This window comes from Planococcus chinensis (genome assembly GCF_020071995.1).
In the GTDB taxonomy this organism is placed as follows: Bacteria; Bacillota; Bacilli; order Bacillales_A; family Planococcaceae; genus Planococcus; species Planococcus chinensis_A.
Genome location: NZ_JABWTK010000002.1, coordinates 173,015 through 230,685, shown reverse-complemented (window position 1 = coordinate 230,685; position 57,671 = coordinate 173,015). Strand labels below are relative to the sequence as shown.

The 57,671-nt window shown below is 46.6% G+C and carries 52 protein-coding genes (2 of these 52 running past the window's edge); 38 read left to right on the top strand and 14 right to left on the bottom strand.

The window, feature by feature from the left end; genetic code table 11:
• Both HU147_RS04235 and HU147_RS04230 read right to left on the bottom strand, forming a co-directional pair.
• On the bottom strand, positions 1–257 hold the 5' portion of the coding sequence (locus HU147_RS04235; protein WP_224075060.1) for a 2'-5' RNA ligase family protein. Its footprint begins 265 nt before the window's first position; only the first 257 of its 522 coding nucleotides appear in the window; its start codon is at positions 255–257; its stop codon lies off the left edge, out of view.
• Between the two features lie 14 nt (positions 258–271).
• A complete protein-coding gene (locus HU147_RS04230; protein ID WP_224075059.1) occupies positions 272–994 on the bottom strand; it encodes a thermonuclease family protein in 723 nt (240 codons plus the stop codon).
• A gap of 90 nt (positions 995–1,084) precedes the next feature.
• Here HU147_RS04230 and HU147_RS04225 point away from each other — a divergent pair, with 90 nt between their 5' ends.
• Entirely contained in the window at positions 1,085–1,930 is an 846-nt protein-coding gene (locus tag HU147_RS04225; RefSeq protein WP_224075058.1) for a DNA-3-methyladenine glycosylase family protein, read from the top strand.
• A 96-nt stretch (positions 1,931–2,026) separates the two neighbouring features.
• On the opposite strand, the gene HU147_RS04220 is transcribed toward HU147_RS04225, so the two are convergent.
• A complete protein-coding gene (locus HU147_RS04220) occupies positions 2,027–2,170 on the bottom strand; it encodes a hypothetical protein (protein WP_224075057.1) in 144 nt (47 codons plus the stop codon).
• A 119-nt stretch (positions 2,171–2,289) separates the two neighbouring features.
• Between HU147_RS04220 and HU147_RS04215 the strand changes: the two genes are divergently transcribed.
• From HU147_RS04215 to HU147_RS04190, 6 genes are all read left to right on the top strand, one after another.
• Positions 2,290–3,216 (top strand): Gfo/Idh/MocA family protein, encoded by a 927-nt coding sequence (locus HU147_RS04215; protein ID WP_224075056.1) that lies wholly within the window; start codon positions 2,290–2,292, stop codon positions 3,214–3,216.
• 62 nt (positions 3,217–3,278) lie between these two features.
• Entirely contained in the window at positions 3,279–4,667 is a 1,389-nt protein-coding gene (locus HU147_RS04210; RefSeq protein WP_224075055.1) for an aldehyde dehydrogenase, read from the top strand.
• Positions 4,668–4,728: 61 nt separating this feature from the next.
• Positions 4,729–5,427 (top strand): response regulator transcription factor, encoded by a 699-nt coding sequence (locus tag HU147_RS04205; protein ID WP_036807238.1) that lies wholly within the window; start codon positions 4,729–4,731, stop codon positions 5,425–5,427.
• Positions 5,411–6,781 (top strand): sensor histidine kinase, encoded by a 1,371-nt coding sequence (locus tag HU147_RS04200; protein WP_224075054.1) that lies wholly within the window; start codon positions 5,411–5,413, stop codon positions 6,779–6,781. Before HU147_RS04205 ends, HU147_RS04200 begins: the two co-directional genes overlap by 17 nt.
• Positions 6,778–7,476: a PepSY domain-containing protein gene (locus tag HU147_RS04195; RefSeq protein ID WP_224075053.1), complete on the top strand. Its 699-nt coding sequence runs from the start codon at positions 6,778–6,780 to the stop codon at positions 7,474–7,476. The genes HU147_RS04200 and HU147_RS04195 overlap by 4 nt, the downstream gene beginning before the upstream one ends.
• Positions 7,477–7,627: 151 nt before the next feature.
• Positions 7,628–8,239 (top strand): PepSY domain-containing protein, encoded by a 612-nt coding sequence (locus tag HU147_RS04190; RefSeq protein WP_224075052.1) that lies wholly within the window; start codon positions 7,628–7,630, stop codon positions 8,237–8,239.
• Positions 8,240–8,267: 28 nt separating this feature from the next.
• Here HU147_RS04190 and HU147_RS04185 read toward each other — a convergent pair whose 3' ends face one another.
• Positions 8,268–9,839, bottom strand: a complete 1,572-nt coding sequence (locus HU147_RS04185; RefSeq protein WP_224075051.1) for a two-component system sensor histidine kinase NtrB — start codon at positions 9,837–9,839, stop codon at positions 8,268–8,270.
• A 108-nt stretch (positions 9,840–9,947) separates the two neighbouring features.
• Between HU147_RS04185 and HU147_RS04180 the strand changes: the two genes are divergently transcribed.
• The 10 genes from HU147_RS04180 to HU147_RS04135 all read left to right on the top strand — a co-directional run bounded on the left by HU147_RS04180 (position 9,948) and on the right by HU147_RS04135 (position 24,354).
• Complete coding sequence (locus HU147_RS04180; protein WP_224075294.1) at positions 9,948–10,997, top strand: M42 family metallopeptidase; 1,050 nt, start codon at positions 9,948–9,950, stop codon at positions 10,995–10,997.
• Between the two features lie 10 nt (positions 10,998–11,007).
• The gene (locus tag HU147_RS04175; protein WP_224075050.1) at positions 11,008–12,468 is read left to right on the top strand and encodes a UDP-N-acetylmuramoyl-L-alanyl-D-glutamate--2,6-diaminopimelate ligase; all 1,461 of its coding nucleotides are present in this window, start codon (positions 11,008–11,010) and stop codon (positions 12,466–12,468) included.
• 108 nt (positions 12,469–12,576) lie between these two features.
• Positions 12,577–14,145, top strand: coding sequence for a peptide chain release factor 3 (locus HU147_RS04170; RefSeq protein ID WP_224075049.1), 1,569 nt, complete (start codon positions 12,577–12,579; stop codon positions 14,143–14,145).
• Between the two features lie 694 nt (positions 14,146–14,839).
• Positions 14,840–17,908: an efflux RND transporter permease subunit gene (locus HU147_RS04165; protein WP_224075048.1), complete on the top strand. Its 3,069-nt coding sequence runs from the start codon at positions 14,840–14,842 to the stop codon at positions 17,906–17,908.
• 146 nt (positions 17,909–18,054) lie between these two features.
• Positions 18,055–19,134: an SDR family oxidoreductase gene (locus HU147_RS04160; RefSeq protein ID WP_224075047.1), complete on the top strand. Its 1,080-nt coding sequence runs from the start codon at positions 18,055–18,057 to the stop codon at positions 19,132–19,134.
• A gap of 217 nt (positions 19,135–19,351) precedes the next feature.
• The gene (locus tag HU147_RS04155; RefSeq protein WP_224075046.1) at positions 19,352–20,128 is read left to right on the top strand and encodes a TerC family protein; all 777 of its coding nucleotides are present in this window, start codon (positions 19,352–19,354) and stop codon (positions 20,126–20,128) included.
• A 211-nt stretch (positions 20,129–20,339) separates the two neighbouring features.
• Positions 20,340–21,086: an RNA polymerase sigma-I factor gene (sigI, locus tag HU147_RS04150; protein ID WP_224075045.1), complete on the top strand. Its 747-nt coding sequence runs from the start codon at positions 20,340–20,342 to the stop codon at positions 21,084–21,086.
• A complete protein-coding gene (locus tag HU147_RS04145) occupies positions 21,086–22,342 on the top strand; it encodes an anti-sigma-I factor RsgI family protein (protein WP_440137289.1) in 1,257 nt (418 codons plus the stop codon). Before sigI ends, HU147_RS04145 begins: the two co-directional genes overlap by 1 nt.
• A 126-nt stretch (positions 22,343–22,468) precedes the next feature.
• Entirely contained in the window at positions 22,469–23,818 is a 1,350-nt protein-coding gene (locus HU147_RS04140; protein WP_224075043.1) for a TrkH family potassium uptake protein, read from the top strand.
• A 92-nt stretch (positions 23,819–23,910) separates the two neighbouring features.
• Entirely contained in the window at positions 23,911–24,354 is a 444-nt protein-coding gene (locus HU147_RS04135) for a MarR family winged helix-turn-helix transcriptional regulator (protein WP_224075042.1), read from the top strand.
• A gap of 45 nt (positions 24,355–24,399) precedes the next feature.
• Here HU147_RS04135 and HU147_RS04130 read toward each other — a convergent pair whose 3' ends face one another.
• Both HU147_RS04130 and HU147_RS04125 read right to left on the bottom strand, forming a co-directional pair.
• A complete protein-coding gene (locus tag HU147_RS04130; RefSeq protein ID WP_224075041.1) occupies positions 24,400–25,098 on the bottom strand; it encodes a hypothetical protein in 699 nt (232 codons plus the stop codon).
• A 53-nt stretch (positions 25,099–25,151) separates the two neighbouring features.
• Positions 25,152–25,766: a CPBP family intramembrane glutamic endopeptidase gene (locus HU147_RS04125; RefSeq protein WP_224075040.1), complete on the bottom strand. Its 615-nt coding sequence runs from the start codon at positions 25,764–25,766 to the stop codon at positions 25,152–25,154.
• A 198-nt stretch (positions 25,767–25,964) separates the two neighbouring features.
• On the opposite strand from HU147_RS04125, the gene HU147_RS04120 reads away from it, so the two are divergent.
• From HU147_RS04120 to HU147_RS04100, 5 genes are all read left to right on the top strand, one after another.
• A complete protein-coding gene (locus HU147_RS04120) occupies positions 25,965–26,153 on the top strand; it encodes a hypothetical protein (protein WP_224075039.1) in 189 nt (62 codons plus the stop codon).
• 39 nt (positions 26,154–26,192) lie between these two features.
• Positions 26,193–27,128 (top strand): AAA family ATPase, encoded by a 936-nt coding sequence (locus HU147_RS04115; protein ID WP_224075038.1) that lies wholly within the window; start codon positions 26,193–26,195, stop codon positions 27,126–27,128.
• Position 27,129: 1 nt separating this feature from the next.
• Positions 27,130–28,284 carry a DUF58 domain-containing protein gene (locus HU147_RS04110; protein ID WP_224075037.1) on the top strand — a complete coding sequence of 385 codons (1,155 nt, stop codon included), beginning with the start codon at positions 27,130–27,132 and terminating at the stop codon, positions 28,282–28,284.
• Entirely contained in the window at positions 28,281–29,504 is a 1,224-nt protein-coding gene (locus HU147_RS04105; protein ID WP_224075036.1) for a DUF4129 domain-containing protein, read from the top strand. The genes HU147_RS04110 and HU147_RS04105 overlap by 4 nt, the downstream gene beginning before the upstream one ends.
• A gap of 204 nt (positions 29,505–29,708) precedes the next feature.
• The gene (locus HU147_RS04100; protein WP_224075035.1) at positions 29,709–30,566 is read left to right on the top strand and encodes an NAD(P)-dependent oxidoreductase; all 858 of its coding nucleotides are present in this window, start codon (positions 29,709–29,711) and stop codon (positions 30,564–30,566) included.
• Between the two features lie 75 nt (positions 30,567–30,641).
• Here HU147_RS04100 and HU147_RS04095 read toward each other — a convergent pair whose 3' ends face one another.
• Positions 30,642–31,133, bottom strand: coding sequence for a YkyB family protein (locus HU147_RS04095; RefSeq protein WP_440137287.1), 492 nt, complete (start codon positions 31,131–31,133; stop codon positions 30,642–30,644).
• Positions 31,134–31,400: 267 nt separating this feature from the next.
• Here HU147_RS04095 and fadH point away from each other — a divergent pair, with 267 nt between their 5' ends.
• The 14 genes from fadH (at position 31,401) to HU147_RS04025 (ending at position 48,897) form a co-directional block, all read left to right on the top strand.
• Positions 31,401–32,168, top strand: a complete 768-nt coding sequence (gene fadH, locus HU147_RS04090; RefSeq protein ID WP_224075034.1) for a 2,4-dienoyl-CoA reductase — start codon at positions 31,401–31,403, stop codon at positions 32,166–32,168.
• 101 nt (positions 32,169–32,269) lie between these two features.
• Positions 32,270–32,713 carry a cyclic-di-AMP-binding protein CbpB gene (cbpB, locus tag HU147_RS04085; RefSeq protein ID WP_224075033.1) on the top strand — a complete coding sequence of 148 codons (444 nt, stop codon included), beginning with the start codon at positions 32,270–32,272 and terminating at the stop codon, positions 32,711–32,713.
• Positions 32,714–32,830: 117 nt separating this feature from the next.
• On the top strand, positions 32,831–34,306 hold the full coding sequence (locus HU147_RS04080; protein ID WP_224075032.1) for an MDR family MFS transporter: 1,476 nt from the start codon (positions 32,831–32,833) through the stop codon (positions 34,304–34,306).
• Positions 34,299–35,174, top strand: a complete 876-nt coding sequence (locus HU147_RS04075; RefSeq protein WP_224075031.1) for a LysR family transcriptional regulator — start codon at positions 34,299–34,301, stop codon at positions 35,172–35,174. Before HU147_RS04080 ends, HU147_RS04075 begins: the two co-directional genes overlap by 8 nt.
• Positions 35,175–35,240: 66 nt before the next feature.
• Positions 35,241–35,954, top strand: a complete 714-nt coding sequence (dapD, locus tag HU147_RS04070; RefSeq protein WP_224075030.1) for a 2,3,4,5-tetrahydropyridine-2,6-dicarboxylate N-acetyltransferase — start codon at positions 35,241–35,243, stop codon at positions 35,952–35,954.
• Between the two features lie 13 nt (positions 35,955–35,967).
• Positions 35,968–37,083, top strand: a complete 1,116-nt coding sequence (locus HU147_RS04065) for an N-acetyldiaminopimelate deacetylase (protein WP_224075029.1) — start codon at positions 35,968–35,970, stop codon at positions 37,081–37,083.
• Between the two features lie 103 nt (positions 37,084–37,186).
• Complete coding sequence (locus HU147_RS04060; protein WP_224075028.1) at positions 37,187–39,538, top strand: hypothetical protein; 2,352 nt, start codon at positions 37,187–37,189, stop codon at positions 39,536–39,538.
• Positions 39,535–40,470: an ABC transporter ATP-binding protein gene (locus HU147_RS04055; RefSeq protein WP_224075027.1), complete on the top strand. Its 936-nt coding sequence runs from the start codon at positions 39,535–39,537 to the stop codon at positions 40,468–40,470. The genes HU147_RS04060 and HU147_RS04055 overlap by 4 nt, the downstream gene beginning before the upstream one ends.
• A complete protein-coding gene (locus tag HU147_RS04050; RefSeq protein WP_224075026.1) occupies positions 40,467–41,309 on the top strand; it encodes an ABC transporter permease in 843 nt (280 codons plus the stop codon). The genes HU147_RS04055 and HU147_RS04050 overlap by 4 nt, the downstream gene beginning before the upstream one ends.
• Before the next feature lie 12 nt (positions 41,310–41,321).
• Positions 41,322–42,734 carry a hypothetical protein gene (locus HU147_RS04045; RefSeq protein ID WP_224075025.1) on the top strand — a complete coding sequence of 471 codons (1,413 nt, stop codon included), beginning with the start codon at positions 41,322–41,324 and terminating at the stop codon, positions 42,732–42,734.
• 14 nt (positions 42,735–42,748) lie between these two features.
• Positions 42,749–43,741 (top strand): AAA family ATPase, encoded by a 993-nt coding sequence (locus tag HU147_RS04040; RefSeq protein WP_224075024.1) that lies wholly within the window; start codon positions 42,749–42,751, stop codon positions 43,739–43,741.
• The gene (locus HU147_RS04035) at positions 43,738–44,598 is read left to right on the top strand and encodes a DUF58 domain-containing protein (protein ID WP_224075023.1); all 861 of its coding nucleotides are present in this window, start codon (positions 43,738–43,740) and stop codon (positions 44,596–44,598) included. Before HU147_RS04040 ends, HU147_RS04035 begins: the two co-directional genes overlap by 4 nt.
• A gap of 11 nt (positions 44,599–44,609) precedes the next feature.
• Complete coding sequence (locus HU147_RS04030; protein WP_224075022.1) at positions 44,610–46,343, top strand: vWA domain-containing protein; 1,734 nt, start codon at positions 44,610–44,612, stop codon at positions 46,341–46,343.
• The gene (locus tag HU147_RS04025) at positions 46,324–48,897 is read left to right on the top strand and encodes a VWA domain-containing protein (protein WP_224075021.1); all 2,574 of its coding nucleotides are present in this window, start codon (positions 46,324–46,326) and stop codon (positions 48,895–48,897) included. The genes HU147_RS04030 and HU147_RS04025 overlap by 20 nt, the downstream gene beginning before the upstream one ends.
• A 190-nt stretch (positions 48,898–49,087) precedes the next feature.
• On the opposite strand, the gene HU147_RS04020 is transcribed toward HU147_RS04025, so the two are convergent.
• The 6 genes from HU147_RS04020 to HU147_RS03995 form a co-directional block, all read right to left on the bottom strand.
• Positions 49,088–50,278 (bottom strand): MFS transporter, encoded by a 1,191-nt coding sequence (locus tag HU147_RS04020; RefSeq protein ID WP_224075020.1) that lies wholly within the window; start codon positions 50,276–50,278, stop codon positions 49,088–49,090.
• A gap of 109 nt (positions 50,279–50,387) precedes the next feature.
• On the bottom strand, positions 50,388–51,464 hold the full coding sequence (locus tag HU147_RS04015; RefSeq protein ID WP_224075019.1) for an ABC transporter substrate-binding protein: 1,077 nt from the start codon (positions 51,462–51,464) through the stop codon (positions 50,388–50,390).
• Positions 51,465–51,466: 2 nt separating this feature from the next.
• Positions 51,467–52,264 (bottom strand): ABC transporter permease, encoded by a 798-nt coding sequence (locus HU147_RS04010; protein ID WP_224075018.1) that lies wholly within the window; start codon positions 52,262–52,264, stop codon positions 51,467–51,469.
• The gene (locus tag HU147_RS04005; protein WP_224075017.1) at positions 52,248–53,069 is read right to left on the bottom strand and encodes an ABC transporter permease; all 822 of its coding nucleotides are present in this window, start codon (positions 53,067–53,069) and stop codon (positions 52,248–52,250) included. Before HU147_RS04005 ends, HU147_RS04010 begins: the two co-directional genes overlap by 17 nt.
• Positions 53,059–54,165 (bottom strand): ABC transporter ATP-binding protein, encoded by a 1,107-nt coding sequence (locus HU147_RS04000; protein ID WP_224075016.1) that lies wholly within the window; start codon positions 54,163–54,165, stop codon positions 53,059–53,061. The genes HU147_RS04005 and HU147_RS04000 overlap by 11 nt, the downstream gene beginning before the upstream one ends.
• Positions 54,166–54,180: 15 nt before the next feature.
• Complete coding sequence (locus HU147_RS03995) at positions 54,181–54,723, bottom strand: helix-turn-helix domain-containing protein (RefSeq protein WP_224075015.1); 543 nt, start codon at positions 54,721–54,723, stop codon at positions 54,181–54,183.
• Positions 54,724–55,080: 357 nt separating this feature from the next.
• Here HU147_RS03995 and HU147_RS03990 point away from each other — a divergent pair, with 357 nt between their 5' ends.
• Positions 55,081–55,314 (top strand): hypothetical protein, encoded by a 234-nt coding sequence (locus HU147_RS03990; RefSeq protein WP_224075014.1) that lies wholly within the window; start codon positions 55,081–55,083, stop codon positions 55,312–55,314.
• 79 nt (positions 55,315–55,393) lie between these two features.
• Positions 55,394–56,053: a potassium channel family protein gene (locus HU147_RS03985; RefSeq protein WP_224075013.1), complete on the top strand. Its 660-nt coding sequence runs from the start codon at positions 55,394–55,396 to the stop codon at positions 56,051–56,053.
• Positions 56,054–56,253: 200 nt separating this feature from the next.
• Here the strand turns inward: HU147_RS03985 and rnjA are convergent, their stop codons facing one another.
• Positions 56,254–57,671 carry the 3' portion of a ribonuclease J1 gene (gene rnjA, locus HU147_RS03980; RefSeq protein ID WP_224075012.1) on the bottom strand. The gene runs 250 nt beyond the window's last position, so only the last 1,418 of its 1,668 coding nucleotides appear in the window; its start codon lies beyond the right edge, outside the window — the gene reads right to left on this strand; it ends in the stop codon at positions 56,254–56,256.

The following is a 57,671-nucleotide window of genomic DNA, read 5'->3' as shown; positions in this document are numbered from 1 at the left end:
ATCGGCGCCGCGTAAAAACTGCCTTGCTGTTTGAAGAAGCCGAGGGAAGCGAAAGACAAAGGAAATTGCTTCATTTTTACGACCCAAGGTTCAATTGCTTTTTTCAGCTCAAGCGGATTGGATTGTGTGAATGACTGCAGCGTAAGATGCGGCGGCAAAGCCGCTTTTTGTTTTAAGGCGGCAGCCTGCGCCTGCTGTTGAAGCTGCTCTAAAATTGTCGACGACTGGTAATCAAGCCGTAAAACGATCACTTGCATAATTAACCTCCTTGTCAGCTTCCGGTGCTTCTAAACCCTGCATCTTTTGCTTCTTGTTCTGAACAAAACCATTCCTCAGGATTGGTCTGCTCATAGGACCCTTCACCCGGCAAATGATAAATCTTATTGCCGTTCCGGTTGATATTTCCTTTGATTCGGCAATCGCCTTTTGGTGAATCTGATGTGGATGAATTAGGTTCTTTTCCGTAGGCATCGGAATTGAAACCGCGCTCTGTTGAATAGTTTTCAAACTCCCAAATGCCGATTCCCGCTTCTTTGGCAGAAGCTTCCACTTCTTCGAATTCGTCAATATAGCGGGTATTCGGAGGATAAACATAGGCTACGCGTGCATAACCTGATTCAAGCAGCTGTTCCTGCACGCTTTCCCCGTCCACATAAATATAAGCAAGCAAACGGCCGTAGTCATCGAAACGGTCGCCTACATCAAATTCAATCGAAACGTCTCCTGATTCGATGAGGCGTTTGTTTTCATTGGTCGCTTCGCTGCCAAGGGGCTGTTTTCCGAGGCGCGGATGATTGGTTTCCGGCGTATCCACCAGCAAATAACGGACTGTCTCTTCTTTGCCTTCATATATGATCTTGATGGTGTCTCCGTCAATTACGGAAGTGACTTCTACTTCAATTTGGTCTGTTGTTCCGGCAGTATCGGTGGACTCCAATACTGCGCATCCTGTGAGCAGCATCAAGGCTACAAGTAAAGCTGTAATTTGTTTCATGTCTATCCCTGCTTTCATTTTCCCATTATATTTCCTGCTTCTCCGGCTTGCAATCAAAATCTGGGTGGGATACGGTTGAAGAAAAAGGAGATGAGAGAAATGCGAATGGAATTGCCATTTGCCTATGATTTCGACCGTGCACTAGAGCGGCTGTCCCTTGATCCATTGCATGCAGTTGATCTGTCGGACCGCTCCGTCCGGATTCCGATGCCAGAGGGCAATGTTGCAAAGGTGAAAGCAAAAGGGACCAGCGAAAGCCCAGTGTTTAAAATAATCGATGCAATAGAAGAACAAATGGCGTTGATAGCTGACATCATGCATTTCAATCGTTCTCTCGAACCGGTCATGGACCATTTTCGAGGTACCAGCCTTGCCCATCTGTTTGAGGAACATAAAGGGACGCCGCTGATCCGTGAGTTTTCACTTTATGGATCCTTGATGAAAAGCATCATCCACCAGCAATTGAACTTATCGTTTGCCCATACCTTAACGAGCCGATTTGTCCAAACTTACGGGGAACAAAAAGAGGGCGTCTGGTTTTATCCGGCTCCTGAAACGATTGCGCAACTTGATCCGGTGAATTTAAGGGAACTTCAATTCAGCACACGAAAAGCTGAATACGTCATTGGGCTGTCCCGAGCCATTGCAAGCGGGGAATTGGTTTTAGAAGACTTGGCAAAGCTGGAAGATGATGAAGTGACCGCCCGGTTGGTTCATTACAGAGGGATTGGCCCGTGGACTGCCCAAAGTTTTCTGATGTTCGGGATGGGCCGCCCCAACTTATTTCCTTTGGCGGATATCGGCTTGCAAAATGCCTTGAAAATCCAATGGGGACGGCCAGAAAAACCGAAAGCTGAAGAAATCCTCCTCCATCTGCCTGAATGGGAGCCTTATCTTTCTTACGCTTCGCTGTATCTTTGGAGAAGCGTGGAATAAAATCGTCCGGACATGACAAAACGCCTTTTCAATATAGATTGAACAAGGCGTTTTCTATGTATTGCAGCGTCTGATTACGGTTGTTAGGGGCACCAATTAGGCATGGGTCTCCATGTCGATTTGCGGCTCATCAAAATATAAAAACGATTCCTGATCCAGGCTGTCCAACTTCTCTTTGTTTAGTCCAACTTCCAATTCTCCTGAAAAAATCGGTTCCCACCAGTTTGCTTGTTTGTTCATAATGTTTTCCTCCTTGGTTTGTGTTGTAATTGTTTGACTATTCTATACCCCTAAAGGTTACACTAATAAACAGAGAGAGCTAAAATAAGCCTTTAGGCCTTACAGAAAAGAGGGATAAGATGATTTCAATTGGGATTATCGGAGCAGGAATTGTAGGAGAGCGCATCATTAAACAAATTCAGCAAGAAGGCAGAGTGCAAATCAAAGGCGTTTATGACGAGCAGCATGAGCGCCTGCAATATCTGCATGACACATATGGGGTGCCAGTTTGCGAGTCTTTCGAATCGATTCTCCATGCCAATATCGATTGGTTGTATATCGGAACGCCGCCAGCTTCCCATGCAGAAATTGCCAAACGTGCAGCGGGTGCCGGCATCCATGTGCTAAGCGAGAAACCGCTTGCACATAATGCGGAAGACGGAAAAAAAATGGTGGAAGCAGCAGAAAAAAACCGGATCCGCACAGCGATGCATTTCCCGCTCATGTATAAGCCGGCTGTACACGATATGGTCAAGCGCATCCGGAGCGGCAATATCGGAAAAGTGGTGCGTATTGAGCTGCAGACCTTTTTCCCGGACTGGCCACGGGCGTGGCAGCAAAATCCGTGGATTGTATCAAGAAGCCAGGGCGGCTTTGTAAGGGAAGTGTTTCCTCATTACCTCCAACTCTTTAATCGGGTATTCGGAGAGTTGACAATTTTGTCCCATCATATCACTTACCCCGAACAAGCCGAGCTTTGCGAAACGGGAATCGTTGCGCACGGGGTAACAGCTGGCAACATTCCATTTTTAATCACTGGGCTTAGCGGCATCGGCCAAAAAGAGTTGCTGCAATTCAAAGTGTATGGCGAAGAAGGCGTCTTGACGCTGGAAAACTGGTCGGATTTATACGAAGAAAGAAAATACGAAGAACGGAAGCCGATTACGGATTTTATGGAAGTTCCTTCGCTGTTCCAGGCAATGCGTGAACAGTCCACTTTTTTGGTGCCTTTCGAAGAAGGGCTTGTCGTGCAGCGTTATATCGACCAATTGCTTGCAGAAAAGTAAATGAAGTGAAGTTTTAAAAAAATCATGCTAAGATGGTCCCACTAAGAAGGAGGCTATAATAAATGGAAGTTACTGCATTGACGGTTGAACAAATGATTAATGAACAGCGTAATTTCTTTTACACAGGTGCCACTAAAAGCGTCAGTTTCCGAAAAGCGCAGCTCGACCGGCTGAAGCAAGCCATAAAAGTTCACGAAAACGAAATTCTCCACGCCTTGAAATTGGATTTAGGAAAAAGTGAATTTGAAGCCTATGCGACCGAAGTAGGGTTCATTCTTGATAGCATCGGTTATATGTCGAAGCACCTGGACAACTGGATGGAGCCGGAACAAGTGAAGACACCGCTTCATCTCCAGCCTGCCAAAAGTTTTGTCATTCGGGAACCGTATGGGTCCGTTCTCATTATCGGACCATTCAATTATCCGTTCCAATTAATCATGGAACCGTTGATCGGGGCGATTGTCGGAGGGAATTGTGCAATTGTCAAACCTTCCGAAACCACGCCGAACGTGACAAAAGTGATCCGCACTATTATTGAAGAAGCCTTCCCCTCCTACTATATCCGGGTCGTTGAAGGCGAGCGCGAAGAAGTGACAGCACTTATTCATGCATCTTTTGATTATATTTTCTTCACAGGCAGCGTCAATGTCGGGAAAGTGATCATGAAAGCTGCATCGGAACGCCTGACGCCGATTACGCTGGAACTGGGCGGCAAAAGCCCGGCAATCGTCGACCAGACGGCTAATCTTGACTTGGCGGTAAAACGCATCGCATGGGGGAAATTGATGAATACCGGCCAGACTTGTGTAGCGCCGGATTACGTCTGCGTCCATGAATCGGTCAAAGAAGAGTTCATGAAAAAATTGATCAAGACCATCCGGAGTTTCTACGGAAAAGACGCACTGAAAAGTCCGGATTACGGGCGCATCGTTTCCGTTCAGCATTTCGACCGGCTCGCTGAGATCATCAAAAAAGAATCGGCAAATATTGTGACTGGCGGCGGGATGGACCGCAATGAGCGTTATATTGAACCGGTTGTACTCGACAATATCAACTGGGACAGCCCATCGATGGAAGAGGAACTGTTCGGGCCGATTTTGCCGGTCATCACGTACAACGATCTGCCTGCACTGCTGCGCCAAATCCGCAAATTGCCGAAGCCGCTTTCCGCTTATATGTTTTCTGAAAATGAGCGGGCCACTAACTTCTTCCTGGAAGAATTGCCATTTGGCGGCGGCTGCATCAACGATACGGTGTCCCATGTCGGCAGCGTCTACCTGCCGTTTGGCGGAGTCGGTACTTCGGGGGTTAATTCCTACCACGGAAAAACGAGTTTTGAAACTTTTACTCATGCAAAATCCATCTTGAAAAAATCGACCAAACTGTCGACCAATGTTCTGTTTCCGCCTTATGGCAACAAAGTGAATATGGTTAGAACCTTATTGAAATAAGCGGCCTCCGGGTCGCTTTTTTCTTTATGTTTGCTAGAATAAACAGTAAGAGGTGACGGATATGACAGAGCGTATTCTGATAGTGGAAGATGAAAAAAGCATAGCACGCGTGTTGGAACTGGAACTTACATATGAAGGCTATCAAACAGGAGTGGCCCATACAGGTTCGGAAGGGCTGATTCAGTTCCGCGAAAACGAATGGGATTTGATCTTGCTTGATTTGATGCTGCCTGAAATCCATGGATTGGATGTACTAAAACGCATTCGTACTTCCGATCCGGCCATTCCGGTTATTTTACTGACAGCGAAAAACGATGTGAAAGATAAAGTGGCCGGCCTTGATTTGGGCGCAAATGATTACGTAACGAAACCATTTGAAATTGAAGAGCTGCTTGCCCGCATCCGTGCATGCCTGCGGCAGTCGACAGGGAACGGGAATTCTGAAGTTCGCCGTTTTGAACAGCTGGAATTGAACGAAACGACGCGTGAGGTTATCCGCAGCGGACGCTCGGTCGAACTGACGCCGCGTGAATTTGATTTGCTGCTGTACTTGATGCAGCATCCGCAGCAAGTGCTGAGCCGCGAACAAGTGTTGAATGCCGTCTGGGGCTACGACTACTACGGGGATACTAATGTCATCGATGTCTATATCCGCTATTTGCGGAAAAAAATCGATGCAGGTGAGCCCTCCACTTATATCCAGACAGTTCGGGGCGTAGGTTATGTCCTGAAGGAGCATGTCCATGAAGCTAAAAAATAAAATCCATATTTGGACCACTTTGCTAATGCTGGTCATTCTGCTGGTGCTTATGATCGTCATCTACTTTTCGTTCAGCCGGTTAACGTATTCAACGGAAGTGGACCAGCTTCGCACTGAGGCCAATCTAGTGGTTGCAAAGCTGAATGAGAATCCGGCAGATCCCCAGAATGTGCTTCGGGGATATGTGCCGGTGAACGGTTCAATTCAAGTTACCCGTGGCGGCAAGGAACTGATCCGGACGATTCAAGACCCTGCGGTTCCAACAGAACTTCCTGCAGGCTTGCCGGATGCTTCCGGAACCATTCAAGCGGAAGATGAGCTATTCGCTTATGTGACGACGCCGATCATTTGGACGGACGGCGAAGTGGCAAATTTGACGATTGCCCAATCGATGAGGGAAGTGAGCGGCAATCTTCAAACGCTGCGGCTGGTGTTGATCACGGTAACTTTGCTGGCCATGATACCGGTAGTGGTTTCAAGCATCGTCCTCGGGCGGCTTATTACGAAGCCAATTACCGATCTTACCAATACGATGACGCGCATCCAGCGCAACGGCCAATTTGAGAAGCTGCAGATCACCGAGGAAACGAATGATGAAATCGGGCAGATGGGCCGGACATTCAATGAAATGATGGCCCTTCTTGAAGAAAACTATACCAAGCAGGAACAGTTTGTCTCGAATGCGTCCCATGAATTGAAAACGCCTTTAACGGTCATTGGCAGCTATGCCAAACTTCTGCAGCGGCGCGGAATGCAGGATGAAAAAATCGCCGATGAAGGATTGACAGCCATCCGGACTGAAACTGACCGCATGAAGGCATTGATTGAACAGCTTTTGCACATTGCCCGCCAAAGCGAGGCGCAGCTTGAATTGACCAACGTGAATGTCACGAAAGTACTTGAGCAAACGACTGCAGCGCTTGGGACTTCCTATAACCGGGAATTCCGGCTGACGGCCAGTTCTCCGGAATTATACGTCACGACCGATTTGGCGAAACTCAAGCAGCTGTTGTATATCCTGCTCGACAATGCGCGGAAATACTCAAGCGGCCGTATTGAAGTGATTGCAAAAAACGAAGGGCACACTGTTATCCAAATCCGGGATTATGGCATCGGCATTCCTAAAGAATCGCTGCCGTTTATCTTTGAACGTTTCTACCGTGTGGATAAAGCGCGAAGCCGTGACACCGGAGGATCCGGACTTGGCTTATCCCTTGCCAAACAATTGGCTGATTCACTGGGAGTCAAGCTGGAAATTGAAAGCATTGAACAAATGGGTACGACAGTTTCCATCATTTTCTCATCGGATTTTAATGTTGGCGCGGTACAATCAAGCCAGGAGGGATCAGGATGAAAAAATGGATGTTAATGGCGGCCGGGACGGTTTTGCTTGGAGTAATTGTCATTGCCTTTCTCTTGAATCCGTTTATCGGCAGCGAAAGCATCAGTGCACAAGAGGCAGAGCAGTCGGTGCTGGACCTATACGGAGGAGAACTTGTCGGAACTTCCGAAGTGGACAACCGTTTTGCGGTGGATTTCAATAAAGCGGATGGCCTTTATACCGCAATGGTCAACAAAGCGACGGGACAGGTGGAATCGATGAAACTGATCGAGAAAAAAGAACCAGCCACCCGTTTGACCGAAGAACAGGCAGGAGCGGCTGCATTAAAAAAAGTGGACGGAGCGCTGGAAAGCGTCACGTATTTGAAAGACAACCAGCAATACGAAGTGAAAATAAAAGATGAAAAAAATATCACAACTGTGCTTGTAGCAGCGGTGACAGGAGAAATTGGGAACATCACCGCTGAACCCATTGCGAAACCGGATGTGAAACCGGAGCCCGAACCGGATGCGGCCATCACCCAGGACGAAGCCATTGCGATTGCGAAACAGACGCTCGACGGCGAAGTACAGGAAGCCGAGTTTGTACAGACCGAAGGCGGAGGCTATTATCTGATCGAAATTGAAAATGAAGAATCCGAACGGGAAGTGACGGTCCAGATCCATGCAATCCGTGGTGAAACCTTAACGGTTGAATGGGACGATTAAACAAAAAAACACTCAAGCGGGAAAGTTGCCTTTCTGCCTGAGTGTTTTTTTGTTTCCTTAAATTTCTCATCAAATTCTAATAAACCCTTAATCGTCTTCACAGAAGCGGGGGCTATAGTAAAGATAGAACATATGAAGAGGAGAGATTAACATGAAAAAATTCATTTACATCCCGGTAGTAGCAGGCGCGTTAACTTTTGGAGGAATTGTACTGGCCAACACAGACGCAAATCCAGCAGGAACATCTGAAACCAATTCAAACAGTGCCAATGTCCAAAACAGCAATCAGCAGTCTAACCAAAAAGCACCGAAGCTTACGTTTGATGACGCTTCTGCAAAAGCGCTTGAAATTGTGGGCGGAACCATCACAGACATTGAATTGGAAAGAAATATGAACCGTGCTTACTATGAAGTAGACGTGACGCACGAAGGCTATGAGTACGATTTGAAATTTGATGCCAACACAGGGGAAGTCTTGGAACAAAAACGTGAAAAAGAAGACGACCGCGATGACGATTCAGACGATATCGTCTCAACGGAAGGCTTGATCAGTTCGGAAGAAGCAACAAAAGCTGCCCTTGCAGCAGCTAATGGCACGGTAAAAGACATGGAATTGGACAATGACGACGGTATTGCACAATACGAATTTGAAATCGAAGACGGCAAAACCGAACACGAAGTGACCGTCAATGCAAAAGACGGTTCCATCATCAAACATGAAACTGACAAGAATGATAACGATGACGACAACGACGATGATTGATTAAAAAAAGAGCCCTTGGGCTCTTTTTTTACGCTTTTGGCAAAAGAATAGTGGCGGTGGTGCCGTTTCCTTCCTGGCTGTCGATTTCCAGGCTGCCGCCGTGTTCACGGATGATTTTTTGGGAAATAATCAGGCCGAGGCCCGTTCCAGTCGCTTTGGTGGTGTAAAACGGTTCAAAAATACGCGCCATTACTTCTTCGGGAATGCCAACGCCATTATCCCGAATGCGCAGCGAGACGAATCCATCGTCGAAGTTTTCAATAACTAAGGTGATTTCACCTTGCCGCTCGATTGCATCGATTGAGTTTTTAATCAGGTTGATCAACACTTGCTTCAGCTGATGATCTGCCGCCCGGACATTAAAATCATCTTGTTCCCAATGTTTAATGAATTCAATGCCTTGCCGATTCAGCTCGGGGCCGAACAAGACAAAGATGTCCTCCAATGTCTGGCGAAGACTGATCCTTTTGGCTTCAGAAGCCTGCGGTTTAGACAATACCAGAAATTCACTGATGATAAGGTTGATGCGCTCCAGTTCGGATTGGATCAAATTCGTGTAATCTTTGTATGGATAATCCAGATCATTATGCATCATTTGGACAAAGCCTGAGATAACCGTCATGGGATTTCGGACTTCGTGGGCAACGCCAGCGGCGATTTCGCCGGCAAGTTTCATTTTTTCAGCTTGGACAATCAGCCGTTCCGCTTCTTTTTGATACGAAATATCCCGTGAAATAACGGAAGTAGCCACTACATTTCCTGCTTCGTCTGTAATGGGCGACAAAGTGATTTGGGCATGGAAGCGGGTGCCGTCTTTTTTGGCGTCTACGGTTTCAAGCAAAGAAAAACTTTCGCCTTTTTGGACTTGCAGGGTGCGAACGGCCGCTTCTTCTGATTTTTCAGGAGGAACGAGCGAAATCGACTGCCCGATGCATTCTTCCAATGTCCAGCCGTACAATTCTTCAAAAGCGGGATTGATGGCAATGATTTTATTGTCCTTATCAAAAACGGCAAACGCGTCTTTGGCTGTTTCAAAAAACAGCTGAAGGTAGCCTTCTTTTGAAATCAGCGCTTTTTCCATCGATTCGTTCTGCTGCTCCAGCTGAGACCAGATCCGGCTGAAATAAATCGAATGAAGCGTAGTCAAAAGCAGGATGCAGAGTATAAAAACAAATAGCGATAAATGAACATAGTGGACAGATGCCCTGCCGCTTAATTCGTCAAAAACAAAAGCCAGTAAAAAGGTTTCGATGGCGGTCAACACCCCTAAGGCGATGATCGGCAAAGTATCGTAGTACAAGGCGGATGCAATAATCGGGATCGCAAAGTAGATGACCGTTACTGCAGACAAGGCCTCAAAATTTAAGATAAATACATAAAGGTTCATGAAAAGAAGAACCAGAATTTGAATTTTCCGCTCATTATACTTTACGGTTTGCAGGACAAGCAAGACAATATAAGCTGCGAGTCCGAACAAAGGGGAGTAAATGGCCATAGGAAAATCTGCAATAAGCGGGAGAAGCAAATGGATAACGCTCGCGCCTCCAAATAAATGGATAAATAGCCTGTTTCTGTTTTGATTGGTTGAAGAACGCTCCATAATGCACCTCAATCTTGGGGATTCGTACTAATATTACTATAGAATGCCCTGTCAGAACATGTTTCATTTTGATATGATAAAGTAATCAGGGAGGCGTTAAGCATGGCAATAGAGTGGAATAAGCAAGAAACGCTGGATTTATTGAAAGAGCTAGTGGAAATTCCCAGTCCATCGGGCTACACAATGGACATTATGAAGACCATCAAAAAACACTTGGACGACTGGAATGCTGAATACAGGATGACCCAAAAAGGGGCGGTCATTGCGACCATTCATGGGAAAGACCAAAGCAGGCACCGCTTGTTGACAGCCCATGTCGATACACTCGGCGCGATGGTTAAAGAAATCAAACCGACCGGCCGCTTGAAATTATCACTTGTCGGCGGGTTTAAATTTAATGCGATTGAAGGCGAGAACTGCCTTATACATAAATCGGATGGAACGACTTTGTCTGGAACGATTTTGATGCATCAGACAACGGTCCACGTCTACAAGGACGCCGGCACCGCAGATCGGGACGAAAATAATATGGAAGTCCGTCTGGATGAAAAAGCCTTTTCAGCAGATGAAGTCCGTGCACTCGGCATCGAAGTGGGCGATTTTGTATCGTTTGACCCGCGTTTTGCAGCGACGGATTCCGGATACATCAAATCCCGCCATCTGGATGATAAAGCCAGCACGGCGCTGCTGCTTCAATTGCTTAAGCAATTGAAGGCGACGGGCGAAGAATTGCCGCATACTACCCATTTCTACATTTCAAATAATGAAGAAATCGGATACGGCGGAAACTCCAATATTCCGGAACAAACAGCAGAATATATTGCAGTGGATATGGGGGCAATCGGTGATGGCCAAACGTCGGACGAATACACCGTATCGATTTGTGCCAAAGACTCGAGCGGACCTTATCACTATGGCCTGACCCGCCATTTAATTGCATTGGCGAATCAGCACCAGATCGATTACAAAGTCGACATTTATCCGTATTACGGATCGGATGCTTCAGCGGCAATCGGAGCGGGGGCAGACGTCAAACATGCCTTATTCGGTCCAGGGATTGAAGCATCGCATTCCTATGAACGCACCCATGTCGATTCATTGAAAGCCGCGGGGGCATTGCTTCACGCATATGTCATGTCTCCGCTAGTTACAGAGTAGGAGGATTTTCATGAACACACAACAATTGATCGAAAATATTCCTTATAATCAATTGATCGGGACATTGCCGGAAACGGTTGAACACATTACCATGGATTCCCGTGAAGTGAGAAGAGGATCTGTTTTTATTTGCATCAAAGGATATACGGTGGATGGCCATGACTTTGTCCAGCAGGCAGCTGTGCAAGGTGCTGTCCTGATTGTATCTGAGCAGCCGATTGACTTGCCGGACACACCGGTGTTGGTCGTCGCAGATTCAGACCGGACCCTTGGTTTGCTTGCAGCCAAATTTTACAGCTACCCGTCGAAAGAAATGCAGATGATTGGTGTAACCGGCACGAACGGAAAAACAAGCGTGTCCGGAATTCTGCATTCCATGCTGATGGAGCTCGGCAAAACTTCCGCGGTAACCGGCACCATCGGCTTTAACCTGAACGGGGAATTGCATCCGTCAGCGAATACGACAAGTGACGCATTGACTACGCAGCAAATGATTGCGAAAGCCAAAGAAGCAGGCTGTTCCCATATGACGATGGAAGTTTCTTCCCATGGGCTCGTGCTTGGGCGCTTAGCTGGAGTAGAATTCAATACGGCGATTTTCACTAATTTAACGCATGACCACCTGGACTTCCACGGGACGATGGAAGAATACGGCCATGCAAAAGGCCTGCTGTTTTCACAGCTGGGCCAGAATCTTCAGGAGAAAAAGCAAGCCGTTTTGAACGCTGACGATCCTTGGTCGAAGAAGTATGCGGATATGACTTCACATCCCGTTTATACATATGGAGTGAAAGAAGCGGCTCAGTTTAAAGCAGGAAATATCGAAATGGGTGACCAAGGCACAAAATTTACATTGATCTGTCCTGAAGGCGAATTTGCTGTTTCGATGAAGTTGCTTGGTCAATTCAATGTATCCAATGCACTGGCGGCAATTACCGCCTTGTATGCAGAAGGATTCGAGTTGACAGAAGTTCTGTCGGCCTTGTCACGGATTTCTCCGGTAGAAGGGCGCATGCAAAAAGTGGAATTGGATGCTCCAGTTTCCATCTTTATCGATTACGCGCATACACCGGATGCCATCGAAAAAGCCATTGACGCAGTAGCTGATTTCAAGACGAACCGGATCATTTTCTTAGTCGGTACAGGCGGGAACCGGGACAAGACGAAACGGCCGATCATGGCACAAAAAGCTTCCGTTGCCGATTATGTAGTGTTGACGACGGATGATCCGCGCTACGAGGAATACGACAGTATTTTAAACGATCTGCAAACCGGCATGGAACATGCCAACTTTGCCTGCATCGGCGACCGGGCAGAAGCGGTCAGACATGCGGTTGCTCAAGCCGAGCCGGGGGATATCATCATTTTGGCAGGAAAAGGCCATGAGGATTACCAGATCATCGGCTCGACAAAATATCCGCATAGCGACAAAGAAATTGCCGTCCAGGAAGCCATGAAAAAATTCCGTTGAAAAGAAGCCATATCCGGCTTCTTTTTTCACGTCCAAGGTTGAAATCCCTTGTTTTTTTTGGCCCCCTTCTCTAATATGAATAGAGTAGAATTAAAGGAGCGTATAAGAATGTCAACCCAATTAAAAAATGAAATTCAAAATAGAAGAACCTTCGCCATCATTTCCCACCCGGATGCCGGGAAAACGACTTTGACTGAGAAATTGCTGTTGTTCGGTGGAGCGATCCGCGATGCCGGAACGGTAAAAGGAAAGAAATCCGGAAAGTTTGCCACATCCGACTGGATGGAAATCGAAAAGCAGAGAGGGATTTCCGTTACTTCCTCTGTCATGCAGTTTGATTACGACGGACACCGTGTCAACATCCTGGACACTCCTGGGCACCAGGATTTCAGTGAAGATACGTACCGCACATTGATGGCGGTAGACAGTGCCGTCATGATCATCGACGTAGCTAAAGGGATCGAAGCGCAGACGGTCAAACTGTTCAAAGTTTGTAAAATGCGCGGCATTCCGATTTTTACTTTTATCAACAAGATGGACCGCCAAGGGAAAGAGCCGCTTGAACTGATGGAAGAGTTGGAAGAAGTACTTGGCATCCAGTCATACGCCATGAACTGGCCCATTGGCATGGGGAAAGAGTTTTTAGGAATTTACGACCGCTACAACAAACGCATCGAACCTTTCCGTACCGAAGGGAAACGATTCCTGGCTTTGGACGAAGAAGGCAATTTGGCAGAAGAGCACGATATGACCAAAACCTCTTATTATACGCAGGCAATGGAAGACATTGAATTGCTGAACGAAGCAGGAAATGACTTTTCCCTTGAACGCGTGAAAAAAGGGGAATTGACGCCGGTATTCTTCGGCAGTGCCCTTGGCAATTTCGGAGTGGAAACATTCCTTGAAACTTATCTTCAGTTCGCACCGTCGCCGCAAGCGCGTGAAACTCAGGAAAACGAAGCAATCGATCCGATTGAAATGCCGTTTTCCGGTTTCGTCTTCAAGATCCAGGCGAATATGAATCCCGCTCACCGGGACCGCATCGCCTTTGTACGCATCGTCTCTGGGAAATTTGAGCGCGGCATGAATGTCACTTTGGCACGTACCGGCAAATCGTTTAAATTGAGCCAAACCACTCAGTTTTTAGCGGATGACCGTGAAACGGTGACAGAAGCAGTGGCGGGAGATATTATCGGGCTTCACGATGTGGGCAACTACCAGATCGGGGACACGATTACGAGCGGGAAGAAATTCCAGTTTGAAAACCTGCCGCAGTTTACGCCGGAACTATTTGTCAAAGTGACTGCGAAAAACGTCATGAAGCAAAAGCATTTCCATAAAGGGATTCTTCAGCTAGTACAGGAAGGTGCCATCCAGTACTACAAAACCCTTCACCTGGAAGAGGTTATTCTAGGAGCTGTTGGACAACTGCAATTTGAAGTGTTCGAGCACCGTATGAAAAACGAATACAATGTAGAAGTCCGCATGGAACCGGTCGGCAATAAAATTGCCCGCTGGATCGAAAATGAGGAAGATATAAAAGAATCCATGTCGAGCAGCCGGTCAATGCTTGTTAAAGACCGCTTCGATAACTATGTCTTCTTGTTTGAAAATGAATTCGCCACTCGCTGGTTCCAGGACAAAAATCCTGAAATCCGCTTATATAGTTTGTTATAAAAAACCTGCTTATGCAGGTTTTTTTCAGCTTGTTGAGAAAGATATAGAAAAAAATTTTTTTGAATATCCCCGATATTCCGCAAACCAGCTGCGCTTTCCTGCGGGCTTGCGCCGAACTAACTCGGCCTGGCAGCCGAGTGGATTTCGGCACTGCGCTGTCCCGCGGGAGTCTCCGCTGTTTTGCTCCATATCAAGAGAGGGTAGGAAACTACGAGTTGCTTGATTTTCCCGCTTCTTTACACGTGACATCTTGTAAAGAAGCAGGAAAATAGAATGAAGCGGAAGGCGGCGAAAAACCACTGCTCCTGCATCGCTGCGCTAGCTTCGTCGCAAAGGCTTGCCCTCGCAGGCTTCGGCCAATGCCTTTTCTGCGGGAAAGCGAAGCCGTCGAGACCCTGGAGTCGCAAAGCGACGAAGCGGCTCGGCGCGAGCCCGCGAAAAGCGTCCGCCTGAAGCGGAATGGTTCAGACTGTCAGGGTTTCTCGACAGCCTGATAAAAAACCTGCTTATGCAGGTTTTTTTCTTTTGCCCGAAGCCCAACAAGAATTTAAGAAAATAGCAGATATTGTATAAGCTGAAATAATGCATTAGAACCTTTTCCGCTGCAGCCGTTCGGTTGGCAAGATTTAAATTTGCGGTTACTGCTGATTTTTCTTATGATAAAAGCACGAGACAAAAAAGGGGTTTGGATTACATGAAGTTAAGCGATTTTTCCATCAAGAGACCGGTTTTTACAACGGTCATCATGTTTTTGATCATTATACTGGGAGCAGTTTCTTTCTTTAAAATCCCCATTACCTTGATACCGGAACTTAATCCGCCAGTTGGCGTAGTAGTGACAAGTTATCCAGGAGCGAGCCCGACGGAAGTGAGTGAAAAAGTCACGCGCCCGCTGGAAACCAGTTTGTCGACATTGCCGGGCTTAGAGTCCATTCAATCGTCTTCAGAAGAAGGCTCAAACTTCATTTTGCTGGAGTTTGACTGGTCATCGAATATAGATGATGTCCAAACTGATATTATGCAGCGGATCGATCAGACACCCATTCCGGAAGATTCCAACCAACCGCAATTTTTCAAGTTTGATCCTGCGCAATTTCCTGTGATTCAGCTGGCAGTTCGCGCTACAGAGTCTGGAGAAGACGTACGGGTGCTTGCGGAAGAGTTAGAAACCGAGCTGCTGCAAACTGAAGGAGTGGCAAGTGTCAACATTTCGGGTTCATTGATTGAAGAAATCCAGATTTCTTTGGATCAGGAAGAAATGGAAAGCCGGGGGCTGCAGCAATCGGATATTGTTCAACTGATTCAAGCAAACAATATCTCGTTGCCAGGCGAACCAATCGATACCGAGAATGGCCGCCATTTGACTACCCGGGTCGTCAGTACATTGACCAGTGTCGATGAAGTCCGGGACTTGGTGATTACGGTCAATCCATTGGACGGTGAAAATGTCACCGTCGGGGATGTGGCAGAAGTCGCTGTGGCCGAGCAGGAAAGCAGCAGCGAAACGCGGGCGAATGAAGAACCGGCCGTCTTGCTTTCAGCATTGCAGGAGTCTCGGGCAAATACGGCGGATGTATCAGAAGCCTTTCAAATGAAGTTGAATGAATTGCTGGAAGAAGACCGTTTTCAGGGAGTTGAAGCGGATGTGCTATTCGACCAAGGGGATTACGTCCGGTTGGCAATCGGAAATATTGGCCAAACGCTTATCCTCGGCGGCGTGTTTGCGATGCTCGTATTGTTCTTTTTCCTGAGAGGCATAAAAAGCCCCTTGATTATCGGGATTGCAATTCCGTACTCCGTCATCGTGACATTTGTCTTGATGTATTTTTCTGATTTTGCGCTCAACATTATGACATTAGGGGCGTTAGCTCTTGGAATCGGAATGTTGGTAGATAATTCCATTGTCGTGATTGAGAACATCGAACGGCACCTGGCGATGGGCAAATCACCTCGAAAAGCCGCTTCAGAAGGTACAAAGGAAGTGGCGGGAGCTATTACGGCTTCAACCCTTACCACAGTAGCTGTATTTGTTCCGGTTGCTTTTATCACCGGATTGATCGGCCAGATTTTCTTTGAATTTGCTGTTACCATTTCGTTCAGCTTATTTGCGAGCCTTTCTGTCGCTTTGACAGTTGTGCCAATGATGGCATCGCGGCTATTAAAGGATAAAAAAGTGGATAAGAAACCTGAAAACCGGCGATCTGGATGGATGAAAGGCTTTGAGCGCTCAGTAGTCTGGGCATTGGCTCACCGGATCATTATTTTGCTGGCGGCTCTTGTTTTCTTAGGCGCGGGCATTTTAGGCATTTATCAAGTGGGTACAGAATTTTTGCCGGCAACTGATGAAGGTTTCGCAACTGTATCTGTAGGGCTTGAAAATGGGTCTTCGCTGGCGGCAACCGATGAAGTGGTTAATCTCATCGAAGAAGAGCTGAAAAAAGAAGAAGATGTCGATGTGTTTGTCAGTTTGATCGGCAGTACACAGCAGGGCCAGTCGCAAGGGACAACTGAAACCAACACGGCTGAAATATACGTGAAGCTGGTTCCTTTGGATGAGCGGGAACGCTCGGTATTTGAATTTGTCGATGAAGTACAGCCGCGCATATTGGAAGAGGTGGGCGAACGCGCCGAAGTGAGCTTTAATCTTCAGACCGCGGCCGGATCGTCGCCGAATACGCTGACCTTTACCGCAACCGACAACAACAAAGAGCGGCTGGATAAAGCAGTGACCGATATTTCTTCTGCAATTCGGGACCTCCCGGATGTAACGGAATTGACAAACGACCGCGATGAAACGATTGAAGAAATTCAAGTGCAGATTAAAAGGGATGCGGCAACAGAGTATGGCATGGCGCCGGCGCAAATTGCCCAGACGGTCAACAACATGACCCGAGGCGTGTTGGCCACGCAAGTGTTGGCAGAGAATGATGAAGTATTAAGTGTCTTTGTCGGGTTGGACGAGCAGTTCAGAGATAGCGAAGAAAAACTGCGGACGATGAAATTGCGGACTCCTGCCGGCCAATTTGTCACTCTTGAACAACTTGCGGATATCGAAATTTCCGAAGGTCCGGTTGATATAAAACGTGTAGACCAAGCTGACAGTGTCGCCTTTACCTTGCAGCATAAATCCAATGTTACACTGGGCGAAATGTCGGACAAAGTAGACGAGGCCCTGGAGAAATTAAACTTGGACAAAGACACTCAAATCTCATTTGGCGGGGACCGAGAACTGTTTGAGAATGCCATCGATGATGTGAGCCTGGCCATCGTTTTAGCGGTAGTCTTAGTCTATATTGTCATGGCGGCTCAATTTGAATCGTTCAAGTATCCATTTGTCATCATGTTTACTGTTCCGCTGATGGTCATCGGAGTAGCGCTTGCCTTATTCCTGACGCAGACGCCAATCAGCATCACAGCCGTGATCGGGATACTCGTTCTCGTCGGCATTGTTGTTAACAACGGGATTGTGCTGGTCGACTACATCAATCAGCGAAAAGAAGCCGGGATGGATTCCTATGAGGCCATCGTTACTTCTGTCCATGACCGGCTGCGTCCGATTCTGATGACGGCGTTGACCACTATATTAGGTCTTCTTCCTTTAGCCCTGGGAATAGGCGAAGGAACTGAAATCAACCAGCCAATGGGGATTGCTGTTATTGGCGGATTGATCAGCTCGACTTTCTTGACGCTGTATGTCATTCCGATTGTTTACAGTTTTTTCGATCGGCAGACCAGAAGAATGAACCGAAAACAACATAAGTGATTATAGAAGCTGCATTCATTTAACCGGATTAAAGTTAAATGAATGCAGCTTTTTTTATTTGGTATTCCAAGTAGGAAGAAAAATATTTTAGATAAATCAGTAAAGTGTTGGAATATTAAGTATAATAAGGGAAAGGAGTGGAAGTGATGAGAGAAATCGTTTTTACCGGGTTTCCGGGATTTATTGCAAGCCAGTTGATTCGAAAATTCATTCAGGACAATACCGGCATATCGGCTATTATCTTGCCGTCAGAACGTGCCAAGGCGGAACAAGAAGCTGCGAAAATCCAGCAAGAAACCGGATGCAGACCAATCCGTATTATGGATGGCGATATTACAAAAGCCGGTCTTGGCTTAAGCAGTGAAGACGCTCTTCACCTGCATTCGAAAAAATTGGTATTTTGGCATCTAGCTGCCATTTATGATTTGGCGGTACCGAAAGAAATCGCTTGGAAAGTGAATGTGGAAGGCACACAGAATGTAAACGACTTCATTTTGACATTGCCAAACCTGGAGCGTTATATGTACTTCAGCACCGCTTACGTAGCCGGAGCAAGGGAAGGGACCCTTTATGAGAATGAATTGATCCGTCCGGAAAAATTCAAGAACTTTTATGAGGAAACAAAGTTTGAGGCAGAACTGCTGGTTGAAGAGCTGAAAAACTCAGTTCCTTTGACCATCGTTCGCCCTGGCATTGTCCGTGGACATTCCGAGACCGGAGAAACAGTGAAATTCGACGGTCCTTACTTTTTCCTGAATATGATCGACCGCGTCCGAAAACTGCCGGTTATCCCGTACCTTGGACGATCAACGGCCTATATCAATGTCGTGCCGGTTGACTATATTATTAATGCGTCCGTCTATTTAAGCTCTTTGCCGGATGCTGCAGGAGAAACGGTCCATTTGACAGATCCATGGCCCCATCCTGTGGAGGAAGTCTACCGGAAAATGGTGGTGGAAATGACAGGAAAGATTCCGAAAGCCCGATTGCCGCATAAATTGGCGGAAGTTTCCTTAGCCGTTTCGCCAGTGCGAAAACTGCTTGGAGTTGAAGCAGAGACCTTGGATTATTTAACATGGAAGGCCACTTTTGACACCAGCACCGCACAACGGCTATTGAAAGGAAGCGGGATTGAATGCGCCGATTTCCTAAAGTCCATGCCTTCTATGATCCGGTTCTATGAACTCCATAAAAAGGATAAAAATTACCATATCGCTATACGCTAATCTTTTACATTGTATAGAATTATGGTATGATTATTCTACAACTTCATACACTTTGACGTTCAGTCAAGGGGGAGTAGCTTTAGGGAAACCTATTTCATAATCGTCAAGACATGGCTAGTAACCATCGGTTATGATAGTGAATTTATTTGCTTAGCGAGACCTTTGCCTTTATTTAGGCAGGGGTCTTTTTTGCCGGCAAAAAACAGGAGGAGAAAGAATGGAAGCAATATTATTGGAGTATGCCTGGGTTCTGCTTGTACTGGTAGGGCTTGAAGGGCTACTGGCTGCGGATAACGCAGTCGTAATGGCTGTTATGGTTAAACACTTGCCGAAAGACAAGCAGAAAAAAGCTTTGTTCTACGGTTTAGTGGGGGCATTTGTGTTCCGCTTTGCAGCGTTGTTTATGATTACGCTGCTTGTTAATATCTGGCAAATACAGGCACTTGGAGCGGCTTACTTATTATTTATATCGATTAAAAATATTTATGATCAACGAAAAGGCGAGAGCGATCATGCTATCGACGTTGAAAAAGCACCGAAAAAAGGTTCAAGTTTCTGGATGACAGTATTGAAAGTCGAGTTGGCGGATATCGCGTTTGCGATTGACTCAATGCTTGCGGCTGTTGCACTTGCAGTTACATTACCGCATTTGAACGTATTTGGTATGGAGGACATTGGCGGGATCAACTCCGGACAATTTGTCGTCATGTTGGCTGGTGGTTTAATCGGAGTAATCATCATGCGATTTGCTGCCCATAAATTTGTTCAAATCCTTGAGAAATACCCGCAATTGGAAACAGCAGCTTTTGTAATCGTCGGTTGGGTAGGGGTAAAATTGCTTGTTATGACACTTTCTCACGAAAAACTGGGTGTCTTGCCGCATGACTTCCCACATTCGACACCTTGGACGCTTACTTTCTGGACAGTCTTGGTCGGAATTGTAGTGGTTGGCGTTATTACAGGAGTTAGAAAAAACAAAGAAGAAAATGCTTAATAATAAAAAAGCCTCCGGTTGGAGGCTTTTTTTTATGGGCATTTACAAAACTATAAAAATTCATGGCTTCAAAATTTAATTTACAGGACCGACAGAAATATGGGCCGGAAAACGAATACATATAAAGTACTAACTAAACGCCCTTTTCTTTTCCAATTACTGCCGTTACAATCATAGGTAGTGTCTGCAGGAAAGAGGTGAGCGTATGTTAATGGCTGTTTTATCTGGAATGTTTGGACGTAGTGAAAAAGTACCAGCAGAAGAATTGGCTTTAATGGCGCAAAATGGCGATGATATCGCGCTTCACCATTTGCTTCAGTCATATTCTCCGTTTATGAAAAAGACTGCTGCGCAAGTATGCAAACGATTTATCGACGATCATGATGATGAATACAGTATAGCCCTTTCGGCATTTCACGAAGCGGTGCAGGGATATGAAAAAGAAAAAAACGCCTCGTTTCTAACGTTTGCCCATTTGATTATCCGGCGGCGGGTCATTGATTTTATACGCAAAGAAAGCCAGCGTACGGAATTTGTCCATGACTTCAGCGCCTCAACCAATGAGGACCCCGAATCTTCCAGGTGGATCGAAGAAACGGCTTCCATCAAGAACTTCAACTTGGAAAAGCAAGCCGAAATCCGACGGGAAGAAATTGCCTTGTACGAAGCGATGTTAAAAGAGTTTGATTTGAATTTTCAAACACTGGCTAAAATTGCGCCCAAGCATGAAGATGCCCGTCAAACCGCTGTGCAGATTGCACAGATGGTTGCTGAAACAGAAGAGTACAGGGAATTTTTGATGAACAAAAGAAAGCTGCCAGTCAAAGAAATTGAAATAATGGTTCGGGTTTCACGAAAAACCGTTGAACGAAACCGAAAATACATAATCGCTATGGCTCTTTTGCTCCAAAGCGATTTACATTATTTAAAAGATTATTTAAAGGAGCGGTTGCTTTGATGAAGATGCAAAAAGGAATATGTGTTGAATCCAAAGGCAACCGTTCCATTTATTTGACAGGAGACGGCCAATTTTTGGCTGGACGTGCAGTCCAACAAATCAGAATTGGTGAGGAAGGCTATTTCTATGAAGAACAGCGAAAAGCGAAAATCAAGTGGCAGCCGATCTGGGTTCCAGCAACGGCGGCATTTGCTGTTCTTCTGTTGTTTTTATCCGTTCTTTTGCCATCGGACGAAGCTTTCGCTTATGTGCAGGTGGAAATCAATCCAGGAGTGGAATTGGGATTCAATGAGGAATACCGCGTCATTTCAGTCCGCGATTTGAACGCCGATGGAGAAATTCTTATAGATAAGCTTGGCGAATGGAAAAACCATTCCTTGGATGAAGTGCTGGCAAAAGTCATAGCATTGTCAGTCAATGACAAAACAGAAGAAGTGACCATCACCACAGTGGGTGCAAGCGCAAACAGCGAAGCAAAGAAACCCGTGGAAAAAGTGGTTACAGCGGCTGCAGCAAGTGCAGTAGTAGCAAGCAATGTTGACATTCATCTGAAAAAAGCGACGCGCAAACAGTGGAGAGAGTCGGTCAAAGAGAGTGTGCCGGTCGGCCAGAAAATCGACAAATTTACACCGGTTCCTTCAAAACAACAAGCGCCGGCTGATGGCGCAGAGAAGCAGCCAAATAAAAATTCAAAAGTGAATGAAGAACAGAAATTAAAAGACGGAAAGCCTGTTTTGACAAAAGAACCGAAGAAAGACAGTGCGCCTGCTGGTAAGATCGATGAAGCTCCTTTAGAACTGCCGAAGAAAGCGGCTCCTCAAGAGCGCGAAAAGAAAGAAACACCGCCGGGGCAAGAAAAGAAAGCCGTCCCACTGGAACCGAAAAAGAAGGCAACCCCTTCAGGACAAGAGAAAAAGGCAATTCCCGGGGGGCAGCAAAAGAAACAAGCGCCTCTGGAACCGAAAGAAAAACCTGCGGGACAACAGAAAAAAACAGCGCCAGTGGAACCAAAACCAAAGAAAACACCGCCAGGGTTAGAGAAAAAAGCAGTGCCGCCTAAACAGGAAAAGAAAGCTGCTCCAAAAGCGCAGGAAAAGAAACAGCATGACCAATCCGGGCAAACAAAAAAAGACAAAAAGCCTCAACCGAAAAAAGGAAATAAGGATGCTTCTAAAAAGGGGAATTCTAAACCTGGACCATCAGTTGAAAAGAAAAAATCTGCCCCACAAAAGAAAAATATGAAGGAAAAAGAGTAGAAGCTTTGATTCTGCTCTTTTTCTCTTTTAAAGGAGAAAAAAAGGACATTTTTATTTGCCCCTTTCCTTTTAGGTTTTCTTTTCTTAGAATAGGTAGAGAACGAAGGCAGAAAGGAATTAAACTCTATGAACAGTTCATTTCAAAAACTACGGAATCTAACGCCTGCCCAAGCTATCGTATCTTATTATTTCGTTGCGATCGCTTCTTCCTTTCTGTTGCTCCGGTTGCCAGGCGTCCATCAGCCTGGAATCGACATGCCATGGATTAATAGTTTATTTACAGCCGTCAGTGCGGTCAGCGTAACAGGGCTGACAGTTGTCAATATTGCCGAAACTTATTCCACTTTCGGCATCATTATGATTATGTTTATCCTGCAGCTTGGTGGAATTGGCATTATGTCATTGGGAACTTTTTTCTGGCTGTTGATCGGAAAAAGGATCGGCTTAAGGGAACGGCAGTTGATCATGGTCGACCACAATCAATTTAATATGTCCGGGGTAGTAAAACTGATTCGGGAAATCATTAAAATTCTTCTATTGATTGAATTAGTGGGAGCCGTCATTTTTACTTTGTATTTTACCCAGTACTTTGACACCTTCAATGAAGCGTTGCTGCAAGGGGTCTTTGCGTCCGTGAGTGCAACGACCAACGGCGGATTCGATATTACCGGCGAATCGTTATATCCTTTTTTTAATGATTATTTCGTACAGATCATCAATATGATTTTAATTATTTTAGGAGCCATCGGCTTTCCGGTGTTGATTGAAATAAAAGAGTTCTTGTCGAACAGAAACAAAAACTTCCGCTTTTCTTTGTTTACCAAAATCACGACAAGCACTTTTGGCATTTTGCTGGTAGTCGGAACACTGGTGTTGCTGGCCTTTGAATCGTTGAATGCGTTCAAAGGGTATAATTGGCACGAAACCTTGTTTGCAGCGATGTTCCATTCGGTTTCATCCCGTTCCGGAGGGCTTACGACCATGGATATTACGCAATTTAGCGAGGCCACCAATGTGTTCATGAGTGCATTGATGTTTATCGGGGCGTCGCCAAGCTCCGTTGGCGGCGGAATCCGGACAACAACGTTTGCCATAGCTTTGCTGTTTCTGATTAATTTTGCAAGAGGGAAAAATACGATTCAAATTTTCAATCGTGAAATTGAATTGATTGATGTTTTCCGTTCCTATGCGGTGATAATTTTGGCAGGCTTTATGGTGCTCTTTGCGACAATGGCCTTAATTATCTCTGAACCGCATGCGACTCCCGTGCAGATCCTTTTTGAGATTACTTCGGCGTTTGGAACGTGCGGAATGTCACTCGGCATTACAGATGACTTGTCGGCATTCGGGAAAGTCGTCATTATGGCGTTGATGTTTGTCGGACGCGTCGGATTGATTTCTTTCTTGTTCACGATTGGCGGAAAAAGCGATAAAACCAAATTCCATTATCCAAAAGAACGCGTCATTATTGGATAAGCAGGGATGCCTAGCGTAATAACCGTGCCTTTTTCTTATAAAAAGACTATAATTATTGCAAGAGATTTTTAAATTGGGAAAGAGTGGATCATATGAACGAAGAAATCAAACAATCGTTAAAGCTGTTTATAGTGTTATCGCGCGCCCATAAAGCTATAACGGAACAGACCAATCATTTTTTTCAGGCACATGGGGTAAATCCGACTGAATTTGCTGTAATGGAACTCCTGTACCATAAAGGAAAGCAGCCTCTCCAAAAAATCGGCGGAAAAATTTTGCTGGCGAGCGGATCAATCACGTATGTTATTGATAAATTGGAGAAGCGCGGCTATATTACCCGCGTCAACTGCCCAACCGACCGTCGTGTCACATACGCAGAAATATCCGAAGAAGGAAAGGAATTCATGGGACAGATTTTTCCGGAGCACGAGAAAAACCTTCATGAATTGACGAATGCTTTATCAAGCGAAGAAAAAGATGAGGCGATCGAGCTAATGAAAAAGTTGGGCTTATCGATCAAGGATTTATCTTATTAAGCATAGTAGAAAAAGCCACCTAAAGAGGTGGCTTTTTCTGTTTCGTTATTCTACTCTTTTGATGGTTTGTCCCATTGCGATAAAATCTGCTGTAGCCTGGGCTGCTTCACTATCGAAAATCGTTAAGCGGACCAGTTGGTTTTCTTGTTCAAATACTACTCCAGTCACTTTTCCTTCAGCGCTTGGCACTTCAAAACTGGACGATTTGACTATGTCCGCACTTTCCAATTTTTGGCCTTCGGCAATTTCAGCTTCTGCATTTACAGCTTCTGCATTTACAGCTTTCAAGGTTTCCTTCACTTGTGCTTCAGCTTGCGAAAAATCAACTTCGCCTGAAGCGAATGTTTCGATCCGCATAAAGACGGAAGGATCGTCTTCTTTGTATAAGGAATCTTTTCCGGGTTCTTCGGAAGTTAACGCATAGCCTGGCAATACGTGAAGTTCATAGGGCTGTTCATCGCTTTCGGTCAAGGTTCCTTCTGAAGGTGGAGCAGCTTCATCGTCAGCTGTCTCTTCAGGCTTGGCTTCTTCCTCCACAGCCGTTGTTTCTTCAGCGGCTTTTTCTTCGCTGCCAACTTCATCATTCACGGTTTCTTTATCTTTATCTTCCTCGGCGATTGTTTCTTCCACAGCCTCTTCAGGTGTATTCGAACTTGTATCTTCATTGGACTCTGATGTCCCGCATGCTGCCAAGGTTCCGCCAATTGTCAGTAGAAGCGCAACGTGCAATAAACTTTTTTTCATAATTATTCCTCCCTTTCCTCTAGTTGACGGATAACGGGCGGAAATGTTTCAGTCTATACCGGTAAAGGCAGCACTAAAAATAGCAAAACGATCATCACCAAATGAGCGATGATGAGAAGCGGCATGCTTCGTTTCCATTCATACAAAAAGCCTAAGACAATGCCGGTAGCAATTCCAGCGAAAATGCCTGGAACAAAACCGCCAAAGCCGAGAGCGAGTCCGAACAATAGGGATGAAATCAGCACTGAGTATCCTGTCGAAACATAGGCTTTCAGGTTCTGTTGAACAAAGCCTCTCCAGAAAATCTCTTCACCCGGCACAATGATGAACATCAAAAGCAGGTAATGCCAGATGGAGCTCGGAGCAAAAGTGGAAATGAAAGATGACACCGATCCCTCTATATTGAACGAAAGCAGCTTGAACAGCTGAAAGCCGCCGGCAATAATTGCATAAATGGCGGTCCCGTAGCCAAGGCCATAAATCATGGATTTCCAAGTAGCCATCTCGTCGAAAACTTTAATGAAAATAACTGAAAACGACATCAGCACAAGCAATGCGAATGTGTACATATACCAGAATATCTTGGCATCTTGAAACGCCAAGCTGTATAAGGCAAATGCCAAGGGTAAGAACACAATCAATTTATGGTTCTTGAAAAAATTTAACATGAATGATCCTCCTAAAAAATAAACGCCGATCTGAATGAAACAAGAACGGCTTGCCCAAAGATGTCCAACTTCTGTCGATACGTTATACTAATGGTAATCGGCTTTCAGTTGGAAAGCGCACTGCTTTTCATCTCTGCCTGTTCACACATAATTATAACAGAAGCAAGAAAGCGAAAAGAACGAAAAGGGGAAGATTGTATGACAGACTACAACGAGCAATTGGAACAATTAAAGCAAGGAGAAATTTCTTCACTGACCATCGAGAAGGAAGACTTCCTTGATTTCCGCAAGGTCCTGATCGCCCGGGAAGATTTTAAGCATTTTAGAGGGGCGGCCTATCATCACGGCGTTACGATTTATACATATACCGAAGAACCGTCCAAGTAAGGGGAACTGCAGAAGAATTTAAACATTGGGGGAAACCATGTGGAAAATTTAAGGGGTGTCAAAAAGCATTTAAACGAATTGGTGGTTGGAAGGGAAAAAGAAATTGATTTTATGTTAATTGCGTTGATCCAAGAAGGGCATGTCTTGCTTGAAAGCGTTCCCGGATCCGGTAAAACCTGGATGGCCAAAGCATTTGCCGGCTCTTTTCATGGCATTTTTCAGCGTCTGCAGTTTACTCCGGATGTCTTGCCTTCGGATGTCACCGGAATCCGATTTTTTAATCCTAAAACGCAAGAATTTGAACTTCGTCCCGGAGCTGTGTTGACCAATCTATTGCTGGCAGATGAAATAAACCGGGCCACTCCCCGGACCCAGTCAAGTTTGCTGGAAGCGATGGAAGAAAAACAGGCGACCATTGACGGGGAAACGCTGCCGCTTCCCGATCCGTTCATTGTCATTGCCACGCAGAATCCGGTTGAATCCCAGCAAGGGACGTTTCCGCTTCCTGCTGCTCAATTGGACCGCTTTTTATTCCGTTTAGAGATCGGCTACCCGGAATACGAAGATGAAATGAAAATCATTCGGAACTTCCGTGGGAATGTTTCGCATAAAAAGGAAATAACGGCGGTCGCTTCCATAGAAGATGTGCGGGCCTGGTCGGTCGAAGCGAAAAAAGTAGCCGTCCACGAGGATATTGAAACATACATCCTGGAATTGGTGCGTGCTACACGCCGCCATCCTTCCATTGAACTGGGGTTGAGTTCCCGTGCGGCTCTGGCATTGGTCCATGCCGCACAGGGCTATGCGTTTATCAATGGCCGCCGTTTCGTCACGCCCGATGATGTGAAAACCATTTTAGAACCTGTAGCGGTTCACCGCATTTTGTTGACGGCTGAAGGCATGTTAGTCCGGGATGCCCAGGAAGTGCTGATGGAAGTGGCAGATTCGATTCCTTCACCGGTAGAGGCTTTTTAATATGGTTTGGGTGCGCCACGACTACAATTCGACGAACACAAAATGGGTGTTGAGTTTACTCGGGATATTCTTTTTTATAGCGATGGCTTTTTTGCAGTTAACTGCGGCAGCGGTCGCTGCGTTTATCGCAGCAATTGCAGGCTTGCAGTGGCTTTATTTCGCCCATGTCGGAAAGCGCTTGGAGCTGGTCAATACGAGAAGCCGGAAGCGCCTCTTGACTGGCGGCGAAAGCGCATGGGAGCTTGTGTTTGAAAACAGGGGGCTGCCGGTGCTCGGGGGCCAATTGAAAATCTGGTTTCAGGATGCGGTTTTGCCGCAAGGCCCGCTCATTGTAAATTATGGAGACCTTGTTGAACTGGATGTACCTTTCACGATCGGCCATAACGAAACCCTGGCGGTAAAAATTCCGGTGACTGGAAACCGTCGGGGACTAGCCCGGTTGAAGAAGATGGAGCTGAGTGTTCCGCATCCGTTTGGCGAAGGCACTGTAGTGCTTGAGTATAAGCCGATGATCTTGCAGGAATTGCTGGTGTATCCGAAACTCCAAAAAGCCTTTTTCCATTATTCGCCGTCTCGCCAAAAACCGGGGCAGTTCAATCTGAAAAATTCTTTGTTCGATGATAGTTTCCAGCCGATCGGCACCCGCGATTATGTGCCGACGGATAGTTTCAATACCATCCACTGGAAAGCAAGTGCCCGCATGCAGTCCTATCAAACCAAGGTGTTTGACCAAGTAGCCAATGAATCGGTTCTGTTCGCATTGAATGTGGCGGATCATTACGCAACGATCCCCCATTTGGAGGAACGCATCGAAGAAGTGGCTTCTTACATTGAAACGTGTTACCGGGAAGGCGTACCGTATGCTTTGGCTGTCAATATCCGCTCTACTGGAAAAATGCCTTTTCTTTATTTAGCGCCAGGTGAAGGGGCCATTCAACGCCAGAAAGCGCTGGAGCTGCTTTCCGTCATGTCTAAAAACCACTCGACGATGCCTTATCCATCCATGCTGGCCCATTTGGATTTGCATATCGAGCTGCCGTTTACAACGTATTTGATGGCCGATGAATTTTCCGGAATCCAGCGCTTTGTGGCAAAATGGGCAACGCGCACCGAACTTAAATTGCTCCCTGGCAGAAAAGGAAGTGGCATCCGATGATTTCACGTTTATGGTCTGCCGGCAATTACATGCTGGATGCCTTCGCCATTTCACTGTTACTGGTTTTTACTAAGAATGAGACGGCCGTTCCTTTAATGTCGTTGTGGCTGCTTCTCAGTTTGGGTGCAGCAGTTCTCGCATTTGTTCTCTTTCTTAAATTTTCTTATCACGTCTTGGGTACGGCTTTAGTTGCTGCAGTGATTTTCATAACGGCGCTTGTTTTGGGTGTACCCATTTGGCTTGCAGTTGTTCTGGGCATGCTGACACTGTACCGGCTGCACGCCCGCTTCTCCGTCTTTGATAGCGAAAGCCACCAGGAAGGCCATTTTCTGCTGGTATTTGTCTTGCTGTTTTCCGCAGCACTTGTGATCAGCTTATTCAATCCCCGAGTTGAAAATTCTGAAGAGATTTTTGCCATAGCCATTGCGGCGGCAGGGTTTTATGTGTGCTTCCGGCTGTTATACCGGTATATGCAGACGCGGAAAGAAGGGGTTTCCTTTTCGGTAATGGCGATTGGCACATCTCTTGTCATCAGTTCAGCAAGTTTAAGCGGATTTCTGGTTTACTTTCTGGCTGAAGATGCAAGAAGATTGGCTGGATGGGTTCTCGGCGGCATTTTGCAGATTGTCCTATGGCCATTTGCTGGATTGATGGAAAAACTCACGGAGTATTTATCGGGGTTATCCACTGAACAGGAAATGAAGGAAACATTAGAGAAATTAGATCCGGAAACGCTTGCTGAGGAGGAGGGCCAAGCAAGTTTCCAGCCCAAAGACGTTGATTTTCCGGTAGAGTTTATGCTGGCTGCAATACTCCTTGTCTTTTTCGCCCTGCTGGTTTTCTGGCTGTTGAAAAACAAACCTGAAAAAGAAGAACAGCAAGAAAAAGGAGCGGCAAAAACTCAGCGCTATCCAATAACTTCTGCAGACGAGCCATCCGAACAGCCGACACAGGTTCAGTATGCAGAAATGGATGTGGAAGCCGTCCGCAAGGCTTACCGGGCTTTTGAACAGGAAGCAGAAACTGCCGGGCTCGGGCGAAAAGAACATGAAACTGTGCGGGAGTGGATGAACCGCATGACGTGGAATGTGTCCGAAGGTTTTTTTAAAACCTATGATTTGGTGCGGTACGGCTCAGGAACCTTAACGGAATCAGAAGGCGAGCCTTTCCTGGAAGAAATAAAAAAAATAAAAGAAAAATATTTAAAAGAATATGTTTAAATGCCTGTTGGGGCGGGCATAGTATATTTGAACACAGCAACATTCTCATTTCCCCCTTTTGTGGTCGGTCCGAACAGCGGATCGGCTTCTTTTTTTTGTTTTTTTAAGGGAATGGAATGCTGCCTGTTAAAATTTTCTGGAATTCCGTGAATTAACTGAAAAGTTTTGATAAACTGAAGACATAAGCGAAGGAGTGACGTACATATGAAAGTTGGATTTATTGGAACTGGTGTAATGGGAAGCAGCTTGGTAAAACATTTACTGACTGCTGGACATGAAGTCATCATCTATACACGCACGGCTAAAAAAGCCGAAAGTCTGGTGGAAGCAGGTGCCAAACTGGTAGAGTCTCCAAAAGAAGTGGCGCTTGCTGCGGAAACTGTTTTTACAATGGTGGGCTACCCATCGGACGTCGAAGAGGTATATTTCGGAGACGAGGGAATTTTGGAAAATGCCCAAAAAGGGGCAGTATTAGTGGACCTTACCACATCCAAACCTAATTTGGCGAAGCGCATTTTTGATGAAGCCGCTTCGAAAGGCTTAAAAGCCTTGGATGCACCGGTTTCCGGCGGAGACATCGGAGCCCAAAAAGGCACTTTGTCGATTATGGTAGGTGGAGAGGAGCCGCATTTCCAGGAAGTTTTGCCGCTGCTCGAGCTAATGGGTGAAAACATTGTGTATCAAGGGCCAGCAGGGTCCGGCCAGCATACCAAAATGTGCAACCAAATTAACATTGCAACAAACATGATCGGCGTCTGCGAGTCTCTTGTATATGCCAAAAAAGCTGGCCTTGACCCCGAGCAGGTGCTTCGTTCCATTTCATCCGGAGCCGCAGGTTCCTGGTCATTATCGAATCTGGCTCCGCGGATGATTGCAGAAGATTTTGCACCGGGCTTTTATATTAAGCATTTCATAAAAGACATGAAAATCGCGGCGGAAGAAGCGGAACTGATGGGCCTGGAATTGCCGGGACTGCGCTTGTCGCTCGGCATGTACGAAAAATTGGCAGAACAGGGCTATAGTGAAAACGGCACACAAGCGCTGATTAAGCATTTCGAATAAACTTCACGTTATCGGCGATGGAAATCTAAAGGATAAAAAAAGACCGGAAGCCTCTAAAGGCATCCGGTTGCATCATCAATCAAAATAAGATTTCTTCGGTGTGTAAAACCGGTCGATCGGACGCGGTTTATAGGATTTGGTTATTTGGGAAGCGGTTGTTTCTTTCTTTTGTGGACGAAGCCCGGTAAAATTACTCAATATATCTTTTGCCGTTTTCAAATTCATCCTGCTTGGCGGGTTCCGGTATGTTTCATCCAACTGTCCCAAATGTTCAAGAAGTTCAAAGTCTTCTTTTTTCGGCAGCATATGAAAATAATAGTTTCCGCATTTTACGAGGACTGAAGATTGTTGTTGGCTTTTCCGGGGGTTTTTGCTGAAGTGAAGGCCGATTTTTTCTGCACGCTTTTGCGTGATCATCAACAAGAGCGCTTCTTTTTTTAATGCATATAAATACTGATTGTCTGGGGCGGTTTTTGCATGCCGATTGACAGTGAAGATTGCCTGGGCAATATCGGTATCGGTTTTATCGAATGCCATGGAGTCATTCCCTTCTATAATAAATTTCATGTATAATGCCTATTTATCATATCAAAAATTACCAATAGTGTATATGGAAGACCGCTGGCTTTGCGTAAATTTTATCAAATGGGCGTGCAGCTGCAGCAGCAAAATGGCAGTTCAAAGGAATCTGCTTGCTTTAAATGAAAGCGCTTCAATAAGGTGGGGGACAGATCCATCCGTAAGAGGATGATACGCTACTGGCAAGCGGTGGGGATTAAAGTTTTAGCAAATAGAAAAAAATAGAAAAGACATCTACCGAAAGGGGAATTGGTTATGTTAAAAGACAAAACGATTATTGTGACAGGCGGGTCTAGCGGGATGGGGCTCCATATGGCTGAAAAGTTTGCAGCGGAAGGGGCGAACGTTGTCATTACCGGACGCGATATGGAAAAATTGAATGCAGCAGTCCGGACGATTGATGCGCAGCATGGTTCTGTAGAAGTGTTTCAAATGGATGTCCGGGAACCCGAACATGCAAAAGCGATGGTGAATTTCGCACATGAAAAGTTTGGCCGGATTGACGGGCTTGTTAATAACGCGGCGGGCAACTTTATTGTGCATGCCGAAAAATTATCGCCGAACGGCTGGAAATCCGTTATTGATATCGTATTGAACGGTACGTTTTTCTGTTCCCATGCCGTCGGCAACTACTGGATTGAACATGGCATAAAAGGCAGCATCATCAATATGCTGGCGACGTATGCCTGGACCGCAGGGGCCGGGGTAGCGCATTCAGCAGCTGCCAAAGCAGGGGTCATGTCTTTGACGCGGACACTGGCAGTGGAATGGGGCACGCAGTTCGGCATTCGCGTAAACGGCATTGCTCCAGGCCCGATTGAGCGGACCGGCGGCGCAGAAAAATTATGGGACTCGGAAAAAGCGGCTAAACGGACATTGGAATCGATTCCGCTTGGCCGGTTAGGCAAGCCGGAAGAAGTGGCCGAGCTGGCCGCCTTCATGATGTCGGACAAAGCTTCATATATGAACGGTGAAATTGTGACGCTGGACGGCGGGCAATGGCTCAACAAATTTCCATTTTAAGGCGAAATGGAAACACAATTAAATAGTCTCGCCAAACGGGTTATGTTATGATGTTACCGAAGACAGGATGACTCGTTTATGATGCAAAAGGAGTAGAGTATATGATTTCATTACCTAGCCGAGATTTTCTTGATACCCCCATTGAAGAATATATAATCTCATCTGAAAAAGTCGCGCATGTCCAAGTCAATAACAGTGCAGAACATGCATTGCTGGTTCTTACAAAGACAGGTTACTCTGCAATTCCGGTGTTGGATTCAAAATATCGTTTTTGCGGCTTGATTAATGCCCAGCGGATCACGGATGCCATTCTTGGAATGGAACACATTGAATACGAACGCTTGCCGGACATTCGGGTAGAAGACATTATGCAGACGGATTTTCCATTGATCCATATTTCTGAACGTTTCCAGCGGGCTTTGGATTTATTGATCGACCAGAACTTTTTATGCGTAATCGATGACGATGCCATGTTTATGGGCATACTTACTCGACGGGTCATACTTAAGCAGTTAAAAAAACAGATTTATCAATTGAGAAAATAATTAGTGCAGTTTCCTGCAGCGGGTTTCACTGCTGCAATTTCAAGCAGGATAAAATTAAACGTACAAAAAGGTCTCATTGTGAGGCCTTTTTTCTGTCAATCGAAAGAAGGTTTGAAAATGAAAAAAACGAACCGGCCCCTTGTGCTGGCTTCGGTCATGCTCGCTATGTTTATCGGGGCAGTGGAAGCAACGATTGTTTCAACGGCAATGCCCAGCATTTCAGCAGATCTTGGTGGATTTTCTAAATACAGCTGGGTGTTTTCCGCTTATTTGCTGATGAGTACGGTCACGGTGCTCCTGTACGGAAAGCTTTCCGATATTTTTGGACGCAAACCGATTTTTGCATTCGGCATCATCCTATTTTTAATCGGTTCCTTATTGTGCGGATTGGCGAGTTCCATGGAGCAGCTGATCTTTTACCGCTTTATCCAAGGCATCGGGGCAGGGGCAGTCATGCCGATTGCCACGACCATTGTCGGAGATATTTACACAGCGGAAGAGCGCGGAAAAATCCAAGGCTATCTGTCGAGTGTTTGGGGAATCTCGGCAGTAACCGGTCCGGCAATCGGCGGATTTCTGGTGGCGACAATCGGATGGGAATACGTATTTTGGGTCAACATTCCCCTCGGCATCCTGGCGCTTGCAGGGGTATTGCTATTCCTTGTGGAGCCGCAGAAAAAGACAAAACCATCCATCGATTATTTGGGTGCTTTTTTGCTGACGGTTTCACTGACGAGTTTTCTTTATTGGCTTGTGGAAGGCGGAGTAGGGTTTGAGTGGGATTCTGTGCGTTCTTATTCACTGTCACTCGGCGCCGTAGTCGTTTTTGCAGTATTTGTGCTGGTTGAAAAGAAAGCGAAAGACCCGATGATGCCTTTTGATATTTGGAGAAACAAATCAATTTTGTATGCCAACCTTGTTTCCTTGTTCACCGGCATGATTTTAATATCCGTTTCGAGCTATTTGCCGACATATGTTACAGGGGTTATGGAACAGCCGGCTACTATCGCCGGCTTTACATTGACTGCCATGTCGATCGGCTGGCCGATTGCCGCCTTTTTCTCAGGGCGGCTGCTGATCAAAATCGGCTATTTCAGGACTTCGCTCGCCGGCGGGATATTTCTGGTGATCGGCAGTTTGCTTTTTGTTGCGATGCGCCCTGAATTTGGGCCGCTATGGGCCGCGATGTCGAGTTTCATGATCGGGGTCGGCATGGGCCTTACCTCTACCGCTTTTATCGTTTCCATTCAGGCGGCCGTTACGTACGAGCAGCGAGGTACAGCTACAGCCTCTAATATGTTTATGCGCAATTTAGGCAGCACCATCGGCGTAGCGTTGCTTGGCAGCCTCTTGAATTCAAGTTTATTGAATTACTTCCACGACAATGAAAAAGACTATACTTTGAATTCGGTCAATGGAATGTTGACAGAAGACAGCCGTAACAAGCTTCCTCTGGACGTGCTCAGTTTTTTGCAGGAAGGTCTTACCCAGGCGCTGCAAAACGTTTATAGTTTGACTGCCATTTTTGCTGTCATCAGTTTTGTACTAATTTTCGGCCTGCCTAGAAAAAAGGGAGTGAGCAGCAATGGCTAATGAAGAATTGATCCTTAAAGTGCTTGCAGAAGAAGGGAATATGCGAAAAGCTGCAGAACGCCTTTTCTTATCGCAGCCGGCGCTTTCGCAGCGTCTTCAATCGATTGAAAAAGAGTGGGGGCAGCAATTGTTCATCCGCTCCCAAAAAGGGCTGACGCCGACGCCTGCCGGCGAATTGGTCATTGAGTATTCAAAAGAGATGATCCAGCGAAAAGAAGAAGTGTTTGAAGTGCTTCATACCTTGACTTCCAAAGTACATGGAACTTTGAAAATCGCTTGTGCAACGATCATCGGACAAAACTGGCTGCCCAAAGTTTTGAAAGATTTTGTGACGCTTTATCCGGAAGCGAAAATCCAGCTCATTACCGGCTGGAGTTCGGAAATCGCCCGCTCGCTTTATGAAGGAGAAGCCCATATCGGAATTGTCCGGGGGCATACGGATTGGAAAGGCCCGAAGATGCATTTATTCCGGGATACGCTGTATTTGGTGGACAAGGAAATCGATTCGCTGGAAAAAGTGGAAAAGACGGAGCGCCCATTTATCCAGTTTAAAAGCGATTCCAATTATTACGAAGAAATCCAGCAATGGTGGCAGCGCCATTTTCCATCAAACCCGAAGCGGCAAATTACCGTCGACCAGATTGAAACTTGCAAGCAGATGGCCGTCAACGGCATCGGCTATGCCATCCTGCCGTCAATCACTTTGACGGGCAATGAAGGCGTCCATATGATTCCTTTATCAAGCAGTGCAGAAGAGCTGGAATTGACCCGGGATACGTGGCTGATCGGATACGAATCGTCGTTTCAGCTGCGCCAAGTTGAGGCATTTGTCGATATTGTCAAAAAACATGCCGCTTTATTAAGCTAAAGTGCTGAATTTTTACACTATATCCGCTATAATTACAGCATCACCCATAGAAAGAGGTTTTTATTGATGAAGCAAATGGATGCAAATGAAATTATCTCGTACATACAGAATGCCACTAAATCAACACCGGTGAAAGTATACGTAAAAGGCGAAGGCGTCGCTTCTCTTGATTTTGGCCAAGGCTCGAAAGTTTTCGGCGAAGGAAATAACGCAGTAGTATTCGGTGAATGGGCTGAAGTCCAACAAGCATTGGAAGCGAACGCTTCTGTAATTGAAGACTCAGTGATTGAAAATGACCGCAGAAATTCTGCGATTCCTTTATTGGATATGAAAAACATCAACAGCCGCATCGAACCTGGTGCATTTATCCGTGAAAACGTGGAAATCGGCAATAACTGTATCATCATGATGGGCGCAGTCATCAATATCGGCGCGGTAATCGGCGACGGTACAATGATCGACATGGGCGTTGTTCTTGGCGGCCGCGCAACGGTCGGAAAAAACTGCCACATCGGTGCTGGGGCAGTATTGGCCGGCGTTATCGAGCCTGCATCTGCAACACCGGTCATCGTTGAAGATGATGTCATGATCGGCGCAAATGCTGTCGTTCTTGAAGGCGTCCGGATCGGCAAAGGCGCGGTTGTTGCAGCCGGTGCTATTGTCATCGAAGATGTTCCTGAAAACTCCGTAGTGGGCGGGACTCCGGCACGCGTCTTGAAATTGATGGATGAAAAAACTCGTGCAAAAACCGAAATCAAACAAGAACTTCGTCAACTGTAAGCGGGGCTTCCAAATGGATTTACTGAAAATCAGAAGAGAATTGCATGCAATTCCTGAAATCGGTTTTAAGGAATGGAAAACACAGGCGTATTTGAAGGAATGTCTGCGCACTTTTCCTGAAGAACGGCTGGAGATTGTCGAGTGGAAAACGGGCCTAGCGGCAAAAGTGCGCGGCACCGATTCCGCCAAAACCATCGGCTGGCGTACAGACATTGACGGGCTGCCCATTACAGAAGAAACGAATCTGCCATTCCAGTCGGAGCATCCCGGCTATATGCACGCCTGCGGCCATGATATTCATATGACGGTTGCGCTTGGCCTCCTGAACCAGTTGGTCCAGGAACCGATTGCAAACGATGTGGTCATTCTGTTCCAACCGGCAGAAGAAGGACCTGGCGGTGCACTCCCTTTCCGGGAATGGCTGAAACACGACAAGCCAGCATTTTTGCCGGATCAGATTTTCGCGCTGCATATTGCGCCGGAACTTCCGGCCGGAACAGTGGCCACAAAACCGGGCCTGTTGTTTGCTAATACGTCTGAACTTTTTATCGACTTGCAGGGCAAAGGCGGCCATGCAGCATATCCCCATCTGACGGAAGATATGGCAGTGGCAGCAGCTTCGCTTTTGATGCAGCTGCAGACTATTGTCAGCCGCAATGTGAACCCGATGGATTCGGCTGTACTGACCGTTGGGAAATTGAGCGCGGGGACCGTACAGAATATCATCGCGGAACATGCGCGCCTAGAAGGCACCATCCGCACATTGAATCTGGAATCGATGCTAAAAGTGAAAAAACGGATTGAAGCGATGTGCCGGGCGGTTGAAGAAGCCTATAACTGCCGCGTGTCCATCGATTACGGCTCCAGCTATTTGGAGGTCAATAACGATGAAGCTTTGGCTGAAACATTTCTTCAATTCGCGGCAAGTTATGAAGGCGTTGAAGCCGTGCGAAGTGAAGCGGCCATGACCGGTGAAGACTTTGGATATTTCACAGAACAGCTTCCCGGCCTAATGTTCTGGGCTGGCGTCGCTTCGGAATACGGCTTGCATCATGCCAAGCTGAATCCGGATGAAGCGGTTCTCGATATTCTGCCGAAATTTATCCATCGCTTTTTCAAAACAATTTAAGGAACGGGCAGCCATGCGCTGCCCGTTCTTTTTTTCTATGCGGAAGGAACTATTTTATCCTTACAACGTACTACTTTATAGAGAGAAGAATAGGGGGTTCATTATGTTCAAACGACTGCTGGCACTTTTTGCATTTGCGTGTGTCCTGTTTATATTTTTCATGCCGCAGGCATCATTGGCTGCACCTGAAATTACCATCAAAGCAGACGCCGGTCTGCAAAATAAAGTGAAGTATGAAAAAGGCTTGCCGGTTCAATTTACGATTACAAACAACGGCTCGGATTTTTCAGGCGATCTCGTCTTAAACTATAGCGAAACGTATAGTCTGGGAGCTGGTTTATCGGTGCCCGTGGAATTGGCGGCGGGAGAAGCCAAAACCATTCAAGTAGCCATTCCGGGATTATCCGACATGGTTTCAATGGGTGGACCTTCCACCCAAACCATTTTTTTATATGAAGGCGGATGGGAAGACGGAAAGTCCATCAATTTCAAGGGCTCCAAAACATTAAGCCCCGGCTTTTTCTGGCCAAACTCCCTGTTTATCGGAACGTTGACGGACAACCCGGATCGGCTTTTGCCCCTCAACCAAATTTCTCCGGCAGGCAGCGAATCCACCCAGGTTTTCCATTTGAACCAGCTGAATCAGTTTGCCTTGCCGACGGAAGCGATGGCATGGGAAACGCTCGATTATTTGCTGATTGACGAAGTTTCATACAGTGATTTGCCGGAAGCCGTTCAGCAGGCTGTTCTTCAATGGGTGCAGCAAGGCGGCCGTGTAGTGGTAGGTTCTACTGAAAACATTACTGCCTCCATGGGCAACCTCAGCAGCTACTTGCCTTTGGAGCTGGGTGAAGAAGGCACTGCAACGGTCCAGCCGCTTGAGAAACCGGTTCCGGCTTTTGGCGCTACAATCAAAGAAGGTGCGGATCCGCTCTTCGAGAAAGACGGCAACGTGCTGGCTGCGCGCCAGCAGATTGGCGCTGGAAGCCTGACTCAGACCAGCTTTTCGCTCGGCGACCAGACGGTCAGTTCCCAGCAGGGATATGTGCAATTGATGGCCAATCTGCTGCCGCTCACCACGAATTCGAACAGCATGATGACACAAGGCGAATCGCTGAAAGAAATCATGTCTTACGAAGTGGGGAACGTCAATGAGCTTTTTGAGAGCTTCGCGGTTTCCAAAACTTTGGTCATGGGCATTATTTTGCTATACATTCTTTTGATTATTCCGGTCCTGTATATCATCTTGAAAAAGCGGGACAAGCGTGAACTCGCCTGGGTCATCATCCCGGTCGCTGCTTTAATCACATCGATCGGCATTTTTGCAATTGGCGCGAAAGACCGCATTGCAAACCCGCAGATTCAACAGACCGGCTTTTTTGAAGCCGATCAGGACAGCGGATTGAACGGTTATTATATGAATACGCTCTTATCCAATCGGGGAGGCGATTACCATTTTGCTGCTCCGGCCGGAACGACCATGACGTTTCGGCAGAACACCCAGTTCTCTGAAGGGGCTCAGCAGCAATCGGCCATTTTGGAACAACAAGCTACGCAAAATATGATGACTCTGCGTGATATGCGCTATTGGTCCGTCGGCTCCGTCATAGGGGAATCGTATATTGAAAAAACTGGGAACTTCGACATCCAATTGGCGGTGGAGAAAAAGACCATTAAAGGAACCATTCAAAACAATTTCCCATTCGCACTTGAAGATGTATCGATTTGGACAGGTACGCGTTTGATGGCTTTAGGAAATCTTGCTCCTGGCGAAGAGCTGGCAGTGAACCAGACGGTGCAGTCGGACATTTTGCCATCCGCTTCACCGATTAGTTCAACTTTCGCTTATCAGCCGATTGCCGATAAAGAACAATTGAAAAAAGCAAGAAAGCAAACCATTCTGTCAATGGCGTATAATCAGTTTAAGGACAATGAAAGTTCCCCTTATGTGGTCGCCTATACGAATGATGCCATTGTGCCGATATCGCTGGAAGACCAGCGTGCTTCCGTGTCGGCTGTCCATTTGATCGCCCAGCCATTTAAGCCGGCTGTCAATTTGACGGGTGAAGTCAATTTGAATGCAGATACGTTTGAATTGCAGGTCAGCGGCTCGTCTTATTTTGAAAATGTGGCGGATGATCCTTACCTTTATTATATGGATAAAGGGAAATTCGAATTAACCTATGCGGTCACAGAAGCAGTGGATTTAAAGAAAACCGAATGGCAGGAATTGGCGGTTACGGCAGCCAAGCAGAATCTGACGGTTTCCATTTTAAATGCAAAAACAGGAAAACCTGAAGAAATCAGCAAAAGCCAACAAAGCTTTACGGAAGCAGTTGGCAACTATGTCTCTCCTCAAGGAGAAATCAAATTCGTCGTTGAAAACAATTCCGCTAATGGTGAACCTGAAGTAACCATGCCTAAAATCAAGTTGAAAGGGGTGGTTGCCCCATGATTGAAACAATCGGACTCACTAAAAAATACGGTTCATTGTATGCTTTGCAGGACTTGAATCTGACCGTCGAAGACGGCACTGTATTCGGTTTTGTCGGAGCAAATGGCGCCGGCAAATCAACGACCTTTTCCATTTTGGCTACTTTGCTGCAGCCGACTGCGGGAGATGCGTTCATTAATGGGTTAAGTGTGACAAAGAATGCCCATGAAGTCAGAAAACAGATCGGTTATATGCCGGATTTCTTCGGCGTCTATGATCAGTTGAAGGCCGATGAGTACCTGGATTTTTACGGTGCAAGTTATGGCTTGAAACCGAAAGAGCGTGAAAAATTGATTCCTCAATTGCTGGAGCTCGTCAATTTAAGCCATAAACGCTACGAATATGTCGACTTGCTGTCGAGAGGCATGAAGCAAAGACTGTGCCTGGCAAGGGCGTTGATCCATGATCCGAACATCCTGATCCTGGACGAGCCGGCCTCAGGGCTTGATCCACGGGCGCGGGTGGAAATGCGCGAAATCCTCCGGGAACTGAAATCAATGGGGAAAACCATTTTGATTTCTTCGCATATTTTGCCGGAACTGGCGGAAATGTGCGACAGCATCGGCGTGATAGATACCGGAAGGTTGATTGCCCAAGGATCAGTCAGTGAAATACAAGCGCAGCTGCAAAGCGAAAAAGTAATGCGCGTTAAAGTGGCAGGTCCGGTTTCTGCAGTTTCAGCGTTTTTTGAAAATGATCCTTTTGTTTCCCAAATCGCCGAAAAACCGGAAAAGAATATGATTGAATTTCTGTACCGGGGAACTGAAGAAGACCAAATGGTGTTATTGCGAAAAGCGATGGCTGCACAATTGCCGATCTTATCGTTTGCTGAAGAAGAAACCGATTTGGAAGATGTCTTTATGGCGATTACGAAAGGAGCTGATGCTTCGTGAAAGCACTCCTGGCCAATCCGGTCTTGATCAAAGAAATCAAATTGCGGTTTCGCAATTTGAAAAGCTTTACCGGTATCTTGTTTTATTTAATCGCGATGAGCATTTTTGTCTTTGGCTTTATTTTCATGACCACGACTTTTTCGGGCAGCGGGTTTTTCCGTCCGGATGAAAGTTTTATGCTGTTTACAATGATGACCTATATCCAGTTGGGACTGATCCTGTTTATTACGCCAGGGCTGACGGCAGGCGCCATCAGCACCGAACGGGAAAAGCAGACCTTGAATATTTTACTGACAACGGCCCAGACTTCTTTCCAGATCATTTTCGGGAAAATGTCGTCTTCCATTGCTTTTTTACTGCTGATGATTGTGGCCGGGCTGCCTATCTATAGTCTGGTGTTTTTATACGGCGGTGTATCGCCAAGCCAGATTGTGATCATCTTCTTGTTTTATTTTTTAACCTTGCTGACAATCGGCAGCATTGGCATCATGTTCTCGACGATTATCCGAAAAACCATCGTTTCCATGATTGCTACTTACGGCACCATGATATTCCTGACGGCAGCAACCGGGTTTTTCCTGATCATCTCGATGCAGATTTCGCAATTTGGCAGCACGACGCCGACTTTCTCGCCTTTTACTTACTTTTGGGCGAGCATAAATCCGGCGGTTGTCCTGTTTACTTTGCTGCAGCCAAGCTTTGCCCAGGAAATACAAAACCTGACTGTAGTGCCATTGCCGCTGTGGCTTGGCTATCTGGTGTTTTATCTCGTCATTACAGCGCTGGCACTCCTTTTGGCAGTCAAGCGTTTGCGCGTCAATATGTCTAAATACAAATAAGGAGGGATTTACATGAACAACCGGGACATTGCCGGCTTTGTCCGGCGAGCCGGAAGACGACTGAAAAGTGTACACATCAGCCAATCGCTTCAAAAAGCGCTATTGTTCGGATTAACGGCGGCCGTTCTGCTGCTGTTCCTGTCGCGGTTGTTTATGCTTCCTTATTATGAATTTTATGCATATGCTGCTGGGGCACTGGCACTACTCGCTTGGCTCTTAATTTCCATGCGGAATCTGCCGGACCAACATCAGGCGGTCACAGAACTGGACCGCTTTACGCCGCATAACCAGCTGCTCACGGCCTGGCAGACAGAAGGAACAGGTGAACTGGCAACGGCACTTACGAATAAAACTGCTGAAATGCTTCCTTTCAGTTATCAGCTATTTAAAAAAGAACCGCGCCAGTGGGTGTTAGGAAAATGGCTGCTGGCTTCTTTAGCGAGCGGCGTGGTTTTAAGCCTGCTGCTCTTATTTCCAAGTACGCTGCAGCAAGAAGCGAAAGACACTGAAAAAGAACTGGATTTGATCACTCAGATTGAAAAAGAAGTGGCGAAAATTGAAAAAGAGGCTAAATCCGAGCCGCTGAAAAAAGAATTGAAGGAATTGCAGGGAATAGTGGCGGAAAGCAAAAAGGCTAAAGAGGCCTTAAAAGAAGTAGTGAAAAAACAGAAAGAACTGGCGCTTCAAAAACAGCAATTGGCAGAAAGTGAAGGGAATGCGGCGAAACAGGAAAGCAAAGAACGGGGAGAAGCTTCTGACAAGCTGGCTGAACAAGCTGGAAAAACCCAAACAGCCTTAAGCAATATGGGGAAACCCGTCAATTTGCCGCTGCAGCGCACTATCGCCAATAGCGATCCGGCAAAAGCCGATAATGCAGGAACTCAATCCAGTCAGGGCAGCAGCAGTTCTTCTGCTTCCAAAAATGGCACGAATGCCGAAAATTCCTCTGGGCAACCGGGAACGGGCCAAGGAAAAGGTGAAGGCCAAGGACAGGCCCAGGGCGAAGGTCAGGGACAGGGTGAAGGTCAAGGAACAGGACAAGGGCAAGGTCAGGGACAAGGCAATGGCCAAGGACAAGGCAATGGCCAAGGACAAGGTCAAGGCAGTGGTCAAGGCCAAGGGAATGGTCAGGGCAATGGACAAGGCGCTGGAACTGGCCAGGGCAACCGGGAATTGTTGACAGTGCCTTCCCGTATCGGAGGGACTGGAGAAACGGAAGTTGACAACGGTGAACTGGGAGAAGGGGAAGCGGCCGATGAACAGGAAGCGGTTGTACCTGCTGAACGGGGAGAAGTGCGGCCGTACTCAGATGTTGTCGGACAGTATTCAGAGTCATATTTCTCGAGTGCTGAAAAACTGGAATTGCCTCCGGATCTGCAAAAAGTGGTCGAGCAGTACTTTTCTTCAATTGAATCAGAACAATAGAAAGCAGGGATGATATGACGTTTACACCGGAACAATTCACTGAAATGAGCGGGCGTTTGCAGGAAGTTCGAGAAGAAATTGGCCACTTTATCGTGGGGCAGGAAGAAGCGATCGAGTTTTCGCTTTACGCGATTTTGGCAGATGGCCATGCATTATTGGAAGGGTTGCCGGGGCTCGGCAAAACGATGCTGATCCGGACGATTTCCGATGTGCTGGATTTATCCTTTTCCAGAATTCAGTTTACACCCGATTTGATGCCCACAGATATTACGGGAACCAGTTTGATTGAACGGGATGCCGATGGCCGCCAGCAATTCACGTTCCGGGAAGGGCCGATTTTTCACCAAATGGTGCTTGCCGATGAAATTAACCGGGCGACGCCGAAAACCCAAAGCGCCTTGCTTGAAGCGATGGGCGAAAAGACGGTGACCATCTTAGGCGATACGAAAAAGATGGCGCGGCCATTTTTCGTGCTGGCCACCCAAAACCCGATTGAAATGGAAGGGACTTATCCTTTGCCGGAAGCGCAAATGGACCGTTTTCTTTGCAAAATCCTTGTGGCTTATCCGACGCGTGCAGAACTGGCGGAAATCAGCAGGCGGACGACAGGTTCACTCAACATCCACTTACAGAAAAAGATGGATACAGATGCTTTGGTCGAAGCCCAGGAAATGGTGAAAGAGGTTTTGATTGCAGAAGATATTTTGATGGTGGCAGTGGATATGATCCAAAATACGCATCCAGCGCAATCAGAGTACGAACCGGTGCGGCAATATATCCAGTACGGCAGCGGCCCCCGGGGACTGCAAAGTTTGATCCGTTTGGCAAAAGCGCGCGCATTGACTGAAGGCCGCTACCATGTGTCCATCGGCGATTTGAAACATGTGGCGAAACCGGTTCTGCGCCATCGCCTCCTTTTGAATTATGAAGGAGAAGCGACGGGCATCAGCGCGGATGAACTGATTGATATAGTGGTGAGCGGTGCTGGAAGAGGCGTATTGAAATGACGGGGCTGGGTCTGCCGGGAGACTGGATTACGCGCATCGCGCGTTTTTCCGTTGCGACCAAATCAAAAATCCGTGGACACCATAAAGGCTCTCACCGTTCTGCCCGCTTTGGTTCGTCCCTGGATTTTTCCGATTTCCGGGAGTATCATCCCGGGGATGATGTCCGCCATGTGGATTGGAATGTTTATGCGCGCACCGACCGTGTCTATATCAAGCGTTTTCTGGACGAACAAGAAATGCGCGTCCATCTCTTGATCGATAGTTCAAAGTCGATGGAAAGAAAATGGCTGTTTGCCAAGCAATTGGCTTTTTCACTCGGCTTGATGGTATTGAGCCATGACGACCGGCTGACTGTCTCTGCCGGCCAAACGGCCATTGCGCCGTTTCGGAAAAAAGGGAAGTCAGCACGGAAATTATACGAACATTTCATATCAAATTTGCCGCAGCCTGACAAATTATCATTTGCAAAAGACGCCAGTTTTTATGCGGCCAAAGATTCAACGGTATTGTTTGTACTATCGGACGGCTTGGAGCCGCTGGAAGATTGGCAGACATTTTTCCGGCAAGTGCCCCGCTTTTCTCACGATGTCCGTTTTTTGCATTTGACGGTTGAAGAAGAACGGATGCCAGATTTTAAAGGCGACATGCGTTTGATTGACGAAGAAACTGGAGATGCCATCAATGTGACGATGACCAGCCAGTCGTTGCAGACCTATTTAAACAAGCGCGAAGTGCATACCGAAGGGTTGAAATCTTTATGCGCCAAGCACGGAGTCCATTATATGCAAATTGATATCGAAGAAGGCATTCAGCACGTCCTGTTTCAACAATTGGCAAGGAAAAATTGGATTGAATGAGGTGAAGCGGCATGGGAATTGAAAACTGGGGATGGATCTGGACGGCAATCATGCCGCTCGCAGTCATTTTGTATTATTTTTTCCGGAAGAAATACAAAGATCAGCCGATTTCTTCTACCTTGTTCTGGCAGGAAACGATGAAGGAAATTCAGGCTTCCCCTTATCTGAAAAAACTCCAGCACCATCTGCTTTTTTATCTTCAACTGGCGGCCCTGTTGCTATGTGTATTGGGCCTTATAAAGCCTTATTTCCATTCAGATACACTGGAAGGCAATGAATTTATTTTTGTGGTTGATACTTCGGCAACGATGCTTGCCGGAAGTCCGAGCCATTTTGAAAAGCAGAAAGAAAAGATGGCCGAATTGCTCCAGCAAACAGGTGGAAAACCGGTGACGATTGTTAAAACCGGCCAAAGCCCGGAAGTCCTGGTGCGGGATGAACGGGATCTTGAAGTGCTCGAACAGGCCATAGAACAACTGCAGGTCAGTTATGAAAATGCCCAGATGGAACAAACTTTGCTGTTTGCAGAAACACTTGTCGACAGCGAGTCGACCGTAATCCACGTTTTTACGGATGCTCTTGACCGAACCGCTTTAGCAGGCAAAACAGATCAGGTGTATGCGGTACACGGCATCGGTGAACCGTTGCGCAACGTGTCGATCCGCCAATTTGGTTTGGCGGAAACAGAAGAAGGCTTGCGGGCGATTGTACAGGTGGTCAACGAAAGCAGCGAACCGATGGCAGGAACCCTTCGCTTATCAAATGGAGAAGCCGAAAAAAAATCGGCTATCAAGCTGGAACCGAAGGAAGAAGTTTTGGCGCCGGTTGAAGGCTTGCCTGCAGGGAAGTTGTGGGAGGCGACATTGACGATTGATGATGATTATAAAGCCGATAATGCCATGGCTTCTTATGTACAGCAGCCCATCGATGCTATTTTTATTGATTCCAGCCTTCATGAACTGGTGGCCAGCGGCTTTAGTTCGCTCGACATGAAAGTAACATCGCTCGCCCCGGATCAATTGGCTAACCGAAAAGGCGCGCCGATTGTTACCAATCAGGCAGAGCTGCTGGCCGGGGATGCACCTGTCTTGTTGATGGGCAGAAACGATGAAACAGCGAGCGAAGCAGCTGGACAAATCGAAACAACTGACCATCCTTTATTCACATACGCCGCACTTGAAGAAGTTTACGTTTCGCATCTCTATCCGGCTTTTGAAAACTACGAAACCATTGCCTCAATCGATGGAAAGCCCTTTATCCAAGTTTCGCCTGAAGGGGACCTGATTGTCCTGGCGGATATCCAGTCCACCGATTGGCCGCTAAGCCCTTCGTTTCCATTATTTCTATGGAGTGCAGTCAATGAACTGGCAGGCAGCGAAAGTTTTCTCGGCTTTTTCCAGCCGAACGAACACCGTTCGGTAGCACTTGCTTCCGGTTCAGGGGAATGGGAAATCTTTAAAGACAGCAATTACATGGCTTCCTATCTTGAAGGGGAAGGGCCTTTTATCGCACCTGCTGAACCCGGCATCTACGATGTAACGAGCGGCAGCGAAAGCTTGAAAATGATTGTCCAGCTGAGCAATGAAGAAAAAACGCTTGAAACTGGAGCAGCTTACCAAATCGGACAAGCAGCCAGTGAAGAAGAAACCGTCCGTTTCTCTCTCGTGCCAGGCATCCTGCTTTTTATTCTGATTTTGCTGGTGGCGGAATGGGAGGTGTACCGACGTGGAATTGCGCTTAGATAATCCATTGTGGCTTTGGCTGCTCGTGCCGGTGATTGCCTATTTCGGACTGCTCGGTTACCGGAATTTTAAAAAATTTGCCAAGCTCTACCGCCTTGTTTATGCCGTACGCTTCCTGACCGTTGCACTTTTGGTTTTTGCACTGGCAGAGCCTGCTGTTTACCAGGCAGTGAAAGAAGAACAAGTTATTTTTCTGATGGACCGCTCTGCTTCAATGGAGGGCTTGGAAGAAGAAATGGCCACTGCTATTGAAACAGCCATTTCAAATAAGAAGGATTCACAGAACGTAGGCGTCTACACTTTCGCAGAAGATTTTCAGACCCTCTTGCAGGTCGCTAAAGAGCCGCGCCCGCTGCCGAGAGAGCAGGCACAGGGCGATGGGCGCCATACAAACCTTGCCCGGGCAATTGAATTGGCTGCCAATAGCGGCAACGCGGATTTGGCGACACGGCTGGTTGTCCTGACCGATGGCAATGAAACCCAAGCTTCCGCTCTTGAAAGTTTGAACCGGCTGGATCGGGACCGTGTCCAAATTGACGTCCTGCCGCTTCAACAAGCAGAGAAAAATGATGCAGCCATTGTCAGTTTCGAGACGCCGGCAGATGCCTTTTTAGGAGAAGCACAAGCGTTTTCTGCCATCATTGATTCGGACAGGGAAACGACGGGGCAATTGGTGTTTTCGCGAAACGATCAAGAATTTGACCGGCAGAAAATTTCGCTTGTAGAAGGGGAGAATTTATTCTCCTATACGTATCCGGCGCTTGAAGAGGGCATGGCGAAATACGAAGCCAGGCTGGAACTTGAAAGTGATGCGTTCATAGAAAACAACGCATTGATCAGCATCACCGAAGTGGAAGGAAATCCGGAAGTGCTGGTGGTCAGCGGCAGCGAGGCCAGTCCGATTCCGGGAGTGTTGGATACGGAAAACATTCGCGTCACGGCCATTACGGCCAATCAGCTGCCGGCGAATTTGTCGTCCATCCTGCAATATGATTCCGTCATTTTTGACAATGTCTCCGGCACATCGGTCGGCAGCCAGCAAATGGCGGTAATCGAGCAGGCCGTTCAGCAATTCGGGATGGGCTTTATGATGGTCGGAGGCGACCAGAGTTTTGGCCTCGGCGGCTATTTCAAATCGCCGATCGAACGGATTTTGCCGGTTGAAATGGAAGTCAAAGGCAAGCATGAACTGCCTTCGCTTGGCCTCGTCATCGTCATGGACCGGTCGGGCAGTATGGCCGGCACCAAAATGGAATTAGCGAAAGAAGCTGCCGCGCGTTCTGTAGAATTATTGCGTGAAAACGATACGGTGGGCGTTATTGCGTTTGACGACCAGCCGTGGCAAATCGTGCCGACCGAGAAACTGGCAGACCCAAAAGAGGCAGCCGATAAAATTCTGTCTGTGGCACCTGGCGGGGGAACAGAAATCTACCGGTCCTTGGAAGAAGCCTATAGCCAACTTGAAGATTTGGAGTTGCAGCGCAAGCACATCATCTTGTTGACGGATGGCCAATCAGCGACTTCCAACGATTACGATAGCTTGATTGAAAACGGCAAAGACAAAAACGTCACCTTGTCAACGGTTTCCATCGGCGGTGATGCAGATAAAAATCTGCTGGAAAGCCTGGCGATGACAGGCAGCGGCCGCTATTACGATGTCACCGATGCCACAACCATTCCGGCCATTTTATCGAGAGAAACAATCATGATGTCCCGGACTTATATTGTCGACCAGCCTTTCCATCCGGTTGTTTACAATAGCCGCTGGAACGATTTGTTCACTGCGGGAGTGCCGCAAATGAACGCCTATATTGCGACGACGGCGAAAAGCACAGCGTCTGTTGCGCTTGAAAGCGAAGAAGAAGATCCGGTGCTCGCGGCTTGGAATTACGGCCTTGGAAAAACCATAGCCTATACGTCCGGCAGCGGCGGATGGAGCGGTGACTTCCAATCCTGGCAAAACTGGCCGGCGTTTTGGAACCGCACAGTCTCCGAATTGCTGCCGTCTTTCGCTGAAATTCCTTTCTCGGTTACTGCAAAACAGCAAGGTGTTTATGCCATTGAAGACCCTTCCCGAAAATCAGCCATCATCAATGTCACAGCTGTTGATGAAAAAGGGAATGAAGTGCCGCTGAAAAGCGAACCGGTTGCACCTGGGGAAATTGAAGTTGCGATGGATGCAGAACCCGGTTTGGTGTTCTTCAGCATTTCCAATGAAAACGGGGCATCCTATAGGACCGGCCTGACGGTGCCGTACGGCGCTGAATATAAAATCAGCAACCCGAATCTGCCATTGCTCACAACACTCGCTGAGCGGAGCGGAGGGCAGGTTCTTGGCTCTCTGGATGAAGCCATGCGGGACATCCCGTATGAAAGCGGAAGCCAAAAGCCGATTCAGCAATTTCTGCTGCTGTTGGCGATGCTGCTGTTTTTTGCAGATATCACCATCCGCCGGTTCGGGCTAAGAATGCCAATCCGGAAAAAAGAAAAGAAAGCGGAAGCGGAACAAAGTGATCAAACAATCGGCCAATTAATAAAAGCGAAAAAGAGAAGTTAATCTCTTTTTCGCTTTTTGTTTTTTATTCACTCTTGTCGGGGCTGAATAGGCACCTTCGCTTTTCTTAGTTGTCCAGCTCCAGCGCCCAGCCCCTCGAGTCGCTTCGGCCTGGTCCGCGATGGCAAAGAACGCCATCACAACCAGTCCTCCAGCGCTTGTCGGAGCTAACCGGGCGCTTCCGCTTTTCTAATTAACTTCGGCTGGCTGCAAGCAGCTGCTGCTTTTTAGAAGACCAAGTGTTGGCGATCAGGAAGCAAGTGATCAATATGATGGCTCCGAAAATGTATGGGCTGCTCATATCAATATCAAAAAGGATGCCCGCTAACGCCGGACCGATCATATTGCCCAGGCTCATATAGGCGTTGTTCATACCGGCAGCGTAGCCCTGATCGGTGCCGGCTAGCTTTGAAATCAAAGTGTTGATGGCCGGACGCAAGAGGGAGGCAGCTGTAAAGAATACGGTGGCCACAAGCAAAATTGTCCAAAATGTATGGACGAATAGCACACCGATCATGGCAGCAGCGGAAATCAGCAAGTTGACGAGGATGACTTTCATCTCGCCATACCGCTTAAACAGCCAATTGATGACGAACGTTTGGACAATGACCCCAACGAAACCGCCGACGGTAATCAAAACAGAAATTTCTTTTGGCGAGAAGTTATATTTCTTGTCCACGTACAACGCAATGGTGGACTGGAAGTTCGCCAGGCCAAAAGCAAAAATGAGCATAACGAGCAGCATGACGAAATACGGCGTATAAACCGACCGTTTTAATTGCTGCACTAGGTTTTCATTTTTAGCCGGAACTGCGGGTACGGTCGGCGCTACATTCGGCAGTGCGATAAAAGAGATCGCTGCGGCCAGTATCGCAACAGTGGTCGCAACATAAAACGGAAATTGAAGGCTGACTTCCGCCAAAAATCCGCCGAATCCGGGGCCTACCATAAAGCCGAGCGACATGGATGCACCGAGTAAGCCCATCCCTTTTCCGCGTTCTTCAAACGTCGTGATATCCGCAACAAACGCCATCATAGGCGGAATCAAAAACGCTGCGCCGAGGCCGCTGAAAAAGCGTGCCAGGTAAAGGATCCATAAATGGCTGGCTAAACCGAAGACCAATTGGGACAGTCCGAAAATGACCAATCCGAAGATGATCAGTTTTTTGCGGCCGTATTTATCTGACAGCTGGCCGGAAAGCGGGGAGAACAGAAACTGGGCTAAAGCGAATGTGGAAATCAACGTGCCGAGTGCCTGGCCGGCTACTCCAAATGTATCCAAGTATTCCGGCATGATGGGAATGATCAATCCGATTCCGCTCATTGCAATAAACATATTAAACATCAATACATATAAAGCAAATTTATTTGACTTTGCTGCCATATATTGTCCTTCTTTCGTTATTATTTCGTGTGTCTAAAAGTTTATCACATACGGGTCTAATTACAATACCCGGTAATCCAAGAAAAAAACAGGCAGAATAGTCTGCCTGTCAATTTTCCATATCCATTTTAAATTCAAGGAACAATTCGTTATAGATTCCGAGCATTTCTAGCCCAAGGTTTTCATAGACTTCGAGGCGCTCCCGCAATTCTTCAGGCGGGTAAAAGCGTTCGTCGCCTGTCACTTCCGGATCCATTAAAGCTACAGCCGCTTGGTTTGGCGTTGAATACCCGACGTATTCGGTATTTTGTGCTGCAGTTTCAGCATCCAGCATAAAGTTGATGAACGCATGGGCGCCGTCTACATTGCCGGAGGTTTTTGGGATGACCATATTATCAAACCAAAGGTTCGAACCTTCTTCCGGAACCGAAAAGTCGATGTTTTCATTGACGAACATCATATCTGCCGCCTGGCCGGACCAAGTCAATGCGACCGCAGCTTCTTCGCGGCGCATCATTTCAACGATTTCATCGCCAATTACGGCTTTGACGTTCGGCCCCAAGGTTTTCAATTTATCAGTGGCTTCCCGCAGCTCGGAGAGATCGCGCGAGTTAAGGGAGTACCCTAAACTATTCAGCCCCATGCCGATGGCTTCACGGGCACCGTCCACCACAATGACTTCCTGCTCAAGGCTAGGGTCCCACAAATCATCCCAGCTTTCAAAAGTCTGGCCATCCAGCAGCGTCGGATTAAAGGCGATTCCAACGGTTCCCCAAAAATACGGAATCGAATATTCATTTCCCGGATCGAATGGCAAATCCAAAAAGTAAGGATCGATATTTTTCAGGTTTGGAATTTTTTCCTGGTCAATCGGAATCAACAGGTCATTTTCCTTCATTTTTTCGATGGCGTATTCGGAAGGCATGGCCACGTCGTAAGAAGTGCCGCCTTGCTCAATTTTTGTCATCATCGCTTCATTCGAATCGAATGTTTCATAGACAACGTTGATGTTGGTTTCTTCTTCAAACTGCGTGATCAATTCCGGATCAATATATTCGCCCCAGTTGTAAATCGTGATGGAGCCGCCGCCGCTTGTTGCAGAGCTTTTCTCCAGCGCTGACACACCGTAGAACAGCAGCGCGCAAACGGCTAAAATAGCAATGCTAGTTTGGATGATGCTTTTCATGATTACTGGCCTCCCGTTCCAACGGTACGTGCCCGCTGATTAAAGAAGTAATAGCCGACCACCAGCCCGAGTGTTACCACAAAGATCAAGGCAGATAAGGCATTGATCGTCAGTGTGATGCCGGCGCGTGCCATGGAATAGATTTCAACGGATAAGGTAGAGAACCCGTTTCCTGTTACAAAGAACGTAACGGCAAAATCATCAAGTGAGTAAGTAAGCGCCAGGAAAAATCCGGCGAAAATTCCGGGCTTGATATATGGAATGATGACACGCGTCAAAATATCGCGTTTGGACGCGCCGAGATCCGCTGCGGCATCAATCAAGCTGGAACTCATTTCCTGGAGTTTCGGCAAAACCATGATAACGACAATCGGGATGCTGAACGCAATATGTGAAATTAATACAGAAGCAAAGCCGAGCTTAACGCCGATCATGGTGAATAGGATCAGGAATGAAGCACCGATGATGACATCCGGGCTGACAATCAAGATATTGTTGAGCGACAGCACCGCATTGCGCATTTTGCGGTTGCGCAGAAACACGATGCCAATGGCGCCTAGCACACCGATCGCTGTAGCAATCAATGATGACAGCAATGCCACAATGACCGTGTTCATCAAAATGATGATGAGCCGTGTATCGTTAAAAACCGCTGCATAATGCTCAAGCGTAAAGCCGTCAAAACTCGACATCGTGCCGCCGCTGTTAAACGAATAAAAAATCAAGTAAAAGATCGGGGCATATAAGATAAAGAAGACAGCTGCCAAATAGACTTTGCCCAGTTTACTTAACTTTTCCATTTTCAGCGCCTCCTTTATCTTTCTGGCCTGTTGCCATCATAATAATGAACATGAATAAAATCAGGAAAACGGCAATAGTGGATCCCATTCCCCAATTCTGGGTAACGAGAAACTGCTGTTCAATTGCTGTTCCCAGTGTAATGACCTTGTTTCCGGCAATCAGGCGCGTAATGACGAATAAGGACAGGGCAGGGATGAAGACTGCCTGCACACCGGATTTTACGCCATTGATCGCCAGCGGGAAGACAACTTTCCGGAAAGTCATCCAGGAAGAAGCCCCAAGATCGCGTGAAGCATCAATAAGTGCCGGGTTCAATTTGTCGAGTGAATTGAAAATCGGCAGAATCATAAACGGAATAAAAATATAAACCGATACAAAAATAAAACTGAAATCGGTAAAAAGAATCTGCTGCTCGCCAATGCCGATCATGCTTAAGAATTTATTGGCAGGGCCATACAAGCCAAAGATGCCGATAAAGGCATATGTTTTTAGCAGCAGGTTGATCCAGGACGGGATGATGATGAGCAACAGCCACAATTGCTTGTGTTTTGTCTTTGTCAGCCAATAAGCTGTGGGATAGGCAATCAGGATGGAAAAGAACGTGATTAGAAACGCATACCAGAACGAACTCAAGGTCAGCCGCAAGTAAACGGAAGAAAAGTAGTTCTGGTAATTATCCAGCGTGAAATTGCCGTCCAAATCCAAAAATGAATAATAGCCGATCAGGACGATCGGCGCGATGACAAAAAGCGCAATCCATAGATAGTAAGGAACCATATAAAGAGGACGGGAATTATTTTTCATTGGCCATTTCTCCGTATGCTTCAAGCCGTGCATCGAATGCATCTTCGCTTTCGTTCAATCGCATGACGTGAATCGCTTCAGGGTCGAAAGCCAAACCGATCAGTGAACCGACTTCCGCTTTCTTCGTTGAATGCACGAGCCATTCGTTGCCAGCCTCATCCAATGTGGAAATTTCGTAATGGACGCCTCGGAAAAGCTGCGTATCCACAGTCACAGCCATTTTGCCTTGGGCTACCGTTGTAATTTCAAGATCTTCCGGACGGATGACGACCTCTACGTTTTCGTTCGGGTTTAAACCGGCATCCACGCAGTCGAACTCTTTGTTGGCGAACCGGACCCGGTAATCGGCGACCATTTCGCCTGAGACAATATTCGATTCACCGATAAAGTCTGCAACAAAGCGGTTGATCGGCTCATCGTAAATGTCGATCGGCGTGCCGCTTTGCTGGATTTTTCCTGCGTTCATAACAAAAATTTCATCCGACATCGCCAGTGCTTCTTCCTGGTCGTGAGTGACAAAAATGAAGGTCTTGCCTAAACGCTGCTGCAATTCACGCAGTTCATACTGCATTTCAGTGCGCAATTTCAAATCAAGCGCAGATAATGGCTCATCAAGCAAAATCACTTCCGGGTCGTTGACGATGGCGCGGGCAATCGCGACCCGTTGGCGCTGGCCGCCGGACATTTCCTGGATTTCCCGGTTTTCGTAGCCTTTCAAGTTGACGAATTCCAAAGCTTCTTTGACGCGGCGGTCAATTTCCGCTTTTTTCAGCTTCTTGATGCGCAGTCCGAATGCTACGTTTTCAAAGACATTCAAATGGGGGAATAACGCATAATCCTGGAAAACGGTGTTTACCTGGCGTTCGTTTGCCGGCAAATGATTGACTTTTTTTCCTTCAATGTAAATATCGCCTGTTGTCGGTGTGATAAATCCGGCAATCAGCCGAAGAATTGTTGTTTTTCCGCAGCCGGACGGGCCAAGCAGCGTGTAAAATTTGCCTCGTTCCAATTCGAAGCTGATATTGCTGAGCACGTTTCCGGCTCCTTCGTATTGTTGGGTGACGTTTTCAAAACGGATAATAGGTGTGTCAGACATACGATACCTCCTGGTTTATAAATAAGATTGAGTAGCGACAATAATCATTTCGGATTTTCCGTTAAATGCATTGACTAATTGGTGTGGGTCAGACGCTTCGTAGTAGAGCGAGTCTCCGGCTGTCGCCAAATATTCCTCGTCGCCCAGCAGAAGCCGTACTTTCCCTTCCAATACATAGATGAACGTTTCGGCAAGAGAAGGCTCAAACTGTTTGTATTGGCCTTTTTCCTGTAAGGTTAGATAAACGGGCTCCATTTCCTTCTTATTGGAAGTGGTGATCAGCCAGTCGATTTCATAGCCCATGTCTTCATCGGTATGGATGGTGTGTTCATTCGTCGTAAAAACCACTTTCTTTTCCTTGTCGGAGTCATCGAAAAACTCCCTTGGTGTAGTTCCAAGAACTTCCAGGAGAGAGAATAAGGTTTCAATCGAAGGGGAATTTAAATCTCTTTCCAGCTGCGAAATAAAACCTTTGCTAAGGTCTGTACGCTCGCCAAGTTCTTCTTGTGTCAGCCCGTTTTTCAAACGAAGGCGTTTGATTTTAGTTCCGATTTGCATACTATTTCACCCGATTCAATTTAGTATAAGTAAACTGTTAGAAACGAAAGTTTAGTTAAAATGTATTTTAAGTTTACAAACAACATCTTTTATTATACAAAATCTTTGCTATTATACAAGTTATAATATTTATTTTAATTTCTTTAATCGTATCTATTGCTTTTTGTCATGAGTATTTACTATTATAAAGAAATGGTAAAAAAGCTTTGGTTTATATTAATTTTCATTATCCAACTATAAAATGAATTTAAATAAAAATGAACGAGCCCGACCAATACTGTGGGAGTGATAAAAGTGAATGGCAAAATGAATTTTTTCTTGGATCCGAAAAATCGAGTTATCCAGAAATCTTCAATTATGAATTACAAACAGGACCAGCAAGGCCTCTACTTAGTGGCGAATAAGAAGTTTATCAATTGGATGGATGTCCACACGTATTGCCATACGTGTTTAGCTGCATTGACCTTCGATGATGAATTTGATGCAAGCTATTGCTCGACATGCAACGAATGGCGTGAAGAGAAATGCAGCGACAATAGCTGTGAATATTGCGAAAGACGGCCCCAACGGCCTTTAGATCCCCGCAGATAAGCGGGGATTTTTTGTGGCATGTATGTGTAGCGGCAGAATGTGATAAACTAATGCCAATCAGATAATTTGGGGGATTCATATGAAAAAAGAATTTGTAGTCATCGGACTTGGGCGTTTCGGCGGCAGTATTGTACGTGAGCTGATTGAACAAGACGCAGATGTTATGGCGATTGATAAAGATACGGATCGCGTGGATGAATATGCTTCGATTGCGACACAGGCTGTGGTGGCGGATACGACCGACGAAGCGGTGCTGAAGTCGCTGGGCATCCGGAATTTCGAGCATGTTATCGTTGCAATCGGGGAAAATATTCAAGCGAGCATTTTGACAACATTGATGCTGAAAGAAATCGGTGTGAAAAAAATTACTGTTAAAGCGCAGAATGATTATCATGCCAAGGTATTGAGCAAAATCGGGGCAGACCAAGTAGTGCATCCAGAGCGTGATATGGGCATCCGCATTGCTCATAACATGCTGTCAAACAATGTTTTGGATTACCTGGAGCTGTCTGATGAGCATTCCATCGCGGAAATTCAGGCTAATGATAAACTGGCAGGGCGGACGCTGATAGGACTTGATATCCGAGCGAAGTATGGCATCAACATTGTAGCCATCAAGCGGGACGGCGATATACTCGTGTCGCCTCAGGCCGACATGGAAATTGAACTGAGAGACGTCCTGATTATTATCGGTTCAGATGCCGATATCAATCGGTTCGAGAAAAAAGTATTAAACTAGATCGTAGCGAAAATAGAAAAACCGTTTGCCTCAGCAATTGCTGTGGCAAACGGTTTTTTTAGTTCATAGTCGCTGAAATTTTTCTGATGTCCAGCTGCCAGGTTCTCGGGGGCATAAGACAACCCTCCGCTGTGGTAAAGAACACCACTGCGGAGGGTTGTCTTATATCTGTCGGGATTGAGACAGGCACTTTCGCTTTTTTAGACTTCCATGATAATTGGCAATACCATTGGACGGCGTTTTGTTTTTTCATACAAATACGGTCCGAGAACGTCAGAGATTTCGTTTTTCAACTCTGTCCATTCTGTATTTTTGCCATGGATTTTTTTATTGAGATGGCGGTTCAGCATTTGCTGAGCTTCATAAATCATGGTTCCGGATTCGCGCATATAAACAAATCCGCGTGAAATGATATCCGGTCCGGACACCATTTTGTTTTTCTCCATATCGACGCTGACTACAACAATCACGAGCCCTTCTTCAGAAAGGACGCGGCGGTCGCGGAGGACGATATTTCCGATATCCCCAATCCCACTGCCGTCGATGTAAACATCGCCGGAAGGAATGCGTCCTGCAACAGAAGCTTCATTTTGCCCTAATGCCAGAACATCGCCATTTTCCATGATGAACGTATTTTCTTCCGGAACATCACAATCAACAGCCAATTGGGCATGAATCTTCTGCATCCGGTATTCGCCGTGGATCGGCATAAAGAACTTCGGCTTGATCAAGCGCAGCATCAATTTGTTTTCAGGCTGTGAGCCGTGGCCGGAAGTATGGACGTTATTCAAGGAACCGTGGATAACATCCGCTCCAGCGCGGAACAACAAGTTGATGGTCCGGTTTACGCTGCTCGTATTGCCCGGAATCGGGGAAGACGAGAAAACGACTGTATCATTCGGCTGAATCTGGATCTGGCGGTGTGTGCCGTTGGCAATCCGTGAAAGGGCAGCCATCGGTTCGCCTTGGGAACCTGTACATAAAATGAGTACTTCATTTGCCGGAAGGCGGTTTAAAGTCTGTGTATCGACAAATGCATCTTCCGGGGCATTGATGTAGCCAAGTTCGCGGCCGATGGTCATGGCATTATCCATGCTTCGTCCGAAAACAGCGATTTTACGGCCTTGGGCCACGGCCTCATCCGTTACTTGCTGCAAACGATAAATATTGGATGCGAAAGTGGCGAAAATCAAACGGCCATCAACTTTACGCATGATGTCCTTGATCGACTCTCCAACTTTGCGCTCTGACATGGTAAAGTCAGGTACTTCAGCGTTCGTACTGTCTGAAAGCAGGCACAGAACGCCTTCGCTGCCGATTTGAGCCATTTTCAACAAGTTGGCAGGCTCTCCAACTGGCGTAAAGTCGAATTTGAAATCTCCTGTATGCACAATATTTCCTGGCGGCGTTTTAACAACTACGCCAAAAGCATCGGGAATACTGTGGGTTGTACGGAAAAAGCTGACAGAAGTTTTTCTGAACTTGATTACATCTTCTTCTTCAATTTCAATCATTTTGGTTTGGCGCAGCAAACCGTGTTCTTCTAATTTCTTGCGCAGCAAGCCCAAAGCGAGCTTGCCGCCATATACAGGAATATTGATCTTTTTCAAAAGATAAG

Bases quoted from the DNA above. Each gene is read 5' to 3' on its own strand.
- HU147_RS04230 (WP_224075059.1), bottom strand. From the start codon at position 994: ATGAAACAAATTACAGCTTTACTTGTAGCCTTGATGCTGCTCACAGGA.
- HU147_RS04225 (WP_224075058.1), top strand. From the start codon at position 1,085: ATGAGAGAAATGCGAATGGAATTGCCATTTGCCTATGATTTCGACCGT.
- HU147_RS04220 (WP_224075057.1), bottom strand. From the start codon at position 2,170: ATGAACAAACAAGCAAACTGGTGGGAACCGATTTTTTCAGGAGAATTG.
- HU147_RS04215 (WP_224075056.1), top strand. From the start codon at position 2,290: ATGATTTCAATTGGGATTATCGGAGCAGGAATTGTAGGAGAGCGCATC.
- HU147_RS04210 (WP_224075055.1), top strand. From the start codon at position 3,279: ATGGAAGTTACTGCATTGACGGTTGAACAAATGATTAATGAACAGCGT.
- HU147_RS04205 (WP_036807238.1), top strand. From the start codon at position 4,729: ATGACAGAGCGTATTCTGATAGTGGAAGATGAAAAAAGCATAGCACGC.
- HU147_RS04200 (WP_224075054.1), top strand. From the start codon at position 5,411: ATGAAGCTAAAAAATAAAATCCATATTTGGACCACTTTGCTAATGCTG.
- HU147_RS04195 (WP_224075053.1), top strand. From the start codon at position 6,778: ATGAAAAAATGGATGTTAATGGCGGCCGGGACGGTTTTGCTTGGAGTA.
- HU147_RS04190 (WP_224075052.1), top strand. From the start codon at position 7,628: ATGAAAAAATTCATTTACATCCCGGTAGTAGCAGGCGCGTTAACTTTT.
- HU147_RS04185 (WP_224075051.1), bottom strand. From the start codon at position 9,839: ATGGAGCGTTCTTCAACCAATCAAAACAGAAACAGGCTATTTATCCAT.
- HU147_RS04175 (WP_224075050.1), top strand. From the start codon at position 11,008: ATGAACACACAACAATTGATCGAAAATATTCCTTATAATCAATTGATC.
- HU147_RS04170 (WP_224075049.1), top strand. From the start codon at position 12,577: ATGTCAACCCAATTAAAAAATGAAATTCAAAATAGAAGAACCTTCGCC.
- HU147_RS04165 (WP_224075048.1), top strand. From the start codon at position 14,840: ATGAAGTTAAGCGATTTTTCCATCAAGAGACCGGTTTTTACAACGGTC.
- HU147_RS04160 (WP_224075047.1), top strand. From the start codon at position 18,055: ATGAGAGAAATCGTTTTTACCGGGTTTCCGGGATTTATTGCAAGCCAG.
- HU147_RS04155 (WP_224075046.1), top strand. From the start codon at position 19,352: ATGGAAGCAATATTATTGGAGTATGCCTGGGTTCTGCTTGTACTGGTA.
- sigI (WP_224075045.1), top strand. From the start codon at position 20,340: ATGGCTGTTTTATCTGGAATGTTTGGACGTAGTGAAAAAGTACCAGCA.
- HU147_RS04145 (WP_440137289.1), top strand. From the start codon at position 21,086: ATGAAGATGCAAAAAGGAATATGTGTTGAATCCAAAGGCAACCGTTCC.
- HU147_RS04140 (WP_224075043.1), top strand. From the start codon at position 22,469: ATGAACAGTTCATTTCAAAAACTACGGAATCTAACGCCTGCCCAAGCT.
- HU147_RS04135 (WP_224075042.1), top strand. From the start codon at position 23,911: ATGAACGAAGAAATCAAACAATCGTTAAAGCTGTTTATAGTGTTATCG.
- HU147_RS04130 (WP_224075041.1), bottom strand. From the start codon at position 25,098: ATGAAAAAAAGTTTATTGCACGTTGCGCTTCTACTGACAATTGGCGGA.
- HU147_RS04125 (WP_224075040.1), bottom strand. From the start codon at position 25,766: ATGTTAAATTTTTTCAAGAACCATAAATTGATTGTGTTCTTACCCTTG.
- HU147_RS04120 (WP_224075039.1), top strand. From the start codon at position 25,965: ATGACAGACTACAACGAGCAATTGGAACAATTAAAGCAAGGAGAAATT.
- HU147_RS04110 (WP_224075037.1), top strand. From the start codon at position 27,130: ATGGTTTGGGTGCGCCACGACTACAATTCGACGAACACAAAATGGGTG.
- HU147_RS04105 (WP_224075036.1), top strand. From the start codon at position 28,281: ATGATTTCACGTTTATGGTCTGCCGGCAATTACATGCTGGATGCCTTC.
- HU147_RS04100 (WP_224075035.1), top strand. From the start codon at position 29,709: ATGAAAGTTGGATTTATTGGAACTGGTGTAATGGGAAGCAGCTTGGTA.
- HU147_RS04095 (WP_440137287.1), bottom strand. From the start codon at position 31,133: ATGAAATTTATTATAGAAGGGAATGACTCCATGGCATTCGATAAAACC.
- fadH (WP_224075034.1), top strand. From the start codon at position 31,401: ATGTTAAAAGACAAAACGATTATTGTGACAGGCGGGTCTAGCGGGATG.
- cbpB (WP_224075033.1), top strand. From the start codon at position 32,270: ATGATTTCATTACCTAGCCGAGATTTTCTTGATACCCCCATTGAAGAA.
- HU147_RS04080 (WP_224075032.1), top strand. From the start codon at position 32,831: ATGAAAAAAACGAACCGGCCCCTTGTGCTGGCTTCGGTCATGCTCGCT.
- HU147_RS04075 (WP_224075031.1), top strand. From the start codon at position 34,299: ATGGCTAATGAAGAATTGATCCTTAAAGTGCTTGCAGAAGAAGGGAAT.
- dapD (WP_224075030.1), top strand. From the start codon at position 35,241: ATGAAGCAAATGGATGCAAATGAAATTATCTCGTACATACAGAATGCC.
- HU147_RS04065 (WP_224075029.1), top strand. From the start codon at position 35,968: ATGGATTTACTGAAAATCAGAAGAGAATTGCATGCAATTCCTGAAATC.
- HU147_RS04060 (WP_224075028.1), top strand. From the start codon at position 37,187: ATGTTCAAACGACTGCTGGCACTTTTTGCATTTGCGTGTGTCCTGTTT.
- HU147_RS04055 (WP_224075027.1), top strand. From the start codon at position 39,535: ATGATTGAAACAATCGGACTCACTAAAAAATACGGTTCATTGTATGCT.
- HU147_RS04045 (WP_224075025.1), top strand. From the start codon at position 41,322: ATGAACAACCGGGACATTGCCGGCTTTGTCCGGCGAGCCGGAAGACGA.
- HU147_RS04040 (WP_224075024.1), top strand. From the start codon at position 42,749: ATGACGTTTACACCGGAACAATTCACTGAAATGAGCGGGCGTTTGCAG.
- HU147_RS04035 (WP_224075023.1), top strand. From the start codon at position 43,738: ATGACGGGGCTGGGTCTGCCGGGAGACTGGATTACGCGCATCGCGCGT.
- HU147_RS04030 (WP_224075022.1), top strand. From the start codon at position 44,610: ATGGGAATTGAAAACTGGGGATGGATCTGGACGGCAATCATGCCGCTC.
- HU147_RS04020 (WP_224075020.1), bottom strand. From the start codon at position 50,278: ATGGCAGCAAAGTCAAATAAATTTGCTTTATATGTATTGATGTTTAAT.
- HU147_RS04015 (WP_224075019.1), bottom strand. From the start codon at position 51,464: ATGAAAAGCATCATCCAAACTAGCATTGCTATTTTAGCCGTTTGCGCG.
- HU147_RS04010 (WP_224075018.1), bottom strand. From the start codon at position 52,264: ATGGAAAAGTTAAGTAAACTGGGCAAAGTCTATTTGGCAGCTGTCTTC.
- HU147_RS04005 (WP_224075017.1), bottom strand. From the start codon at position 53,069: ATGAAAAATAATTCCCGTCCTCTTTATATGGTTCCTTACTATCTATGG.
- HU147_RS04000 (WP_224075016.1), bottom strand. From the start codon at position 54,165: ATGTCTGACACACCTATTATCCGTTTTGAAAACGTCACCCAACAATAC.
- HU147_RS03995 (WP_224075015.1), bottom strand. From the start codon at position 54,723: ATGCAAATCGGAACTAAAATCAAACGCCTTCGTTTGAAAAACGGGCTG.
- HU147_RS03990 (WP_224075014.1), top strand. From the start codon at position 55,081: ATGAATTACAAACAGGACCAGCAAGGCCTCTACTTAGTGGCGAATAAG.
- HU147_RS03985 (WP_224075013.1), top strand. From the start codon at position 55,394: ATGAAAAAAGAATTTGTAGTCATCGGACTTGGGCGTTTCGGCGGCAGT.